Origin of the sequence: Corynebacterium sp. HMSC062E11 (genome assembly GCF_001811845.1) — a bacterium.
GTDB classification, from domain to species: domain Bacteria; phylum Actinomycetota; class Actinomycetes; order Mycobacteriales; family Mycobacteriaceae; genus Corynebacterium; species Corynebacterium hesseae.
The window spans coordinates 1-53,733 of sequence record NZ_KV806789.1; the positions used below are offsets into that span (position 1 = coordinate 1).

Genomic DNA, 53,733 nt, shown 5'->3' on the forward strand with positions numbered 1-53,733 from the left:
CTCCGTGTCCAAAAAGTCGCTAGACATCACAGCGTAGAACTAGACTGCAGCAACAACCGCAGCGAGCTTGCCCGCCACCTTGCGCGCCTGCTCCTCTTCAGCAGCCTCCACCATGACGCGGAAGAGCTCCTCCGTGCCGGACGGGCGCAACAGAACGCGGCCTGTGTTTCCAAGCTCCGACTCGGCGGCAGCGATAGCTTCCTTGACCTCAGGAGCCTTAAGAATGACGGCTTTATCGGACACCGGAACGTTAATAAGCACCTGCGGCAATACCGTCATCACGGAAGCCAGCTCCTTGATGGACTTCCCGGACTTCGCCATGCGCGCCATAATGGACAGGCCGGTCAGCGTGCCATCACCAGTGGTGCAGTCATCCGGCAACACCACGTGGCCGGACTGCTCGCCGCCCAGGGAGTAATCGCCACGGTTGAGCTCCTCCAGCACGTAGCGGTCACCCACGGCGGTTTCCTTGACCTCGATGCCCTGTTCCTGCATGGCCAGCTTCAGGCCCAGGTTCGACATGACGGTAGCCACCAAGGTGTTGAAGCGGAGATCGTTGTCTTCCTTCATGCCCACGGCGAGGATCGCCATGATCTGGTCGCCGTCAACAACATTGCCCTCGGCATCCACGGCCAAACAGCGGTCAGCGTCGCCGTCGTGAGCCAAGCCCAGATCGGCGCCGTGCTCGACGACGGCCTCCTGGGTCTTCTCAATATGCGTCGAACCGCAGTCCTCGTTGATGTTAAAAGCATTGGGCTTGTTGTGAATGGCAATGACCTCAGCACCCGCAGCCTCGTAGGCCTGCGGTGCCACCTTGGAGGCAGCACCATTAGCGGCATCGACGACAACCTTGATGCCGCTCAGATCCGTGGTCACGACCTCGGCCAAGTGCTTGAGGTAGCGCTCGCGGCCATCGGGGGCCTCCGAAATGATGCGACCAATCTTGGTCGCAGTAGGTCCGTCTTCGGTGAGGCTTCCCATGGCAGCCTGAATACGATCCTCCACCTCATCAGGCAGCTTCTTACCGCCCGCGGAGAAGAACTTGATGCCATTGTCCGGCATCGGGTTATGGGAGGCGGAGATCATCACGCCGAGATCTGCCCCAAAGTCATCGGTGAGGAACGCGATAGCCGGGGTAGGCAACACGCCGACGCGTACGACGTCGACGCCACGCGATGCTAAGCCCGATGCAATCGCCGCATCCAGCATCTCACCCGACACGCGCGGATCGCGCCCGATAATCGCGAGCGGTCGACGCTCATAGGACTCGCGGTCCGAGGTCAATACCTCCGCCGCTGCCTGTCCCAAGCGCAAGGCCAGGATCGGAGTGAGCTTCTTGTTCGCTAGGCCGCGAACTCCATCGGTTCCAAAAAGTCGAGTCATAGTTGTTCATTATGCCTGCTACCCCATAGCTTCCGCAGATCGGGCCACCAACGATGTCTGTCTATGACTCGCGGCTTCACGTTGTGCAGGCCCTACACATAGCGAAAGCCGCCGCCTCCGTACTAGGGAAGCAGCGGCTTTCGAAAAATGCAGTGCGCGAAGACTAACGCTTGGAGTACTGCGGGGCACGACGTGCCTTGTGCAGACCAGCCTTCTTGCGCTCCACGGCACGAGCGTCACGGGTGAGCAGGCCGGCCTTCTTGAGGGCCGGGCGGTCAGCCGGGTTGTAGACGTTCAGTGCGCGGGCGATAGCCAGACGCAGAGCGCCGGCCTGGCCGGTCGGGCCACCACCGTTGACGGTGACCTTAATGTCGAACTGGCCATCGCGCTCAAGGATGGTCAGCGGCTGCAGGATGTCCTGCTGGTGCAGCTTGTTCGGGAAGTACTCGTCAAAGGCACGGCCGTTGACGGAGATGTTTCCGGAACCAGCAACGAGGCGAACACGAGCGATGGCGCGCTTACGGCGACCAACGGTCTGGATCGGGCCCTCGTGGATAGCCGGGGCAGCGGTCTCAACCTCAGCCTCGGTATCGGTTGCCAGGGAATCACCGATGGTGTTGGTGAACTCCTCGGTAGCGGCGGTTGCTGCAGCGATGTCGGCAGCGTCGGCTACATTGTTGTCGATGTTCTGCTCGGTCATTACTGTGCCACCTGCTTAAACTCAAAGGTTTCCGGCTTCTGGCCGGCGTACGGGTGCTCCTCGCCCACGAAAACGTGCAGCTTCTTGATGGAGGCGTTGGAAAGCTTGTTGTGCGGCATCATGCCCTTCACAGCTTCCTCAATAACGCGGACCGGGTTGGCGTCCAGGGACTGACCAAGGGTCATGGACTTCAGGCCGCCCGGGTAACCGGAGTGGCGGTAGCGCATCTCGCGCTCGCGCTTGTTGGAAGAAATGTGGATCTTGTCCGCATTCAGGATGATGATGTGGTCGCCGCAATCAACGTTCGGTGCGTACTGGGGCTTGTGCTTGCCGCGCAGCATGTCAGCCACGGTGGAAGCGAGCTTGCCCAGAACCACGTCGGTAGCGTCGATGACGTACCACTTGCGGGTGATGTCACCGCTCTTCGGGTGGAAAGTAGACAAAATGACTCCTTGAAAGTCTGTCTCGGAACTGCCGGCCATCGCTATGTAAGCCTTGACGCGGTACATACAGCGGCCGGTGGAGACCTGCAGCCCGCGCGCACCCACTAACGACGGGGTGCGGACACATAGGTGTTTCACTTTAGTACGCAGCAGTTTGAAAACCCAAAACGCCGATATCGCCCCTCACCAACGCCTCCACCTCAATTCATTCGGGGTGGGGGTAGAGACAGAAACGTTGATGAGAAGCGATACCGGCGCCTTCACTGGGCGGGCGGTGGAAGCTGAGTCAAGGCGGCGCGTCCAGCCCTTCCATTCCCTGCGCCTTCCTTTCCTAGCCTCCGCGCCTTCCTACCTACCGCTCATCACTCATGGTGGTGAATGGTGTTAAAGAAAAAGCTCACCCACCCAGTTCAAGACTCACAGCCGGGTCGGTTTATCCCCAGCTTGCGGCAGCGCGACGGTTGACGTCACTCATGTTGTCGTTGCCCTGGGAGACCGTGGTGGAGATGGTCGCCAGCACCGTGTTGAGCTCGGCGGCCGCCTTATCCCACTTAGCTTGCGCCGCGTTATATGCCGCAGCGGAATCTCCCTCCCAGGTCGATACCATCGGCTGCAGGGTGGCCTTCAGGTCACCGAGGAGTCCATTGATGCGACCGGAGGTGGAGTTGATGTCGGCTGCGGCGCCGGCGATGGCACCGAACTGATACTTGATTCCAGACATTGCGTGTTCCTTATCTTCTGTGTGCTCGTGTGTAATTCAACGTGTGCTGTAGTCAGTGAACGCAGCTAGCGCTACAAGGCCAGTCCCGCGCCGCCGACGTTCTCGAAGGACTGGGCGTTATCCGCCTCAACCGTGTCGAAGTTGCGGGCATTATCCCTGATGTTTTCGCTGATGGCGGTCAGCGCTTCACGCAGCTGCTGCGCGGAGGAGTTGTAGCGCTGCATCAGGTTGTCAAAGGAAACCTGCGCGCGGCCTGCCCAGCTGCCGCGAACGGAATCCACAACACCCTGCAGACGGGTGAGCTCACCCTGTACCTCGTCATTGGTGGAGTCGACGCGGCCGGCGGTGGCCACCATTACGTCGGCTTCTGTGCGGAACGTTTGAGTCATGTTCTTCTCTTTCTGTCTTGTTCCCTACCTGGGGTATATCCCTTTTCCAAGGGCTTGGTGTGTGTTTCTTTCCCCCCGAGAAGCACCCTGTGTCCTTCTCACCTTTATTGGACTGAGCTAGTGGCTCATCGGTTCCCGCCGCGTTCAAAAATCTTTTAGCTTCGCAGCGTGCTCCCGCCTACTCCTTTTTGACCAGAGATTCCGCAGCCATCCGGCAGGCGGCCTTCTGAACCACGTTGGGCTCAAACTTGGTGTGGCACCCCACGGACATCTGATGGCCCTTGTCCTCCCACATCATCCACGTCACCTGCGAACCGTCTCCAGGGTCCTCGGTATACGTCAGCCGCCCAGATTCCTCGACCGGATCACGGAGGGCGGGATCGGAGTCGATCTGTCCTTTAATCTCGGCGAAGAGGACGTCGACGGGAACGTTGAAGAGCGGATCGGCTGCCAAAAGGATGCGCAAATTAGGGTCTTCACCGGCCGCAGTGACAAGCCCGTCCTCCACGCTGGTGCGGAATCCCTGCGGGAGTACCAGGGACATCCCTTCAACCTCGATGGCCTGCTGGCCAGGGCGCAGCTGCGTGCTGCCGGATCCCCCGGACTCCGCCTCCGTTGCGGCACCCCCAGGGCGCTCATCCCCACCGGGTGCTGCAGCCGTACCCGGCGCGCCGGCAGCCACAGACGTATTCTCATCCACCTGTTCGGAAGTCGACGCCGCCACGGCCGCATCCTTGCGCCCCACCGCCCACCAGGACACCCCGGCGACGACAACCACCATGACCGCTATCGCGATGTAGAAGGGATCGATGCCTCCCAAAAGCGCCGTCCAACGGGATTGCGCTGCGCGATGGGAGCGCAAACGGCGAGTTGCCCGAGGCCGCTCAGCAGTTATCTCCTTCGCACCGTCATAGTCGTACTGTTGCTCCCCCACCGCCGAGTGGGAAGCAGCCTGTGATGCGCTGGCCGCAACCGGTGCCGGCGGCGGCGATGGTTCTGGCTCTAGGACCGTCGCACCGGCACCAGCGAGTTGCCGGCGCAGGATACTCACAGCTTCGACACTGACATCCGTTCCGGAAGGATCCGCCACCACCTCAACGGTGGCGTCCGGCCATTCCGCCCCGCAGACTTTTTCTGCTTGGTCAAGGACGGCCTCCAGCGCCCACCCCTCGGCGATTCCCGTGCCGGGCAGGTCATAGCGATAGATCGTTTCCGGGCCTTCATAAATCGTGGCGGCATCGAGCACCGTGACGATCAGCGTGGTCTCTGGCGCGGTTGTCGGGGTTCGCAGTGCGTGCGTCGCGGTCATTGGTTGTCTCCTTTGTTGCCTGTGGTCTGTGGTGGGTTGTGTGAACTATCGGCGCTGGGCACGTACACCTGCGCCAAGCCCTGAGATATGCCGCGCAGGACCCATTGGCCGCGGCCTGGCGGCAGCGCTGTTGGCTTGATGCCGAAGATGGTGCCTTCGTCGCGGTCGGCGTCGAGAAGCAGCAGCGCTGGCTGCAGGTCCCGCACCGCAGAGAGGAACTGTCCAAACATCGCGCGCCCGATGCCGCCGGCTTTGCGCGCGAGCACCAGGTGCAGCCCCACATCGCGGGCGTGTGGGAGGAGCTCGAGCAGGGGCGCCAGGGCAATGTCGCTGACCAGGTCGAGGTCGTCGATAACGAGGTAGATGTCCGGCCCCTCCCACCAGCTGCGCGCTGCGAGCTGGGCGGGAGTGACCTCGGGGCCGGGAAGGCGCTGTTCCAAGGTGCGCACGGTATCGAGAATGGCTTGGGTGGCCGCGCTTGCCGACGCCCCATACGCCGCCACCATCTCCTCATCCAACGTCCCCAAATGTGCACGGCGCTCATCGATGACCACCAAGCGGGCGGCTTCCCTGCCCAGGTGGCTAATTCCGGCCAGGATTACGCTGAGGAAGTTCGATTTGCCGGAGCCTTGGGAGCCAATGCACACCAGGTGCGGCTGTGTGACTGGATCCCAACTAAGGACTTCGAGGTCCGGCCCGCCGATTCCCCAGGCCACCCCGTCCGGTGGCGAGCCGTCTTCTGGCTCGGGCAACTCGGTGAGAAGGGCGGGCAGCATCTTCAGCGGTGGAACCGGCTCGGCACCAGCATGCACACCGCAGATGTGGGCGATGTCTTGCGGGGACGTTGCGGCAAAAAGCAGGTTTTCCCCTGCCAGTGTGATTCCCCGTCCGGGCGTTGCCGGGAGCTTCTGCTGCGCCTTGCGGTCGATGAGTGAGTCCATTGCTTCGCCCAGCCGCAGCTCGATACGGGCCGCGATGAGATCCCGAATAGACGGCCGCAGGCTCGTCCACCGCGCTGCAGCGATCACGACGTGGACGCGGGCGGAGGCGCCGTCGGCCACCAGCTGGGTGATCGGCTCAGCAAGGTCCTCAAAATCCGCGCCGGAGGTGCCGATGTGGTGCCAGCCGTCCACGATGAGGAAGGTGTGGCGGGGCTCCGGGCGGCGCACGAGACCGGCGACTTCATCAACGATGCGACGGATTTTCTCCGGCTCCTCACGGCCGGCCACCCCGGCCACGTGGGGCAGCCGGTCCAGCACCCGCAGCTGCCCGCCGCCCAGGTCAATGACATAGAAACGCACCTGGTCCGGCGAATGCCGCAGTGCCAGACCGGAGGCGATACTGCGCAGCGCCATCGACTTACCCGACTGCGGTCCACCGCACAGCGCCAAGTGCCCGCCTCCCGCTTTAAAATCCACGGTGAGCGGGTCTTGGCGCTGGTGGTAGGGGCGGTCAATAAGCCCCACCTCGGCGCGCAACTCTCCGCCCGCGCCGGGAGAATCTTCCCGCAAGGAGGCAACGCTGGACAGCTCCACCACGGGCGGCAGGGGAGGCAGCCAGATTCTTCGCGCCGACTGGCCACGCCGAGCAGCCTCATCCCGGGCGGCGGCCACCACGGTGTCCAGGAGCGTGCTCGAGGAATCTACGAGCTCTGCAAAGCCGAGCTCTTCTTCCACCGCGCGCTGCCCTGTGAAAAGCTCCACGCGCGCGGCGTGCCGCGCATTCATTTCAGAATCATCAGGCGCTACCCGGCGCGTGACCGGGCCAGACACATAGGAGGCGTGGAAACGAGTAGGGGCATCGGCATCCGTCTTGAGGTAGCCGGCTCCCGGCTGGGCGGGGAGGTGATAGGCATCGACCACGCCGAGAACTTGGCGGGACTCCCCCGCGGAGAAGGTCTTCAACCCGATGCGGTAGGACAGGTGCGAATCCAATCCCCGCAAGCGCCCTTCCTCCAAGCGCTGGGAGGCCAGCAGCAGGTGCACATGGAGCGAGCGGCCAAGCCTTCCCACCGCGACGAAGAGCTCGGCGAAGTCCGGGTGCTGGCCTAAAAGCTCCGAGAACTCATCCACCACGATGACCAACGCCGGCAGCGGTCCGTGCTGGGCCACCGCAGCAGCCGAGGCGTTGAATTCGCCCACGTTCGCAAAATTGCCCGCCTTACGCAGCAGCTCCTGGCGGCGGTTCATCTCGCCGGAGATGGCATCATACATGCGCTCCACCAGGGTCGATTCTTCCTCCAGGTTGGTAATCACGGCGGAGGTATGCGGCAGCTCCTCACACCCTAGGAAGGTTGCGCCACCCTTGAAATCAACGAGCACGAGGTTGAGCTCCTCCGGGCTATGGGTGGCGGCCAGCGCTACGACAAGCGTTCGAAGTAATTCCGACTTTCCGCTGCCAGTAGCACCAATGCACAAACCATGCGGCCCCATCCCGCCCTGCGCGGACTCCTTCACATCAAGCATCAGCGCGTGCCCGGACTCGTCCACGCCGATGGGCACGCGCAGCCGCTCAGCTGGGCTGCGCCCTGTCCACATGCCGGAGGCCTCGAGCGCATCCACGTCCCGGAAGCCCAACAAAGTCGGCAGGTCTGCATCGCGACCGTGCCGGGGCGCTGCCGCAGCATCACTGCCAAAGGGGCGGTGATAGGGCGCAAGCGTACGGGCGCGCAGGAGGGCCGTGGAATCGTCGACAAGCGCACAGCGTCCCAGCTCCTCCTCCCCCGCGGCAGTAACCACGGAGAGCGCGCCCTCCGCCCGCAGGTAGATGCCTTCTTCCTCAGCGCGGCGCCCGAGCGGCGAATGGGGTGTAACGCCCACGGCGATGGTGGTTGTGGGGGTATCCTCCAGCTCGTCACCGCGCGGCATGGCAACGCCGCTTGCCTGGTCCTCCTCAACTACGCGGATGCGGAACTGGGCTTGGGCCGGATCCTTGACGTGTGGCAGCCACTTCAGCCACTCCCACTCCTCACCGTGGTACTCAATGCCCACGGTTTCCGGACCGTGCAGCACGGCCAGGTGTAGCAGCAGCGCGCGGGCAACCCCGGCCGCATCCTCGCCGGCCAGGCCAACGATGGGAAAGGCTTGCAGTTGGATGACCACCGGCATGTCCGCCAGCGTTCCCACCGCGCGCACGGTCTGGCGCAAGCTCACCGCGCACACCGGATCGAGGTCCTCCGCCGCGCCCGAATCCGGCACGTTAATGGGCGTGCACAGGGCCATCGGCCCCGTCCCCACCCGCACCTCCAAGGCGTCCGGGGCATCCGCGTCCCGTTCCCACAGGCGCGTTGTCGGAATCAATGCACCAAGCTGCTCAGGGTCAGGGTTGCGGTGTTCTTCATGCGCGCGTTGCGCCGCCCCGCGCTCCAGCGCTTCCTCCCGCAGCGCCTTGAGGTGGCGCAGGTAAGTCCGGCGGGTCTCATCCGGATCCTGCCCGCCTCCCTGCGGGTTAAACATCATGGCCATACTGGCCAGCATCATGAGCGGAAACATGAGGCTCATGGGGCTCATCCGGCGGGCGTCCCCCGCCCCGATGACCATGAGCGCCACCATGCCCAGCATGGCCGCGATCATGACCAGCGGCATAAGCAGGCGAACCAGTGGCATGGGTTGAGCGCGAGCCGCCTCCGGCACGGCCTCGGCGTTAATGCTGCCCTGCGGCAACGGTGGTGCCGGCTCCCGATAGGCCGGCTGCCCAGTGTCCACGACGCGTGTGGGTACGCGCATGTCAAAGTCCTTCCCCCCGAAGTACTCCACCGCCTCCTGAAGCGGTGGACAGCGTGCCACCAGTAAGCCACAATGTGAGGCAATGGGCAAGGGGTTGCCCAGAAATTTTTCTCGGGGGAGGTACATTCCATGACTCGCGCACTCGCGCATTCTGTCCACGTCACCGTCCGTATCCACGCAGGTCATACCCGCAAAGAGGCGGACATATCCTTGCCGCTTTCTTCCAGCCTCGGGGAGGTGCTGGGGGAACTGCTCGTGCTTGTCGACGTCCCACCGGCCCCCATCCTGTGGCGCGCTACTACCGCGGCGGGCAAGACCATATCGATGACCACGCCGCTGGATCGCACCAGCGTGGAAGACGGTTCCGTCCTCGTGCTCAGCCCCGATGAGCCATCGCCGGCGCCGATTGTGCGCGATGCCGCGGAGGCGCTCGCTGCCGACGTCTCTGCAGCGCAGTTTTCCGGCCTGGCCGGGTTCTGGGGCGCAGCGGGGCTCATCGCCGTCGGCGCGTTGCTCGCCGCCGCGCTGTCTCCCGCGGTTGGCTGCACCGCCGCTGCGATAATCGGCCTCGTGCTCGCGGCGTGGACCCGGCGCGGCTCCCTGCTCGCGGCCTCCCACGTGGCTGCCGGGCTGGCGGGGGCGCTGGCCACTGGGGTGCCCTTCTTTGCTGGCCCATCCGGAACCGCGATTCCGGCCGCGCCACTCGTGGCTGCGGCGGCGGCCGTGGGTACCGTGGCGGTGCTCTCCCATCTGGTGCGCATCGGCGGAATACGTGCTCGGGCAAGTGCCGCGACGTGGTGCCTGCTCGTGCTCATCGGCCTGCTTGGCCCCGCCCCGCTGCTTGCCGCCACCGTGGCCCTACTCGCAGGCGCTCCCCTGTTCACCACGCGGCTCGCTGGCCTCCGGGTGCCACAACTTCCCACCGCCGGACAAGACCTGAGCATCTCCGATGAGGACCCTACGGATAACTCGCTCAAAGCCCGGCGCGCCGGGCAGGCCTACGAGGGAATCGCAGTGGGCTGCGCGCTGGCGGGCGTTCCTTCCCTTCTCCTCGTCGCGCTCAACGCTCACGAGGGCGCAACCGTCATTGTTTCCCAAGCCCTGTGCCTGAGTGTCGCGGGCGGTGTCATCGTGCATGCGGCACGCCACGCCCGGCCCGTCGCTGCGTGGGCGCTGGGAATCTATGGCCTTGCTGCTGCGTGTGCCGCGGTGGCCGTACCTCTACGCGAGTGGCAGCTGCTTTCCGCCCCAACGACGGGAACGTGGGTTCTTAGCATCGTTGCGGGTCTGGTCATCGCGGCCATGCTGTCCGTGCCGGTGTGGGCAGGCAAGCTACGGCAGATTGAGCCGACCACTATCGTGTGGTTCGAGCGCGCCGAGGCTCTCGCCCTGGCCGCGTGCCTGCCGCTGGCCGCGCACGTGGCGGGGCTCTTCGAGCTCATTCGGGGGTTGGGATCATGAATACGCTGACCCAAATAGGCGCTGTCGGCGCTGCGCTTGGTGTTTGCCTGGCTTGGGGTACCAGTGCTCTGTGTGCGCCCGTAGCCGTCGCCCGCGAACCGGATACCGCCTGCGCGAAGGCCACGCTCGCCACGGCAGGGCCACAGCCTTCCGCGCAGTACTCGGAGTACCGGGCACGGCTGCATTCTTTTGCCACGGGTGCTGGGGTGAAGGTCGCGGTCATCGATACCGGGGTGGCCGCCCACCCACAACTACGGGTGACGCCAGGAGCAGACTTCGTGACCCCGGAGGAGCCTGACCCGCTGCGGGACTGCGACCTGCACGGGACGGTGGTGGCCGGCGTCATCGCAGGCAAGGACCTCGGCGTGGCCCCGGATGCGGAAATCTACTCCATCCGGCAGACCAGCTCGCACTACCGGACCCCAGCGCCGGACAATGGTGAGGCGGACCGCGCCGGGGCCGGCACGCTGGCCAGCCTGGCTGCCGCCATCGAAGACGCCGTCAGCGCGGGTGCTCAGGTCATCAACGTCTCCGTGGTGTCGTGCGTTCCACCGGAGGCCGCCACGCGGGTCGATCGTTCCGCCTTGGACGCGGCGCTGCAGCGCGCGGAAGGGGCTGGGGTGGTGGTTGTGGCGGCGTCGGGAAACGCGACGGCCGGCGGCTGTGAAAAGGATGACGTGGTCTTTCCCGCGGAAGCCGAAACCGTCCTCGCGGTTGGTGCTCTGGCCACGCCGCACGACCTCGCGGAGTATTCCATCACGGCACCGCTCAGCGCGGAAGGCAGCGTTCCCCTCGCGCTGGAGCCCGGCGGCGGATGGGCCACGGGAAAGGAGGACACCGTCTTTCAGGGAACGTCCTTTGCAGCTCCCCTGGTCAGTGGCACGATCGCATTGTTGGCGCAGCGCTACCCTGGGGACTCCCCAGCACAGCTGCGCCAGCGCATCATTGACTCAGCAGAGCCCGGGCATGGGGTGGTTGATCCTCTCACAGCAGTGACCTATCGGCCCGCGAGCGAATCCCGTGAGGAGCGTGCCGTCGCGGTGAGGCCGCAGGCGGCGCCACCAGCCAAGGGCTGGCCGATTGTTCGCCTTCTCCTCGGCGCCGTGGCCTTCCTCGCCCTCGTAGCCACCCTCAGTGCTCAGACTCTAAGGCCTCCGCGCGGCTCAAAGCAGAGCCTTCCGGCAGCAGCCGCAGGATCTCCCACGGCACCCGCTCCGGTTCCCCCACACCCAGTGCTTTAAGCTCTACCGCGCTAGCCAGCTCGTGGCGCCTGCCGGTGGCGGAAACCACGTGGTAGCCGTGCCCGCTGTCCACGCCCACGCCGGCCTGGAGGCCGGCGAAACGCTGCGCGGCCGAGTCCCCCGGCAAGTCCACCGTGGCCGCCACCGGCCGCATGGTTCCGGCGCCTTGCTCGTGAGTTGCGCACAACCAGCCTTGCTCAGGGGACAGGAAGTCCACACGGGTGGTGGGGAGGTTGAAGGACGGTGGGACGTCCCCCAGCGCGGCCACCTCCTGCGCCTGCGCAGGCAAACGCTGTGCGCCCAGGCCGACCAGCATTTCCGCCTGTGTGGGGGTGATGGAGAAAACACCCTGCTCCGTGCGCGCCCAGAGCTGCTCACCAGTATCCAGAATCTCCGGCGGGGCGGCCGGAAAGCTCAGCGGCTCCAGTTCGGCAAATGTGTTGAGCAGCTCCGCGGGCATGGCCCACACGGCGGTCTCCGCGGTCATCCCCAGCGCGCGCCGCAGAACCCGGCCTTGTGTGCTCGTAGCCTCGGGCAGCACGACGCGCCCCTGGCCGGTGAGCAGCCACTGCGTGCCCTCGGTTTCCACTACGGCGGCGTGCTCTTCATCGAATCCGGGAACAGCGCGGTGCGCCACCACGGTCACGGTGCCAACGCGGCTGCTGGATTGCCAGTTCGCGCCCTGTGTTGATTCTTCCAAGCAGGCCGACCAACCAGGTTCCTGCCCAGTTACGTCTGCAAGAAGGTTGGGGGCGTCTGCAATCCCCAGCGGGGTGCCCAGGCTCATCTCTTCTAAGAAGCTATCCCCTGCCACATGCGGTTCGACCGGCTCGTTGGCAATGAGTCTGGCCGAAGCCAAGTTAGCCACTGGATGATACGTGCCGTTGACCAGCGCTAAGAGCTGCCCTTCGGAGGAACGCACGACGGGCGCATCGCCGGGTTGCGGGTCCGGCTGCATCCAGGCGATGAGCCCCGAGCCAAGACTCAAGAAGGCTACTGCGGCTACCCCGCCCAGCAGGGCGCGTTGGCGCCTTTTCAATGGATCATGAATCATACGGATATCCCCGAACACGAGTCCGTGCTCGAGGCGGCGCAATAGAAACTTGTGGCCCGATACCTGGGCCTTGGTAGTTGGCAACGCGCGTGCCATGAGAATCCTCCCCCGAATCGCAGCGCCACCCTCCCACGGCGCAGTGGGTTCTAGATTAACCCAACTCGGTGTCCTCCGCAGCGCGACGACCACGGGTCATCTCCGCGCGCGCGGCTAACTGGTCCGCATCGGGATAGTCCACGCCCACCAGGCTCAAACCTTGAGCATCAGCAAGCGGGATCTCTGAGGACCGGCTTTCTTCCCGCAGCATATGGGCGGCGAAGTCAACTCCGCGCGAGCCCTCCCCCACCCGCAAACAGCAGCCCACCAACGAGCGCACCATGGACCAGCAAAAGGCATCCGCGGTTACGTGCGCCTCGTAGAGCTGCGGCTCCGCGGGCGTCGACACGTCCTTCCACTCAAAGGCAAGGAGCTCGCGAATGGTCGTGGCGTGCGGCTTCGCCTTGCAGAAAGCCACGAAGTCATTGAGCCCCACCAGCTGATCGGCCGCGGCCTGCATTAGCTCCAGGTCCACTGGCTTGAACCACGTCGCGGTATCGCGTGCGCGAGTCGGAAGTGCACCGCGCGGATGGGTGGTGATGCGGTAGACGTAGCGGCGGCGTAAGGCAGAAAAGCGCGCGTCGAAATCTGCGGGAACTTCGGTGCAGGCGTGGACGCGGACGTCGGCAGGCAGCAACTTGGCCAAGCGCTTCACCAGCTTGGTGGGATCGCCGTCAATGCTGCGCTGTCCCAGCGCCGCCCGTGTGGTATCTAAGTGCGCCACCTGACCGCTGGCATGCACTCCGGCATCGGTGCGCCCAGCCACGGTGAGCTCCACTGGGTGGCGCAGCACCATGCTCAGCTTCTCCTCAACGGTCTGCTGAACAGTGCGCAGGCCGCCCTTCTGCTTGGCCCACCCGTGGAAGTCGGTGCCGTCGTAGGCCAAGTCTAGGCGAAGGCGAACGTTAGTCATGGATGCTGATTCTACCTAGTCGTTGGCATTCCACTCGCGATTGAGTTCCCAATCCTGGGCCGCGTGCTGGCGCTTCGCGCTCTTGCTCACGCCCAGCTTGCTCAAAGCGGCATAGCCAGCCCGCTTGGGGTGCTTTAGATTCTTCTTGGCCTGGCCGGCTTTGCGCTTGGCCTTGCGGGCGCCATCCCGAACAATGCGGGCAGACAAGCGCAGGCGCGGGTCCATGGGTTGTTCGGCTCCCCGGTATTCAAACACCGGCAGCGACCATCCAAAGTAGATCGCAGCCACGCGCAGCGCCAGCGCTAGGCATACCGTCACGACGCCAGCGACCTCATCGCTGAGCCCCAGCTCCATCAATCCCGCATAAGAAAAGGCTGCAAGAACAGAAATGGAGGCGTACAGCTCGGCGGACAAGACCAGCGGGATACGGTCGGACAACAAGTCACGCAAAATACCGCCAAAGACACCGGTCAGCACCGCAGCCACGGCAGCGATAACCAACCCATGGCCATGTTCCAAGGCCTTCTGAGCACCAAGGACACTGAATACCGCAAGGCCCAGGGCGTCGAGAAGCAAGAATACATGCCGGAAATAGTGCATTAGGAAGGACATATAAACCGTGGCGACGGCGGCGGCCACCACGGCCAAGAGGAAGCGCGGTTCCGCCACCCACGTCAACGGGTAGGCGCCCAGCACCATGTCGCGGATCGTGCCGCCGCCCAATGCGGTGACTGCGCCCAACATGATGACGCCAAACAGATCCATCTTTTGCCGGCCAGCGGACAGCGCAGCGGTCATCGCCTCGGAGACGATGCCGATTACGTACAGCACAGTAAACAGCGGGGTCATAGAGTATACGTTCTGGTCGGGGTTATATAGCCCAGAAAGCATAACAAAAGGCCGCAGCCCCACCTAAGGTGGTACTGCGGCCTAGTTAAGGCGAGAGAAGTTTACTTCTCCTCGGACTCCTCAGCAGCGGTCTCCTCGACCTCTGCCTCGGTTGCCTCTGCCTTTGCTTCCTCAGCGGATTCAGCCTCAGCCTCTTCGGCCTTAGCTTCCTCGGCCTGCTTGGAAGCAGCAGCGCGGGTAGCGCGGTTAGCCTCGGAGGTCACGGTCTCCTCGAGAACGAGGGAGATCTGGGACATCGGGGCGTTGTCGCCGGAGCGGTTGTCCAGCTTGATGATGCGGGTGTAGCCACCCTCACGGTTCTCGAACTTCGGTGCCAGCTCGTCGAAGAGGTAGGCAACGACATCCTTGTGCGGGATGAGCTTGAGAACAGCGCGACGGTCAGCAACGGTGCCGGCCTTCGCCTTGGTGATGATCTTCTCGGCGTAAGGACGAAGCAGCTTCGCCTTAGCGTCGGTGGTCTTGATTGCGCCGTGCTCGAACAGGCTCGCTGCCAGGTTGCTCAGCAGGTGCTTCTGCTGGCTGGCGGAGCCGCCGAGACGCGGACCCTTCTTGGGGGTAGGCATTGTGTACTCCTCGTGTGCGGATTAAGTGAGCGCGCGACGGGGCGCACAAGTCGCGCCGTCACGATTCAGTGAAATTCTTTACTCGGAATCGTCGGAAGCCGGGTCCTTGAAGTCGCCGGTTTCAGCGTCGTAGCCTTCGAGCTGGGTCGGGTCGAAGTCCTCAGGGGTGTCCTTGAGAGCCAGGCCCAGGTTAGCCAGCTTGATCTTTACCTCATTGATCGACTTTTGACCGAAGTTGCGGATATCCAGCAGGTCCGATTCGGTGCACTCTGCGAGCTCACCAACGGTGTGGATTTCCTGACGCTTCAGGCAGTTGTAGGAACGGACGGAGAAGTTCAGATCCTCGATCGGCATGCTGTAGGCGGCGATGTACTCCGTCTCCTGCGGGGACGGGCCAATCTCAATGCCCTCAGCAGCGGTGTTCAGCTCGCGGGCCAGGCCGAAGAGCTCGACCAGGGTGCCACCGGCGGAAGCCAGGGCGTCGCGTGCGGAAATCGAGTTCTTGGTCTCGACGTCGATGATCAGCTTGTCAAAGTCGGTGCGCTGCTCAACACGAGTAGCTTCGACCTTGTAGGAGACCTTCAGCACCGGGGAGTAGATCTGGTCGACCGGAATGCGGCCGATTTCCCCGGAGGTGGAGGCAGCCGGGACGTAGCCACGGCCGCGCTCGACGACGAGTTCCATCTCCAGCTTGGCGGAATCATTCAGCGATGCGATGTGCAGATCCGAGTTGTGGATCTCCACGCCAGCCGGCGGCTGGATATCGCCTGCAGTTACCTCACCCGGGCCTTCCTTGCTCAGGTACATAACCACCGGCTCGTCAGAGTCGGAGGACAGAACCAGACCCTTGATGTTCAGGATGATTTCGGAAACGTCTTCCTTCACGCCATTGATGGTGGTGAACTCGTGGAGCACACCATCAATCTTGATGGAGGTTACTGCCGCGCCCGGGATGGACGAGAGCAGCGTGCGACGAAGCGAGTTACCGAGGGTGTAACCAAAGCCCGGCTCGAGCGGTTCGATGACGAACTTGGAGCGAGACGAGTCAATGAATTCCTCGGTGAGCTGAGGACGCTGGGAAATAAGCATGGAGTTTCTCCTTGTCGGCGCCCGCTATATGACGCCGGTAGAAGGGGTAAAGATGAAAATGTCGAAGGATTACTTCGAGTAAAGCTCGACGATGAGCTGCTCCTGCAGCGGAACGTCGATCTGAGCGCGCTCGGGCAGCTGGTGCACGAGGATGCGCAGGGTGTCCGGAACGACCTGCAGCCACGCCGGAACGTTGGCGTCTACCAGGCGGTCCTGAGCCTCTTCGAACCATTCCATCTTCTGGGAACGCTCACGAACATCGATGATGTCATACTGCGTAACGCGGAAGGACGGAACGTTGATCTTCTTGCCGTTCACGGTGAAGTGACCGTGGGAGACAAGCTGGCGAGCCTGGCGGCGGGTGTTGGCCAGACCAGCGCGGTAGATCACGTTGTCGAGACGGGACTCGAGCAGAACGACGAGGTTGTCACCGGTCTTGCCCGGGAGACGGTTAGCCTCGGCGTAGTAGCGGCGGAACTGACGCTCCAGCACACCGTAGGTGTACTTTGCCTTCTGCTTCTCCTGGAGCTGCAGCAGGTACTCAGATTCCTTGATGCGGTTGCGGCCAGCCTGTCCCGGTGGGTACGGGCGGCGCTCAAATGCCATGTCGCCGCCGACCAGGTCGACGCGCAGACGGCGGGATACGCGGGTAGCGGGGCCAGTATAACGAGCCATTTTCTTACCTCTTCCTTTCCCTTAAACCTTGCGGCGCTTGGTCGGACGGCAGCCGTTGTGCGGCTGTGGGGTGGCATCCGTGATCGAGGAAACCTCGAGGCCTGCAGCCTGCAGGGAACGGATGGCGGTCTCGCGGCCGGAGCCCGGACCCTTGACGAAAACGTCAACCTTCTTCATACCGTGGTCCATGGCCTTGCGGGCCGCGTTCTCAGCAGCCATCTGCGCTGCGAACGGGGTGGACTTACGGGAACCCTTGAAGCCAACGTGGCCGGAGGATGCCCAGGAGATGACAGCACCGTGCGGGTCCGTGATGGACACGATGGTGTTGTTGAAGGTGGACTTGATGTATGCGTGGCCAGCGGCCACGTTCTTCTTTACGACGCGACGACCACCACGGCGCGCGCCGGAACGAGTCTTAGGTGGCATGTGTTACTTCTTCTTTCCTGCGATCGTCTTCTTCGGACCCTTGCGCGTACGAGCGTTGGTCTTGGTGCGCTGACCACGAACAGGCAGTCCACGACGGTGGCGGATGCCCTGGTAGCAACCGATTTCAATCTTGCGACGGATGTCAGCCTGAACCTGGCGGCGGAGGTCACCCTCGACCTTCCAGGTAGCTTCGATGACGTCACGCAGCGCCGACAGCTGATCGTCGTCGAGGTTGTCGGTGCGCAGGTCAGGAGAAATGCCGGTCTTTTCCAGCAGCTCCTTGGCACGGGCAGGCCCGATGCCGTAGATGTAGGTGAGAGCAACCTCCATGCGCTTGTTGCGCGGGAGGTCAACACCAGCTAGACGTGCCATATGGCTAGTCCTTTCGGGTTGTTACGATGGTTTTCTCCTCATCCGTCCCCCGCCACGCATACGCTTCGCCCCGGGCCGTGCCGGGGAACTGTGGGCATGCTTAGCAGCGTGGGCTCAGGCCATCGCAGCCTGAGGTAGAAAGGGACGCACCAAGTGCGTCCCGTGGGTGAGGAGGCTTACTGTCTTTACTTGTAGCGGTAGACGATGCGTCCGCGGGTTAGGTCATAAGGAGACAGCTCCACGACAACGCGATCCTCCGGGAGGATGCGGATGTAGTGCTGACGCATCTTGCCCGAAATGTGGGCAAGTACCTTATGCCCGTTGTCGAGCTCGACGCGGAACATTGCGTTGGGCAGGGGTTCGACGATGCGACCCTCAACCTCGATTGCGCCTTCCTTAGCCATAACCTCTACTTTTCTGGTGGGGTTCTTCGCGCCGCGCTTGACGACGCCCCCACCTGCATGTTTGGTGTCTACTGCCTGGTGTCCTCCACAACCACTTTGGCTGCGTACAGACACCAGCTCTAAAGCATACGCTGCGGATACGCGTTTTCCAAATATAAAACCTCCCATCGCCCAAAGGCGCGGGAGGTATGCGAGAGAGTCGGCTACTAGCCGCTGCGGTTCTAGTAGATGAAGACCTTGGAACCCATCGGCACATCATTCCAGTAGCGCACAGCATCCTGGTGGGTCAGGCGTACGCAGCCATTGGACTGGTATGCCGGGGAACCCTCATGGAAAGCATGGCCGTTGTTGGTGAAGTACATGGCGTAAGGCATCGGAGCGTTGCCGAACTCCCACGAAATTTCATCTTTGATCTTGCGGTTGATGTAGAACGTACCGGCCGGTGTCTCCTGCCCCGGCATGCCGGTGGACATCCCCTGCGCAACATAGGTGACGTTGCCGTTGCCGTCCTGCAGCCACGAGCGGCGGCCATCACGATCCACGCAGATACGGGCATCCGCGGGGCACGGGCCAACATCGAAGCGCTGAGCCTGGCGCTCAGCCTCGGCCTTGCGGGCAGCCTCCTCAGCGGCAGCCTTCTCGCGTGCAACCTGCTCAGCATGGGCGCGCTCTGCAGCTTCGCGAGCCGCACGAATCTCAGCGTTCTTCTGGTCAATCAGGCCTGGGAAGACCAGTTCAATAGCACCGTCGATGACGGGGCGCAGGGCATCAGCGGCCTGCGGGTTAACGTTTTGCAGCGTCTCCAGCATCTGGTTGCGGCTGTTCCACGCGTTCTCACGGGTCTGGCCGGCGAACTCATCAATCTGAGATTGGACGTCGGAGGACAGGGAATCAATCGAAGGGACCGTCTGTGCGTTTGCGGCGGGGGCAACCGAGAGAGTGGCGGCTACCAGGCCGATTGCGGTGGCACGGCGTAGGGAACGAGCGCCAACAAAGGAGCGAATCTTAGACATGTGGAGAAGTATAAACCTTCCTCCACGGTTTTCCTACCTGAATGTTGCGTTTTAGTAACGCTGCGTCAGAATTCGAGGACCATTCTCCGTTGCCGCCACGGTGTGCTCCCAGTGGGCAGCCAGCGATCCGTCGAGGGTGACAACGGTCCAGTCGTCGTCAAGCACGGCGTTGTCCTCAGTGCCCAGCGCCAGCATAGGTTCAATGGCCAGGACGGAGCCCTCCTGGATGATAGGGCCGCGCCCTGCCTTGCCTTCATTGGCCAGGTAGGGGTCTTCGTGCATTTCGTGGCCGATACCGTGGCCGCCGTAGCCGTCAACAATAAACAGGTCAACGCCAAACTTATCCTCGGCGCGGTAGGTGGCCTGCTCGAGGGCGGCGGAGACGTCGGTAAGCCGGTTGCCGGGGACCATGGCCTTAAGCCCTTCGTGGAGGACCCATTCGGTGGCGTTGCTCAGCGCCTGCGCCTCAGAGCTGAGCTTGCCGACGCCAAACGTCCACGCGCTATCCCCCACCCAGCCGTCGAGCGTGGCGCCACAGTCGATGGAGACAAGGTCCCCTTCAGCGAGGACAATCTCCTTGCTGGGTATGCCATGGACAATGACGTCGTTGACTGACGCACAGATGGACCCCGGAAAACCGCCGTAGCCCTTGAAGGTGGGCACGGCACCGGCATCCCGAATGGTCTGCTCGGCTACGTGGTCGAGCTCGAGCGTGCTCACGCCAACTGCAGAGGCGGCACGCACCGCCTGCAGGGCGCGGCCGACGATTTCGCCAGCCGCCTGCATGGCATCAAGCTCGCCCGGAGTGCGGGCCGGGATGGTTTTAGTGCGTCGACGAAAAGCCATGACAAAAAGACGGGCTACTTGCCCATCGCCTTCAGAGTGCGCTCGTTGATCTCCTCAACGGAGCCCTCGGCCTTGATGGAGATGATGGCATCGCCATAGTGCTCGATGAGCGGGAAGGTCTCTTCGCGGTAGACGCCCAGGCGGGTGCGGATGGTCTCCTCGGTGTCGTCCGCGCGGCCGCGGGCGAGCATGCGCTCGACCACGACGTCCTCGGATACCTCAAAGTTCAGCACGCCGTCGAGCTTCAGGCCCTTGTCGGAGAGGAGCTTCTCAAGAATATCGGCCTGCTCCACGGTGCGGGGGAAGCCGTCGAGAAGGAAGCCATCCTTGGCGTCATCCTGGTTGAGGCGGTCCTCCACCATGCGGGCGGTGACATCGGTCGGCACCAGCTTGCCGGCATCGATGTAGGACTTAGCCTCGACGCCGAGCGGGGTGCCCTCACCAATGTTGGCGCGGAAGAGGTCACCGGTGGAGATGTGCGGAACGCCGAGCTTTTCGCTGAGGAGGGCGGCTTGGGTGCCCTTGCCGGCACCGGGAGGGCCAAGGAGTACGTAACGCATTACTTAAGCAGTCCTTCGTAGTTGGATTGTAGGAGCTGGGACTCGATTTGCTTGACCGTGGTCAGGGCCACCGAGACCATAATGAGGATGGCAGTACCGCCGAAGGCGGAAGTGCCGCTGGCACCTGCGCGGCCCACGCCGAGGTCCAGAAGGATATTCGGCAGAACAGCGATGAGCGCCAGGTAGATCGAACCGACGAACAGAAGGCGGTTCATGACGAATCCCAGGTATTCGGCGGTCGGCCGACCCGGGCGGATACCCGGGATAAATCCACCATACTTCTTCATGTTCTCCGCCTGTTCAGCAGGGTCATACTGAACCGAGACATAGAAGTAGGAGAAGAAGATGGTGAGGACGAAGTAGAGGACGATGTACTGCCAGGAGCTCGGAGCCTGCAGGTGCGCAATCACGTTGCGCTGCCACCAGTTATCGGACACGCCCGGGGAGCCGGAGTTGACGATCTGGGTGATAAGCACCGGCATGTAAATCAGCGAGGAAGCGAAGATAACCGGGATAACGCCGGCCTGGTTGACCTTGAGCGGCAGGTAGGTCGACGAACCACCGTACTGGCGACGGCCAACCATACGCTTTGCGTACTGCACCGGAATGCGGCGCTGCCCCTGCTCGATGAAGGTGATGCCCACGACGAGGACGATGAGGCCGGCGACCACCATGGCGAAGACGAGGCCACCGTTGTTCTGCATGATGCTGACACCATCGGTGGGAAGGCGGGTAGCAATACCGGCGAAAATCATCAGCGACATACCGTTACCAATGCCCTTCTCCGTAATCAGCTCACCCATCCACATCACGAGGATGGCGCCGGAGGTCATGGTGATAACGAGCACGACGAGGGTAAAGAAGTTACGGTCCTCCGCCAGGACGCGTACGCCTTGCCCCAAGAGTTGCTCGCGGTCCGCCAGGGCCACAATGCCCGAAGACTGCAGAAGCGCCAGCGCCAGGGTGAGGTAGCGCGTGTACTGCGTCATCTTGGCCTGACCGGACTGCCCCTCCTTCTTCAACTGCTCGAAGTGAGGAATCACCACGGTGAGCAGCTGCACGATAATCGACGCCGTAATGTACGGCATGATGCCGATGGCGAAGATCGACAGCTGCAGCAGCGCGCCACCGGAGAACAGGTTGATCACCGAGTAGAGGTTGCCGGATTCCTCCGTGAGGTCACGAAGGCGGCCGGCGATGGTGGCGTAATCAACGCCCGGCGACGGGATCTGCGCGCCAACGCGGTAGAGGATAATCAACACGAGCGTGAAGATGATCTTCTTACGCAGGTCGGCATCTTTAAAAGCCTGCAAAATGGCGGACACTACTTAATCCTCCTGGCCTACCGCGCTTGTTGTGCGGTTCGAATTCGCCGCGCACGGGGGTGGATCTCATCTGTTCCCAAAAGCTAAGAGCCCTCTTAAGGCATCTCATAGGAACGGTTGAACACTTTTGACCCCATTACCCTACCAGCCTTGGCCACTTTCGCCACATTAACCCCGCACATGGCCGCCCGGAGGTCCCCTTTTTAGTTTCTCCCTTAGCGCTATCCCCGGATTGGGCCTACCATTGCCTGTGTTGTCTGAAGGCAATGTCCTTACAAGATTTCTACGTCTTTTCGACCTCCCCCGAGACGCCCGGGGCGTCTCGGAGTATGGCCGTTCTTTTTCTGCCAGCCAATGAACCGAAAGAAGTATGTAGTTTTATGAGTAAGCGATTCTCTCCAATGACCGTGGCCGAGATTATCGATACCTTCGTCCCCAGCCCCAACCCCTTCCGCTGGGAGGCTTTCGATGGTTCCGCCACCGGCCCAGCCGATGCGCAGTTTACCGTCAAGATCAACAACCTCCAGGGCTTGGCCTATATCGCGACTCACCCAGGGGATGTAGGATTTGCCCGCGCTTATGTCACCGACGGCATCACTGTCGAGGGCGAACACCCGGCGCACCCCTACGGCATCTTCGATGCGCTGCACGCCATGTATGACAAGTTCACCCGCCCGGACGCGAAGACCTTGGCCAGGGTGGCACGCTCCCTGGCCTCGATGGGAGCTTTCCAGATCCAGCCGGTCCCGGAAGTCGAGCGAGCCTCGTGGCTGCGCCGCAAGCTGCACGAAGGATTGTCCAAGCACTCCAAGGAACGCGACGCGGACGTCATCTCCGATCACTACGACGTGGGTAATGACTTCTACGAGCTTTTCCTCGGTGACTCGATGACGTATACCTGCGCCTACTACCCCTCCCCCGACGCCACGCTGGATGAGGCCCAGGAAAACAAGTATCGCCTCATCTTCGACAAGTTGCGGCTCAAGGAGGGTGACCGCCACCTGGACGTCGGCTGCGGCTGGGGCGGCATGGTGCGCTACGCCGCCAAGCGCGGTGTGAAGTCCCTCGGCGTAACCCTCTCCAAGGAGCAGGCTGAGTGGGGCCAGGCCAAGATCAAGGAGGAGGGTCTCGAGGACCTCGCGGAAATCCGCTTCATGGACTATCGCGATGTCACCGAGGAAGGCTTCGACGCTATCTCCGCCATCGGGCTACTCGAGCACATTGGCGTCAAGAACTACCCGGACTTCTTTAGCTTCCTCAACGGCAAGCTCAAGCCGGGTGGATTGATGCTCAACCACTGCATTACCTACCCGGATAATCACAAGACTCCGAAGGGCGGCTTCATTGACCGCTATATCTTCCCCGACGGTGAGCTCTCCGGCTCCGGCACCATCACGAAGTGCATGCAGGATGCCGGCTTCGAGGTTGTCCACACGGAATCCCTGCGCTTCGACTACATGCGCACTCTGCACGATTGGTGCGAGAACCTCAAGGAGACGTGGGAGGAGGCCTGCTCTCTGGTGGGCCTTCCCACCGCGCGCCTGTGGGCCATCTATATGGCCGGCTCCGAGTGGGGCTTCGAGCACAACATCATCAACTTGTACCACTTCTTGGGCGTCAAGCTGGGTGAGGCCGGTTCTCGTTCCGGCGTGCCCGAGCGCCGCTGGTGGGAAGATTCGCGCTTCTAAAGACTTAAAGGAATTCTATGTTGACTGATCTCATTCGCAATCACCGCAGCGTCGATGCCGTGGAGATCCCGCCGGTGGGCTGGCGGGCGCACGAGGAGGGCGTCGATAAGCTCCTGCGTAGCTTCCGCGCGGTGCCGAAGGAGAAGCGCGTACGTCTGGCAAAGAAAACCTCGAATCTTTTCCGCGGGCGCAGCGGCGAGCAGGTGGGGCTCGACGTGTCCGGTCTGGGTGGTGTTATTGAGGTCGATCCGATTGCGCAGACCGCCGAGGTTCAGGGCATGTGCACCTACGAGAACCTCGTCGACGCCACCTTGCCGCACGGTCTTATGCCCTTCGTGGTGCCGCAGCTCAAGACCATTACGCTGGGTGGCGCGGTAACGGGCATGGGCGTGGAGTCCACGAGCTTCCGCGATGGATTGCCGCACGAATCCGTGTTGGAGATGGACATCCTCACCGGTACTGGCGAGATTCTCACGTGCTCGCGCGAGGAGAATGTCGATCTCTTCCGTCTCTTCCCCAACTCCTATGGCTCCTTGGGCTATGCGGTGCGCCTCAAGATTGAGCTGCGCGCAGTGAAGCCTTACGTGGAGCTGAGGGAGGTGCGCTTCCACGACTTTGAGTCCTTGGCACGCACGCTTGACGACGTCTCCCGCACCCACTCCTATGACGGCCTCGATGTCCACGGCCTAGATGGCGTGGTCTTCTCTCCGGAGGAATCCTACCTGGTCATGGCCCGTTTCACGGAGGAGGAGGGCCCAACCTCCGACTACACGAGGGAGGAGATTTTCTACCGCAGCCTCCAGCACGCCCGCGGTATCCGCCGCGACCGCCTCACGGTGCGCGATTACATCTGGCGCTGGGATACTGACTGGTTCTGGTGCTCGCGAGCCTTCGGCGCGCAGAATCCGCGGGTGCGCAAGGTGTGGCCGCGGCAGCTGCGGCGCAGTTCCTTCTACTGGAAGCTCGTGCGCCTGGACCGGAAATACGAGCTGGAGTACAACTTCATCAAGAAGCCGAAGGGCCTGCCGCGGGGTGAACGCGTGGTGCAGGACATCGAGGTCACCCCGGAGAACTTGCCGGAGTTCTTGGACTGGTTCTTTGCGGCCTCCGATATTCAACCGGTGTGGCTGTGCCCGATTCGACTTCGCGAGGGCGTCGAAGACCTCGTCGGCACCGGCTCTCTCGCGGCTGATTCCCCCGCCCCGTGGCCGCTGTATCCTCTGCGCCCAGGCCAGACCTGGGTCAACGTGGGGTTCTGGTCGGGCGTGGAGGGCAATCACGTCGACCCCTCCGCCCCGGGAAACGGCGCCTTCAACCGCGTCATCGAGGCTAAAGTCAGCGAGCTCGGCGGGCATAAGTCGCTGTATTCAGAAGCCTTCTACTCCCCCGAAGAATTTGCCGAGCTCTACGGCGGTGACCTGCCGGAGCGCATTAAAACGCTCACTGACCCGGACAGCCGCTTCCCCGGCCTCTATGAAAAGACGGTCAACGACGCGTAGCGCGCTGCCTTCCTAGGCAACTGCATCGACGCGATCATAACCGTTGGTGGCCAGGGCCTTCATCACGCGGTCCACGGCGGCTTGGTCGGTGTCGGGGTTGTAGGTTTCCAGGAAGACGATGTGTGCGGTGTCGTTGCCTTCGAAGCGAATGGTCATGAAATCGTGGCCCAGCTCCTGGGTGGCAAGGGCCAGCTCGCGCTGCACCGCCAGCTCGCCGCTGGGCAGGTTCTCCGTGCTGGTGGCGGACTCTGGCTGGGAGAGCATCTCCTGTGCATCGACGGGACCAGTAACGCCAGCCAAGGGCAGAAGTGCGGCGATGGCGGTTGCCACGATGGAAGATACGGACGACATAACAATCTCCTTAACGCTTACTAAGATTTAACCAAGAGCCATACTACTCTTCTTAGCTCCGCGCGCACAATAGGCATGAAAAATCCCCCTGCGCCGCACGAATGCGGTGGACAGGGGGAAGAAATCTACTGAGTAGAGATTTACTTGGTGGTGGCGGTGCCGCCAGCAGCCTCGATCTTCTCAACAGCAGACTTGGAGAACTTGTCAGCGGTGACGTTCAACTTAACGTTGATGTCGCCGTTGCCCAGAACCTTGACCGGCTGGTTCTTGCGAACCAGGCCAGCAGCGACAATGTCCGCTACGGTGACGTCGCCACCCTGAGCGAAAGCCTCTGCGAGGTCAGCAACGTTGACTACCTGGTACTCAACGTGGTTCGGGTTCTTGAAGCCCTTGAGCTTCGGCAGACGCATGTGAATCGGCATCTGGCCACCCTCGAAAGCAGCGGAAACCTGCTTGCGAGCACCGGTGCCCTTGGTACCGCGACCAGCGGTCTTACCCTTGGATGCCTCACCGCGGCCGACGCGGGTTTTGGGCTTATTGGAGCCTGCGGACGGGCGCAGGTCGTGGAGCTTGATGATATCAGCCATGGTTTACTCCCCTGCCACTTCTTCGACGGTGACCAGGTGACGCACCTTGTGAACCATGCCGCGAATAATCGGGGTGTCCTGCTTTACAACAGAGTGTCCGATGCGCTTGAGACCAAGAGCCTCAATGTTGGCGCGGTGGTTCGGCTTGGTGCCCACAAGGCCCTTTACCTGAGTAATCTTCAGAGCCATTGCTTATGCCTCCTGACCTGCGCGCTTGCGCAGCATCTGGGCCGGTGCGACCTCCTCGAGGGACTTGCCGCGGCGTGCAGCAACTTCCTCTGGGCGAACCAGCTGCTTGAGGCCGTCCACGGTAGCGCGGACGACGTTGAGAGCGTTGTCGGAGCCCAGGGACTTCGACAAAATGTCCTGCACACCGGCGCACTCAAGCACCGGACGAGCAGCACCACCGGCGATGACACCGGTACCCGGAGCGGCCGGCTTCATCATGACGATGCCAGCTGCGTCGCGACCCTCAACCGGGTGGGTAATGGTGCCGGCAATCATCGGGACGCGGAAGAAGTTCTTGCGAGCCTCTTCTGCACCCTTCTGGATTGCGGCCGGGACTTCCTTGGCCTTGCCGTAGCCGACGCCAACCATGCCCTGGCCGTCGCCTACGACGACGAGAGCGGTGAAGGACATGTTGCGGCCACCCTTAACGGTCTTGGAGACGCGATTGATGGTCACAACGCGCTCGATGTACTTATCGCGCTCGTTGTCCTGGTGGTTGCGGCGGTCGTTACGACGGCCGTTGTTGCGACCCTTGCGGTCGTTGTTGTTCTCGGCGGAGCGTCCGCCGTCACGCTGTTCACGGTCCGACATTAGGCGTTCCTTCCGTTGATGTTTCCGTATGCCTTAATCATTAGAACTGCAGACCACCTTCACGAGCAGCTTCGGCCAGCGCAGCAACGCGGCCGTGGTACTTGTAGCCTGCACGGTCGAAGACGACCTTCTCGATGCCAGCGGCCTTGGCGCGCTCAGCGATGAGCTGGCCTACCTTGGCAGCCTTGGCCTTCTTATCGCCCTCGAGTGCACGCACGTCGGCTTCCATGGAGGAAGCAGCGGCCAGGGTGTGGCCGGCCAGGTCGTCGATGACCTGAACGTGCATGTGGCGGGAGGAGCGGTGAACGACCAGACGCGGTGCCTCAGGGGTGCCGCGGAGGGTCTTACGGATGCGGAAGTGGCGGCGCGCGCGTGCTTCACGACGACGCGAGGAAATGTCCTTGCCAACCGGGGTGCGCTTTGCGTTTTCAGTGTTAGCCATTGCTTACTTACCCGTCTTTCCGACCTTGCGGCGGATCTGCTCGCCGTCGTAGCGAATACCCTTGCCCTTGTAAGGATCGTCCTTACGCAGGCGGCGGATGTACGCGGCGACCTGTCCAACCAGTTGCTTGTCAATACCAGATACGGAGAGCTTGGTTGCGCCATCCACAGCGAAGGTGATGCCCTCCGGAGCCTTGATGAGGATCGGGTGGGAGTAGCCCAGAGAGAACTCCAGGTCCTTACCCTTCTGCTGGACGCGGTAACCAACACCGAAGATTTCCATCTTCTTGGTGTAGCCCTCGGTCACGCCAACGACGGCGTTGTTGACCAGGGAGCGGGCCAGACCGTGCAGTGCGCGGTTCTTGCGGTCGTCGTCCGGACGGGAGACCTTGATCTCATCGTCCTCGACGGCTGCGGTGATCGGCTCCGGCAGCTCAACCTCGAGGGAGCCCTTGGACCCCTTCACGTTGACAACCTGGCCATTGATGGTGATGTCGACGCCCTTCGGGACGGCGATAGGTGCTAGACCGATACGAGACATGTGTCAATCCTCCCTTACCAGACGTAGGCGAGAACTTCTCCGCCTACACCCTTCTCCTGAGCCTGACGGTCGGTAAGCAGACCCTGAGACGTGGAAATGATGGCCACGCCCAGGCCGCCCAGAACCTGCGGCAGTTCGGTGGACTTTGCGTACACACGCAGACCCGGCTTAGACACGCGACGCAGACCCGAGAGGGAACGCTCACGATTGTTGTACTTAAGCTCGAGGGACAGCTCACGGCCCTCGACGGAGTAGTCAGCGATGTAGCCTTCCTGCTTCAAGATCTCGGCGATGTTCGCCTTGAGCTTGGAGGTCGGCATCGACACGGAATCGTGGTGCGCATTGGATGCATTGCGCACGCGCGACAACATGTCGGCAATAGGATCAGTCATAGTCATATGAGTGACCTGTAACCTTTCTCGTTGCGGTTCCCTTAAAGCTCACCAAAGCGTTTTCCGTGTGATTTCGGGCTACTCACGCTCCCCGCGGTCAATACCGCGAGGCGCTCGCCACCCTTTGATACAGACAACGGTCCGCTGTCTACGGCGAGGGGCCTACAACAAAGTAGATGTGTTCAATTCTTCCGGCTTGGCACATTTGCGCACCTCCAGCGCCATTTTTGCGGCGCGGAGGAGGAAAAATGCAAGTCCGTCGGCTTACTTTACCCGCTGACATGCTGTTTTCCAAAACGCGTTAGCATGGGAAGTCATGAGTGAAGAACAAGACCCCATCCGCACGGCACACCAGTGGCTTGAGGAGGCTGCCGAGCTTGTCGGCGTCTCCCCGGCCGACGCCACCGCCTTGGTTAGAGAACTCCTCGATCTGACTAAGGACGTCGCGCATACCCAATCGCGCCCCGCTGCCCCACTGACGGCGTACCTGGTCGGTTTGGCCTCGAAGGACGTCGACGAGGCCCGCGCCCACATCGCCACACTCAAGGAGGCCCTCAACCGATGAGCGGGCGCGTCAACGCCACCTTCGCCGTGGCCAAGGTCCGCCTCGATGAGCACGGAGAGGTCATCCAAGTCGATACCCGCGGCGATACCGTCGCCGGCGAGGAGCCTTTGGAGATCCGCGTGGGCGGACAAACGCTGACCACCACGATGCGCACGCCTGGCCACGATGTCGAGCTGGCCCACGGTTTTCTTCATTCCGAGGGCCACATCGAGAAGGCCAGCGATGTCGCCGAGGCGCGCTACTGCGCCGGTGCCTCAGTGGACGGGCGCAACCCCTATAACCTGCTCGACGTTGAGCTAGCCAATCCCCACGCGATCAGCCTCGCCGATCTCCGCCTGACGACAACCACGTCTGCGTGCGGAGTATGCGGCACCTCCTCTATCGAGGCGCTAATGAAGCAGTCGCGATACCCAATCCCACAGGTGCCGGTGGATCCGGGGGTCGTCGCCAAGCTGCCCGGCGCCTTGAAAGCGGAGCAGAAGCAGTTCCGCAAAACCGGCGGCATCCACGCCGCGGGCGCCTTCACGCTCGAGGGAGAACCCGTCGTTGTACGCGAGGACGTCGGCAGGCACAACGCCGCCGACAAGGTTATCGGGCACCTACTGATGGAAGGAAGGCTCCCCGCCAGCAACCTCATCCTGGTGATGAGCTCGCGCGCCAGCTTCGAGCTGGTCAACAAGGCTGCTATGGCCGGCTTCGGCATGCTCGTTGCGGTCTCCGCTGCCTCCTCGCTGGCGGTTGAGACCGCCCGCGAAACCGGCATGGCGCTCGTGGGCTTTGCCCGCGGCGACCGCTTCAACCTTTATTCCGGAAGCTTGGTCACACGATAGCTTCGCGTACTGCGCGGATCGTAGCGACGCTGGATATGGGATTCGTAGTACTAGCGATCGATTACCGCGATGAATAGCGCTACGAAACCGTCGGATCCATCGCTACAATTGCGCCTTTCCAAACCTCAAGCACTTCAACTGGCTCCGCGTTCTCAGTTTCCCTAACTACGGGAAACATCATACTCACAGCTCTACCGCGCAATCCTTCAGGAGATACTTCGCTTACAACACGACCTCGACTGCGTGAATCCCAGACCTAACTTTCGTTAGGTGGCGAAAGAGTACGACCGGGGACTAACTGTCCTTGATACTTTCTCTGGACCCAAGGGGTCGGCTTCTCGACCTCCCCATAAGCATCGATTAGCTCAAGAATGGACGCTACCGCTCCTGTCGCTAGCTTTCGCACAGGCCAAGAATAGGTCGTCAAACCCATAATATCGAAGCCTGGCAACGCCCCATCACAGCCAGTGACGCTCACATGACTGGGAACAGATATTCCTTCATCCTGGCAAACACGCAAGTAATGTAGCTGGCGCAAATCTGTCGGACACATGACAGCCGTGATGGCTCCACTCTTAATGAGAGGTACCACATACGCTTCCCCGCTATCGAACTTCACGTCAACAATAAAGGGCTCCAATCCTTGCTTACGAATTTCCGCGATTGTTGCCTGAGCTCGGGTGTACTCAGGAAACGAAACTTCAGGACACGTGCGCACAACCGCAATCTTCGTGTGGCCAGCTTTAACAACAGCTTCTGCTAAAGCCTTGCCTGCGTGTTCTGCATCGAAAGACACAGCGGGAATTAGCGCATCGGGTTCCGGTCGCCCTGCTCGGATGATTGGTACGCGTTCTGAGAACGGCAGCAAGAGCTCACTCGCTAAATCTCCGGTTGAGACAATTAGTCCCGCTACCCCCAAGCCAAGGAGATGAGACAAGCTGTCTAGCTGACGGTCATCACACTTGCCTGGCGCTACCGACATAGTAACTAAATCATATCCTTGACGATGAGCCGCAACCTGCAGCTCCTGAAGAAGTAAACCGTATGCAGGATTAGCAGGGTCCCGGACCAATGCACCAAGTGTTCGCCCGCTAAGAGCCGATAGTTTTCGAGCTATTACATTCGGAACGTAGCCAAGTTCATGCGCAGCTTCGAGGATCCTCCGTCTGTTTTCATCAGACACTTTCTTCTGTCCCCGAAAAACTCGTGAGACTGAGCTGCGAGAGACGCCTGCTCGCGCAGCGATGTCACCCAGCGTCGGCTGTCGACCCTCTGCTCCATTAGAAATACAGTCACCCATGGAGAGCCCTTCCTTCGCAGCATAAGACAGAACTAGAAGAGTGCTGCGTTATGTCGCCCTTCTTGAACGGTACCCACCGTTGCCCTTTACCGCTCTACTTTCACCATTTGCGCAGCCATTCATCGAAACTGGTTATTTGCCACGTCAACTAAGTATATCTCGATCAGACACCCCCGCTTGAGGGGAATTTGGAGATACTCCGACGCTACTGACCCAAAAGTGAGAAAAGCCATTTTACCCAAGTGGGGAAACTTCCCCCCTCCGCCAAGGGAAACTTAGCCTCATTACAGAGCATTGGGTAAACAAAATCCTGCCAGTTAACCACCATGCAATCTTGTTCACCTAACCCTCAATCACCAAAAGAGGTAAACGCCCAGTTCAGGAGGCTGCACAGATTTGAAATAGCGAAGCAAAGTGCTCCCACCTGCAAAAATGTCGCCCCAAACAAGACGTGAGGCGCTTCGTTTATTGTTTACGCACCCGAGTAATCCCGTTTACTTGTAGCTGGGACAGTGTTTTCGCTTCCAGAGGGCGGCGACCTACGACCTTTCGCCATGTCGCCGCATTCGGCAGATCAAAGCAATAACGCTCGTTCACTTTTAGTTCAGAAAGCTATCTCAATGTCCGACATAGTTTTTGACGCAGCTACGCTGCTCTACCCCGGCAATGAAACGCCCACCATCAATAACCTCGACCTCACAGTCCATGACGGTGAGTTTCTAGCGGTCGTCGGACCATCCGGCTCCGGCAAGTCCACGACGCTTCGAATGGTTGCAGGTCTCGAAGCTGTCACAGGTGGGGAAATCTTCATTGGCAATCAGCGTGCCTCACAGCTCCCGCCTTCTAAGCGCGATGTCGCTATGGTCTTCCAGTCTTACGCCCTTTATCCGCATATGACGGTCGGTGAGAATATGGAGTTTGCACTTAAGATGCAGAAGGTTGACAAAGCGAGCCGTGCTGAACGCGTCTCTGAAGCAGCAAAGCTACTTGAACTCGAGCCTTACCTCGACCGCCTACCGAAAGCATTGTCTGGTGGCCAACGCCAACGCGTTGCCATGGGGCGTGCCATTGTCCGTAATCCGCAGGTGTTCCTGATGGACGAGCCGCTGTCCAACCTCGATGCCAAATTGCGAGTAAGTACTCGATCGCAAATTAGCCGTCTGCAGCGAAAGCTCGAGACGACGATGCTCTACGTCACCCACGACCAGACTGAAGCCATGACCATGGCTGATCGAATCGCGGTTCTGGAGGGAGGAAACATGCAGCAAGTCGGAACTCCAGAGGATTTATACTTACGCCCCGCAAACGTTTTTGTGGCTACATTCATCGGGTCACCATCGATGAACCTCGTTTCTGCAGTCAAAGACGGTTCAGAGCTGAAAGCCAATGGGTTCAATCTTCCTGTACCCGAACTTCAAGATCAACCAAACAGCCGAGACGTCATCATTGGTATTCGCCCTGAGGACTTCGAGTTATGTGGATCAACAGAGGCCGATATTTTGGGCACTGTTGAGTATGTCGAGAACTTTGGTTCCGACAAATATGTCCATATCGTTCCGCAAAGTTCACCAGTCGCTGCTCCCCCGAAAGCCTCTGACACCAGCGATGAGGAAACCACAGCAACTCTTCTCGTTCGCGTTGCAAACACCGAGGTGCTGGACGAAGGCGCACCCATTTCGGTACGCATCAAGCGCGACAAGCTCCATCTTTTTTGCAGCCATACAAAGGAGCGGATCAACTAATGAGCATCACCGCAAACTCTGCTACCTCAGCTCGCCGTACGGCAGAAACCGTCAAAGAGGACACACAGCAGCGCCGCGGGGCAGGGATCGACTGGCTTTCCTGGGCAATGTTGTTTCCAACCCTTGTCCTTTTTCTAATCTTTGAGTTTTATCCATTCTTCCGCGCCCTGTATTTGTCTTTCGCTTCAACCGACCTTTTTGGACGACCTAAAGGGTTCGCGGGTTTCGAGAATTACGTCGCCATGTTCACAGATCCAGCCTTCGGTGCCACTTTGGTGCGAACTCTGGTGTTTACGGTAACCACCGTAGTTCTCAAGCTCGCTATCGGTTTGGCCATCGCGCTTCCCTTGAGCTACCGACTAAAGGGCACTTTTTGGATGCGTTCTTTAGTGCTAGTGCCTATGGCTGTATCCACGGCGATCGGCACTCTCGTTTTCCGAAATATGTTTGCCCCCGTCATCGGATTCTTTGATCAATTAGCGACGATGCTCGGGTTTGGGACCGTAGGGTGGCTAACCAGTCCTCGAGTCGCACTACTTTCCACAATCACAGTAGACCTGTGGATCGGTATTTCTTTTGTCATTTTGCTGCTGATGGTCGCTATCGACGGGATCTCGGATGACGTCGTAGAAGCTGCGAATCTCGACGGCGCCACCGGCATCAGGTACGTGCGCTACATCATCATTCCAGGAATTGCTCCAATGCTCCTATTCCTGGCTGTGACTCAGTCCATGGCTGCAATGAAGGAATTCACAATCTTCAACGTTCTTACTGACGGCGGCCCAGCATCATCCACTAGGACCCTCGTACTTGACATCTATGACTTGGCGTTTGGTGGCGGTACAGCAGACTTTGCTGCAGCTTCAGCCCGCGGCATGGTGCTTTTCGCCATCATCCTCGTTCTCACGCTCATCCAATTTCGTCTAAGCCGGAAACAGTCTTAAGAATTATCTGAAAGGAGGAGCATGATGTCTCGCACCTCAGACACCCCGAACAAAAGAGTGAATCGGGTCCGCCGACAAAAGCGCTCCCAAACTACCCAAACGACTCCTAATCCCAGTTCTCAGCTGCGCTCACCGTTGATGACGGCACTCATATGGGTCTGGCTACTTATTGCATGCATCTTTATCATATTTCCTGTCGTCTACGCGTTCGTCGGGTCTGTACGTTCCACAGCAGATATTCAAGCCGGCATCCAAACGCTGTTCTTCGGTGATTTCGTCGGTTCAAACTATCCACGAGCATGGGAGCAGTCCCAAGTTGGTCAACAGCTTGTGAACTCACTGATTGTCACGGTTTGCCAAACCGGAGGCCAATTTATTACATCGGTTCTTGCGGCCTTCGCCTTGGCTTTCGGCCGTATTCCCATGCCTGGAAAGATCCTCGGTTTCTTTCTCATCCCAATGATGATTCCTTCCGAGGTCTCGGTGATTGGTAACTATCTCACTGTGAGTGAGATGGGCCTTTACGACACAGTCATCGCAATCTTCCTTCCCTATGTCGCATCATCCTTCACAATCTTCTTGTTCTATCAAGCTTTCAAGCAGTTTCCCAAGGAGATCTATGAAGCAACGAAACTCGAAGGCGTCAGCAGGATTCGGTTCCTCTTTACTTTCCTTCTTCCTTTGAATCGTTCGGTATGCATGACTGCACTAGTCACCGGTGCAATTGCCGCTTGGAATGGCTACATGTGGCCACTGCTAATTACCCAATCTCCCTCTGTACGCACCATTCAGCCGGGTATCAAAGCCTTGGCGGATGAAACTGCCGTCGACACTGGCCTTGTGCTCGCTGGCCTTCTAATTGCCGCTCTGCCCACAATAATCCTCGTGATATTCGGCCAAAAATACCTGAGCCGCGGCCTCACCGAAGGAGCTGTCAAGTAATGCCTTTTTCTTCCCGCGCGAAGCTCTTGTCTGTAGTCACTGCCGTGGCTATCCCTGCTTTTGGAGTTACCGCCTGCGGCTCATCCTCTGACTCGGTGCCAAGAAATGAAGCCGGTGAAATTGTGGTGGACTTCTGGCATTCCTCTTCAGGTGCCTCTGGCGACACGCTCCAAGCTATTGTTGACCAATTCAATTCGGAGCATGAAGGCGAGTACGAAATTCATGCTTCTTATCAGGGAGCATATGAAGACTCAATTTCCAAGTTCATCGCCTCGGTCCAAACTGGCCATTTACCAGCACTCATGCAAGCTAGCGACATTCAAAGTCGCTTCATGATGGACTCAGGGCTCGCTATCCCGGCTGAAGACTTGGCAAAGGAAAATGGCGACTATGACTTCAACGATCTTGTTCCCATCGTCGCCAACTACTACACGATGGGAGACAAGATTTACTCGATGCCAGCGATGGTGTCGCAACCGGTCTTGTATGTCAATGACGAAGCCTTCGCAGACGCTGGTATCAATCCATCGTCATTGAGCACCACCGAGGGGCTCATGGAAGCTGTAGAAAAGCTGCACGGCAAGACTGGCAAGGCTGGATTAACTTTCCACCACTCAGGCTGGTATGTCGAAGAGATGGCAGCCATGTTGGGCAACGAGTTTTGTACACCAGAGAATGGCACTACGTCTGAAAAGGCTTCAACGTTCAGAATTGACGACCCTCAGCTTGTCGATATGTGGACGACCATCAGTGAGCTCTACAAGGAGGGTGCAATCCATGATGCGGGCAGTGATGGGTCTGCAGCCACGGGCGCATTTCTTAGCCAAAATGCTGCTATCCAGATGAACTCCTCTGGCGGTTACGGAAACGTCGCTGAGGCAAACCTCGATTGGGACTGGTCCATTCACGCCTTACCACGAGATACTGACGCCGCTGGCGCAGCTCCTGGAGGAAACTCTCTGTGGGTAATCGAAGAAGGTACTTCAAAAGAGGAACAAACCGCTGCTTGGGAATTTATGAAGTTTGTCGGTTCGGATGAAATTCAAAAGAAAATTTTTGACGAAACCGGTTACCTACCGACTACAACTGCAGCCATGGATTCTCTGACAGATCTAAGCCCCCAGCAAAAGTCGCTGTTAGAGCAGTATGCTTCTACGCCAGTCAACACTGTTACCGCTGGATGCCATACCGGCGCCTTGAATGACGCTCGTAAGTCCTATAGCCAAGCCATGTCAGCCATCGCCAATGGCAAAGACCCAAGGGCAGAATTCGAAACTGCTCAAGAAACGGCGGACTCTGCCATTGCCTCCTATAACAAACGAGCAAGTAAGTAGGTACTAGTTCAATGACCAAGATTGCCAATCCCCATACTTGGGAAAAGTTCACCGAGCGCGGCGATGTTCGTCGCCATCCAGGCTCTACTTTTGTTGCACATGTTCCTGAAGGCTCTGAGTTCCAACAAGTTGAAATTAGAATTCAAGACGACATTAAGTCTAGAGGTTGGGAAACCGATTACGGCTTCACCGTTCCTTCCAGCTTCCACATGACCCTCCTCAATGGCCTCAAGCATCGATCTCTACTCGGTCAGAAAGAAGCTTGGCCAGCTTGGCTCAACGAAACCGATGATTTTCCTGATTCGGTTGTCCGGATGCGTCAACGCCTCGTTGAAGCCAACATTGAAGGGCCCAAGGCACTTGCGGTGCGCGCTGTAGAGATGTACCCACTCGACGAACACCTGACCGTCAAATTGAAGCCGGCCGATGAGTCAGTTCGTCAGGAGATCGAACGGTTTCGTTGTGATATTGGAGAGGCGCTCGAGATTCCCGTGACAAGCCTTGAGCACTACCAGCTACACTCCACATTGGGTTACCGCCTTACCCAGGCAGAAGGAAACCTGGAGGAACTCTCCGAGGCCGAGGAGCTTTATAATTCCTGGTTACAGGAGATGGGCGTTATCAACCTCGAACCTGCTTTTTTCTCCTTGTTTAACGACATGCAGAGCTTCCCGCCTTTGCTCTACTTCGATCCGAGAGAGCGATAGACAATAGAGAATGCCCTGGCCTCACATTCTGGTGTGGCCAGGGCAATCTTTTTCAGCTGGGTCACGCTAGGTCAATACGTCAGCTAGAACAGTACGCGCGGGCCCCACTCCCTCCCAGAGCTGTCCTTGCCAGCCAAACGCTTGGGCGCCTTCGATGTTTACTGGGCGATCGTCAAAGAACACAACGTCTTCACGCTTGTGAGGGCCAAAGGATGTCTCAATTTCCCTTTCGGCTATACGAAAAATCTCTTGGCTCGGTTTAGCAACCCCCACCTCAGAAGAAAACACTTGTACTGCAATCTCTTGCGCCCACGGAGAAGTTTTTACCGCCCGCGCCATCGAATGCGGTGCATTGCTCAAGAGTGCAACGGGCACCTCAGCGGCATGAAGCTCCGCAAGGAAGTCCGCAGTCTCGGAGGTAGTTGCAGAGTTCCGCTCACCGTCGAGGGCACCCAATGCTGCGGAATCAACATGCTCGATTTCAGTAGGTGCAAGTCCCGCATCGAGAAGAACCTTCGGCCAATACTCCTCGTCTGACATCCCCAAGTCGTAAGCATCGCGATGGGCCCAATACGCGTTCATCAACGCCTCTGTATCCACTGGCAATCCGCACTCGGTAATGAAGTTAACCAGGCGCGGAACCCTATCTCCCTCCGGCACCAACACCTTGCCAATATCAAACACAACGATTGTCATAGCCTCTCCTCATACCAAAAGAAATCTCTAACTCTCTTCGCACAATTCAGTACGTACGAATCACAGTGTAGCGCCCGAATTTTCTGGCTGACCTGGCGTAATGGATATTTTGGGCGCAACAGAAAAGATTCATCTTTAGGCCATCTTGGCTGTTTACTTGTCGTTAATCTGCGCTAGATGGACTCAGCGTTGCTCTTAAGAAGGGAGAGATCTTGCCCGCTTTTCCACACCACGAATAGCGGCACTGTCAGTCTTCGTAGCCACGAGACTCGGCGCCTTAACCGATGTCTTTGTCCGCGGAGGGATTCTTGAAGAAGTACGGAAGAATGACTGGACGAACCATCGGCCAACCGGACCATTGCACGGACCACGAACTGCGTGGTTCTTAGAGCCCCAACAGTTCCGAAAGCTACTCCACGGCCGATTCGCCCGAGGCGGTGAGAAGACTAGTCGCGGTACGCCTCCGGGCCAGAGTTAAGCCAGGCGTACACGCCGCCAATAAGGAAGCCGCCGCCGATGAGGTTTCCCACCCACACGATGGACCAGTTGGCCAACACCGCGCCGAGGGTAAAGCCTTCCGGCAGCGGGCTGGCGCAGAAGAAGGTCAGGGTCATCAGGCAGAAGTTGGCAATAACGTGCTCCAGGCCTAGGCCCACGAAGCAGGTGATGATCGGCACGATGACGAAGAACTTGGACACCACGTCCTTAGCAAAGACCGCGCCGACGATAGCCATGTTGACCACGAAGTTGGCCAGCATGGCCTCCACCAGCAGTCCGCCTGGGCCCTTGGTCAGCTTGCCCATCGAGAGGTTGGCAATGAGATGGTTGGGGTCGATTCCGCCCAGCTTGGCCGACATTCCCATGGCTGCGGCAAAGAGGGCGGCACCGACTAGGTTAAACAGCGTCGTGACCACCAGCAGCCACAGGCCCTTGCCCCAGCCCACCTGTTTAGTTACGGCGCCATAGACCATGTACATCATGTTGCCGGTGGCCAGCTCCGCGCCGAGAAGGACGATGGCAAACAGGCCCAAGCCGAACAGGCAGGCAAACACCAGCGAGCCCATGCCTTCCACATGCTTCTCGACGCCCATCCCCATCACCGCAGCAAACGCCGTACCGATGGCGAGGTACACACCCGCCAGGGTGGAGCGCACGGCAAACCGGCCAAAGGACTCGTCGAGCAACGCAACCTTTTTCTTTACCGCGGCTGCCGAAGCATCATTCAGGGACATTTCTTACCTCACTGGGGGACGCAGACTTCTCAGACGCTCGTAGTGTACTCCCCCGCGCTCAGGGTGACGAAACTCACCAGTGGCGCAGACACAAAAATTCCCCCGGAGCTCCTTCACGGAGTGCCGGGGGAATGATTCAAGCGCTACTTTACTTGAACGGGAAGCCGAGCTCGCGCAGGAGCTTGCGGCCCTCCTCGTCGTTGGTAGCGGTGGTCACGACGGTGATGTCCATACCGCGCGGGCGGTCCACCTTGTCGATGTCGATCTCGTAGAACATGGTCTGCTCGGTGAGACCGAAGGTGTAGTTGCCGTGGCCGTCGAACTGCTGGTCGGAGAGACCGCGGAAGTCACGAATACGCGGCAGCGCGATGGTCAGCAGGCGGTCCAGGAACTCCCACATGCGGTCGCCGCGCAGGGTAACGCGTGCGCCGATGGGCATGCCCTCACGGAGCTTGAAGTTAGCGATGGACTTCTTAGCGCGACGCACCTGCGGCTTCTGGCCGGTGATAGCGGTAAGGTCCTCGAGAGCGCCGTTGATCATCTTGGAGTCGCGGGCAGCGTCGCCCACGCCCATGTTGACAACGACCTTGGTGACGCCCGGAATCTGCATCACGTTGTCGTACTTGAACTCGTCGTTCAGAGTCTTCTTGATTTCCTCGCGGTAGCGGGTCTTCAGACGCGGAGTGTAGTTCTCGCTCATGTTAGATGTCCTTCCCGTTGCTACGTGCGATGCGGACCTTCTTGCCGTTTTCGTCGAAACGGTAGCCCACGCGGGTCGGGTTGCCCTCGGAGTCAACGATCGCAACGTTGGACACGTGGATCGGAGCTTCCTGGGTAACGATTCCGCCGGACTCGGCGCCACGCTCGGTAGCGGAGTTAGCAACGTGCTTCTTGACGCGGTTGACGCCCTCAACGAGGACCTTGTCGCGCTTCGGGTATGCCTCGATGACCTTGCCCTTCGCGCCCTTGTCCGGGCCCGAAATGACGATCACCATATCGCCCTTATGAATCTTCATAAGATTAGATCACCTCCGGTGCGAGAGAAACGATCTTCATGAAGCGCTTATCACGAAGTTCGCGAGCAACCGGGCCGAAGATGCGGGTACCGCGCGGCTCATTGTCGCCCTTGAGAATAACTGCGGCGTTTTCATCGAATGCGATGTAGGAGCCGTCCGGGCGACGGGTCTCCTTCTTGGCACGGACGATGACGGCCTTGACGACATCGCCTTCCTTCACGTTGCCACCCGGGGTGGCTTCCTTGACAGTGGCAACGACAACGTCACCAATGCCAGCGAAACGTCGAACGGAGCCGCCGAGAACGCGGATGACGAGGAGCTCTCGTGCACCGGAGTTGTCGGCGACGCGCAGACGCGATTCTTGCTGAATCACTATGGGTCTCCTGACCTGGATTAACGTGCGTCAAGATTTCCGTCCTTGACACACCTGGTCTACTTGCTTGCGTGGCATAGGCTGTGCGACGAACTCGCTGTTCACAGCGGTCGAAGGGTCTCGGTGTGGCGATTCGGAAACGCATCGCGCTGCACCGACCGACCATATGCAACCCATACATTCAAGCATGTCCCCCACTGTTTCCCCAAATCGCGCACCCCACTGTTTCCCCGCCCCCACAGAACTTCCCATCCTCCCAAACCCAAATGTGCAGACCCGGAAGTGCAGAGGCGCTGGTGGACGTCGTCAAGCGCACGCGCAGTGCTTGGCGACGACCGTGCTGTACTTCCAGGTCTGCACTTATGGAATCGGCGGACGGAGGCTCTAGGCCTTCTCCGCCGAAGCGGCGGTGGTGGTAGCCGCAGGTTTCGGCTTCGGGTCCACGGTGAGTAATGCATCCCCGAAGGTGATTTCCGCACCGGTGGCATAGGCCGGGAGGACTGGGCCCGTCTTCTTCGAGTTGGATACCACCACAGGTGTTGTCACCGGGTAGTCCGCCGCCTTGATGGCGGCGATATCGAACTCGCAGAGGAGGTCACCGGCCTTGACCTCATCGCCCTTGGAGACGTGCGAGGTAAAGTGCTCGCCCTTCAGGTTCACGGTGTCGAAACCGATGTGCATGAGGATGTCAACGTTGTTGCCGTCGGCATCCTTTCCGCGCACGGCATAGGCGTGCTTGGAGGGGAAGGTGACGGTGACCTTGCCAGCAATCGGGGAGACGAGGCGCCCCTCGCTCGGCTCGATGGCCGCGCCCGCGCCCAGCTTGCCGGCGGCAAACATCGGGTCGGAGACCGATTCCAACGCGATGGCCTTTCCGGCCAGCGGGGAGGCCACGCGGTAGGCATTCGGATCAGCGGTGGCGGCAGGAACCGCCCCTCCTACGTTGGCGTTGGCGGTACCGACCTCATCGGGATCGATGGAGCCGTTCTTGGAGATGAGGTAGCGGCCATATACAAAGGCCACGCCGAAGGAGAGGATGAGGGAGACGAAGGCGCAGATGAAGAACTGCGTGTAATCCTCCGGGCGCATTGAGACGAAGCCGATGAAGCCGGCGGCGCCGAGGGCGGTAGCTTTGACGTCGAGAAGCGCGATGAGCGTCGAGGCCACTGCGGACGCGCCCATGCCGATGTAGAACGGCCAGCGCAGGCGAAGGTTCACACCGAAGATGGCGGGCTCGGTAATGCCGAAGAGCGCGGAAACACCCGAGGCGCCCGACAAGCCCTTGAGCTTCTCCGACTTGGCCAGGAAGTAGACCGCCAAGGCCACGCCACCCTGAGCAATGTTGGCCATGGAGGCCACCGCGAAGATGAAGGAACCGCCCTCGTTCCACAGCATCGTCTCAATCGGCGGGAAGGACTGGTGGAGGCCGGTGATAACGATCGGCGAGTAGAACAAACCGAAGATGAAGCCGCCCACCGGGCCGGCAAAGGTATAAAGATCGTTGAGACCAGCGCCAAGCATGTCGCCCGCCGTGCGCAGAATAGGACCAACCGCGATGAAGGTGATAAAACCCGTCACCAGCAACGTGAGCAGCGGGGTGAGCATGAAGTCCACGGTGCCCTTGAGGTGCTTGTGCAGGAATCTCTCAATCGTGGCCAGAATCCACGCGATGACCAGGATCGGCAGGATGGAACCCTGGTACCCTGCCTGGGCAACATCGAGGCCGAAGATGTTCCAGTAGGACATCTCCCCCGCCTCGATGGTCGCGGCCACCTGATAGCCGTTCACCAGGTCCGGCATCACCATGGCCATGGCCATGCCCGCACCGAGGAACTCGTTGCCGCCGAAGCGCTTGGTGGCGGTGAAGCCCACCAGGATGGGCAGGAAAGCAAACGGCGCGGAGGCCAGGAGGTTGATGAGCCCGGCGACATCCGCCATGGCCGGGAACATCTCGATGACGGATTGCTCGCCGAACAGCCCGTTGGCGGTCAGCACATTGTTGAGCGCCATGAGCAGACCGCCGCCGACCAGAATCGGGATGAGCGGCACGAAGATATCCGCGAGGACCTTCACCGCCCGGGAGAACCAATTGCCGGAGTCGGCGGCGATGTCCTTGAGCTTGTCAGTAGAAACTGCGATATCCTTCGAGGTCATCGCGTTGATCTGGTCGAATACGATGTTGACATCGCCCGGACCGACGATGACCTGGAACATGCCCCCGGCCTCAAAGATGCCCTTGAGGTCCGGATCGTTTTCTAGTGCGGCCGTATCGACTTTTTTACTGTCTTTCAGCACCATGCGCAGGCGGGTGGCGCAGTGCGCGAGCGCCACAATGTTGTCTTCGCCGCCGATTGCTTTGAGTGTTCGCGCCGCGACCTGTTTGTGATCCATACCGGCGTGCCTCCTCGGAGAGTGAGATGAATTAAATAGCGTCACCTCCCATTAGACACGTTACCCAACATAAAGCCAACCATTCGGGCGCAAATATAGGAAAATTCACACCCTACCGGGCTTCCCAGCCGCGCCAGCGAGCGTCACCGGCACCAAAGACTGCCGACGCCCCCGCAATCCGCCCATCGCCCGCAAAGACCTCCACCGCGCAGCCATCAGCGATGAGCTCCAGTGTTCCTGCCGGACACGGCACGACGCGTTCATCTTCGCCAGACGTGAGCCGCAGCTCTCCCCCGCCGTAAGCTACGAGGAAGGCGGTGGCATCGGAGGCGTCGACAAGCGCATAAGTGCCCTCCCCAGCCTGCAGCGTGGCCACCGAACCGAACCCCTCTCGCGCCGGCCCCGTCGGCGCAGACCCTAGCGACCACAGCGGTGCCTGGCGCAACCAGCCATCCTCCAGCCAGACGCGCCGCGGAAGCGTCAGCGTATGCACCCAGCCCTGGGCGACAGTCGGGGTGTCATCCTGCGCGGGCAGCCCCATCCACCCCAGCATGATGGCCTCGCCATCCTTCTCCACCAGCTGCGGCGCATAGAACTGGTGGCCATAGTCCACCTCGCTGAAACCGCGCTCCACGTGGAAAACCGTGCTCTCAAGCCGGCCCACGAGGTAGCCGCACTGGTCGGAGGAGGCGTAGTGCGTGGCGTTACCGCGCACGGGATCTAAACCTTGTGGGCAGATGACCAGGACGTCCTTGTCCTCCCCCGTGGCGCGGTCCCGCAGCGTGAGCAAATTCGGGCATTCCCACATGTAGCCGCCCGGCACCAGGTCGGGGCTCAGGCCCGGCTCAGCGCCTGAGGTGTCAAAGGTGAGCGCACCCTTAAAAGACCACTGCGCCAAGTCCGTGGAGCGATAGAGCACCACGTGCCCGGTTTCATCCTCCGCCTGGGCGCCGAGCACCATACGCCAGCCGTCCTTGTCGCGGGTGATCTGGGGATCGCGGTAATGCCCGGTGAAACCTGCGGCGGGCCCGTCGATGAGCGGGTTCGCGGCGTCGTGCTCATAGAAGCCGCCTTCCGGACCGCCGGCATCAACCGCGCGGACACGGTTCTGCGAGGGAATCCGCACGCCATCGCGCTTGAGGTTGCCGGTATAAAACAGCCAGACATCCTCGCCGTCGACCACCGCGCCACCGGAATAACAGCCGTGGGCGTCGTGCTCACGGATGGGATAGAGCGCGTCCGGGAAGTGCCGCCAGGGCTGCGGCTCGCTCAGGGAAGTCACGGCGTGCCCCCAGCCCGTCTGCTTCGGCGCGTGTGGGAAGCAGGGGTCGTGCTGATAGTAAACGTGCAGGTTATCGCCGTCGAAGAAGACCCCGTTTGGATCGTTAAGGCGACCAGACGGCGGGGAGAGATGGAAGTGCGGACGGTAGTTCATGCTCCCGATAGTATGGGCTCTATGGACATTATGGTGTGTGGCGAAGGCCTCGTTGACCTCGTTCCGCGCGGACGCGGGGGGCTGGCGGATCTCACCCCAGCGTTGGGCGGCGGCCCCTTCAACGTGGCGGTCGCGGCGGGTCGTTTGGGCGCAAGCGTGGGTTTTCAATCGCGGCTTTCGCGGGATGCATTCGGGCAGGCGCTCGTGGAGCGCCTACATAAAGAAGGAGTGGATACCTCGCTCGTGCAGCGCGGTGACGAGCCCACAACGCTGGCGGTCTGCAACATCGGGGAGGACGGCTCGGCCACCTACTCCTTCTATACGGAGGGCACGGCGGACCGGCTGGTGGAGCCTGTGCTTGCTGACGTCCCCTGGGCCTGCTTCGGCACCGTCTCCCTCGCCCTGGAGCCGGGCGCATCCCGCTATGCCGAGCTGCTCCAGGAGCTTGCGGCGCAGGGCACGAAGGTGGCGCTGGATCCGAACATCCGCCCCTTCTTCGCCACCCCGGCGCACCGCGAGTTTTTGTTGTCCTTGCTGCCACACGTCACGCTGTTGAAGCTGAGCGAGGAGGAGGTTGAATTCCTCGGTGAGGACGCACTTTCGCAGGTGCCCGTGGTCGTGACCACGCGTGGCGCCGAAGGTCTGAGCGTGCGCACGGACTCGGTGTCGCTGCAGGTCCCGCCGGTTACGGTGGAGGTGGCGGACACCATCGGCGCGGGCGACACGGTGATGGCCGCGCTCTTAAGACAGTTGGTGGAGCGGGACATTAGCGCTTTGAGCGTCGAGGAGTGGCAGGAGATCCTGCACTTTGCGGCGACGGCCGCAGCCATTACTGTTTCCCGCACGGGCGCGCAGCCGCCCACGCTTTCTGAGGTGGAGGAACTACTATGAGCTATCCCCTGCGCACGACCGGGCTCCACGGCCTGCTCTTCCTCGTGGTGACGGTGTCCTTCATTTTGCCCGTCGTCTTCGGCACGGGCGCGCTTCTGCCGGTGCCAGCTGCGGTGGTGCTGTCGGTGCTGTTGGGAGGCGCCGCGCTTGTCGACGCCTCCTACCACGCCTTCTCCCCCGCCCAGCGCCCCACCCGGGGGCTGCGCGCTATCTCCGCGCTGGGCGCGGTTGCGCTCATCGCGGGCTGGCTGGTGTGGCTCAAGGTCTTTCGCACCGTCGACCTGGCCAGCGCCGCGCCCTACCGTATCGGCACGTTTCTTCTCGCGGTGGGCGCGGTGCTCAGCGTCTTTAGCATCGCTATCGCGCTCACACACCGGCGGGTGCGCTAAAGAATATCTGCCGGTATGTAGGGCATGCGCAGCGTGCCCATCGGGACACTCACATCGCTTTGCCAGAATCCGCTCGTGGCATCGATCGGCAAGGTGGCCTTCATTCCTTCGTAGCCGTCCCACAAATCCCCATTGCCGACTATTCCGATGCATTCCTGGTTTGCACGAACCTCCACCTCACCCGGCCTGCCGCTCTTGGTACCGCTCAACGTGGTGGGCGCGTCCAAGGCCAGGACCCACACCTCTTCCGAGGCATATTCGGGCAAGACGATGCCGGGCTCTCCACCGTCGAGGTCGCCTGCTTTTGCCCTGTGTACGGTACCCGAAACAGTGGAGGGAACATCGGCAGGATTGCCCTCGCTGCGGACGCGATCCTTCCGGTACACGCACTTGTCAATGCCGCTGGCGGCGGAGGTGCCCGCGCCGTCTTTAGCTACATCTTGTGCGTTGGGCGTCTTCGCGCCGTCAGCCGAGCCAAAATCAGCGGAGCCAGGTGTATAGCCGGCTGGTAGCGTCGGGTTGGGTCCGGCCGCTTCGATGCTCGGTTGTGGGTGCGCGTCCTCTTCCTGGGCCTCCTCCGTGGCTGAATCAGCGACGTCGACAGCATCTACGGTGGAGGCGTCGGAAGCGACAGGTGCAGGCTCCTCCGCGGTGCAACCGACTAGGGCTGCAACAGAGGAAGCGCAGACAAGGGTAAACAGAGAGCGAGAGAACGCGGACATAGAGAGTTTGGCCTTTCAGGAGATGAACGGCCTTACCCTAACACGTTTTCGCAGCTTAATCCCCATAACTGGAGACCGCTCCCCTGACAGGCTGGTGTCTCTGGCGTGCTGGATGCGGAAGTGAAGAGCGCATAAAAATGGCCCCCACGTAAACCGTGGGGGCCATTGATTGATATCGAGGAGGGCTAGATTTTACTTAGCCTTCTCCACGATCTCAACGAGACGGAAGTGCTTGTCCTTGGACAGCGGGCGAGTCTCGGCGATGAGAACGCGGTCGCCGATGCCGGCGGTCTCGTTCTCGTCGTGCGCCTTAACCTTCTTGTTAGTGCGCATAATCTTGCCGTAGAGGGCGTGCTGCTTGCGGTCCTCGAGCTCGACAACGATGGTCTTGTCCATCTTGTCGGAGACAACGATGCCGGTGCGGGTCTTGCGAGCGCCCTTTTCCTTCTTAGTGTTCACGTTTGCCTCACTCATGATTAAGCCTCAGCTCCCGGAGCAACGGACAGGCCCAGCTCGCGCTCGCGCAGAACGGTGTAGATGCGGGCGATGTCGCGCTTAACCGTGCCGATGCGGCGGTTGTTGGTCAGCTGGCCAGTGGCCTTCTGGAAACGAAGGTTGAAGAGCTCTTCCTTCGCATCCTTCAGGCGGGTTTCCAGCTCAGCGTTGTCGAGCTCACGGAACTCGTGGGCGGGGGTACCGGTAGCCATTAGAACTGGTCCTCCTTCTTGATGATGCGGACCTTGCACGGAAGCTTCTGGCCAGCGCGGCGCAGGGCCTCGATGGCAACTTCGTCGTTCGGGTAGGTCATCTCGAAGAGGATGCGGCCCGGCTTAACGTTGGCAACCCACTTCTCGACGGGACCCTTACCGGAACCCATACGCACGCCGAGCGGCTTCTGGGTCAAGGGGCGGTCCGGGAAGATGTTGATCCACACCTTGCCACCGCGCTTAACGTGGCGGTTGATGGCAATACGTGCGGCCTCAATCTGGCGGTTGGTGATGTACGCCGGCTCGAGAGCCTGGATGGCGTAGTCACCGAAGTTGATGCGGTTACCGCCCTTGGACACACCCGAGCGGGTCGGGCGGTGCTGGCGACGGTACTTGACGCGCTTAGGAATCAGCATGGATTAGCCCTCCTGCTTCTGCTGTGCGCGCTGACGACGCTGGCCACCACGGCGCGAGCGACCGTTACGGTCACCGCGGCCACGGCCCTGCGCCGGAGCGTTCAGTTCGGACTCGCGCACGCCACCGACAACGTCACCCTTGTAGATCCACACCTTGATGCCGATGCGGCCGAAGGTGGTGTGGGCCTCTGCGGTGCCGTAGTCGATTTCGGCGCGAAGAGTGTGCAGCGGAACGCGACCCTCGTGGTAGCGCTCAACGCGAGACATTTCTGCACCGCCCAGGCGGCCGGACAGCAGAATCTTGATGCCCTTGACCTGCGGCTGGCGCATAGCGGACTGGATAGCCTTACGCATTGCACGACGGAATGCGACACGGTTAACCAGCTGCTCCGCGATGGACTGTGCAACCAGGGTTGCGTTGGCGTCAACCTGCTTGACCTCGAGAATGTTGAGGGCAACCATCTTGCCGGTGAGCTTCTCCAGCTCGCGGCGGATGCGGTCAGCCTCAGCGCCGCGGCGGCCAATCACGATGCCCGGGCGGGCGGTGTGAATGTCCACGCGGACGCGGTCGCGGGTGCGCTCGATGACGACGTCGGCAATGCCGGCGCGGTCGAGGCCCTTCTCCAGGTACTCGCGGATCTTGATGTCTTCGGCTACGTAGTTTGCGTAGTCCTTATCGGCGTACCAGTGGGTCTTCCAGTCGGAAGTGATGCCCAAACGTAGGCCGTGAGGATGGATCTTCTGGCCCATTACTTGGCCCCTTCCTTCTGGCTCTCGACAACCACGGTGATGTGGCTGGTGCGCTTACGAATCATGAATGCGCGGCCCTGTGCGCGCGGCTGGAAACGACGCATGGTCGGACCCTCGTTAGCGTATGCCTCGGAGATGACCAGGGTGCGCGGATCCAGGCCGAAGTTATTCTCAGCGTTGGCAGCTGCGGATGCAACGACCTTGGCAACCGGCTCAGCGGCGCCCTGCGGAGCGTACTTCAGGATTGCAAGTGCCTCGGCTACGGACTTACCGCGGACCAAGTCGATGACGCGGCGTGCCTTCATCGGGGTAACGCGGACGTAGCGAGCCGTTGCGGATGCGGAGGTGATGGTGTCACTCATCGCTTATCGACGTCCCTTCTTGTCGTCCTTGACGTGACCCTTAAAGGTCTTGGTGGGTGCGAACTCACCGAGCTTGTGACCAACCATGGAGTCCTCAACGAACACCGGCACATGCTTGCGGCCGTCGTGGACGGCGAAGGTGTGACCGATGAAATCGGGCAGGATGGTGGAGCGGCGAGACCAGGTCTTGATGACCTGCTTGGTGCCGGCCTCGTTCTGAGCATCAACCTTGTTGAGGAGGTGCTCATCGACGAACGGGCCCTTCTTAAGGCTGCGTGGCATTGTTTACCTCCTCTTAGCGCTTCTTGTTCGGGCGACGACGGCGCACGATCATATTGTTCGAGTAACGGTTCGGGTTGCGGGTGCGGCCTTCCTTGTGGCCCCACGGCGACACCGGGTGGCGACCACCCGAGGTCTTACCCTCACCACCACCGTGCGGGTGGTCGACCGGGTTCATAACGACACCGCGGACGGTCGGGCGGACGCCCTTCCAGCGCATACGGCCGGCCTTGCCCCAGCGGATGTTCATCTGGTCAGCGTTGCCAACCTCACCGACGGTGGCGCGGCAACGGATGTCGACGCGACGGATCTCAGAGGACGGCATACGCAGGATGGCGTACTTGCCCTCCTTACCCAGCAGCTGGATGGAGGCACCAGCGGAGCGAGCCAGCTTAGCGCCAGCGCCCGGCTTGAGCTCCACAGCGTGGATGGTGGTACCGGTCGGGATGTTGCGCAGCGGCAGGTTGTTGCCAACCTTGATATCTGCGTTCGCACCAGCCTCAACGATGGCGCCCTGCTTCAGGCCCTTCGGGGCGATGATGTAGCGCTTCTCGCCGTCTGCGTAGTGCAGGAGGGCGATGTTAGCGGTACGGTTCGGGTCGTACTCGATGTGAGCGACCTTTGCGGGGATGCCGTCCTTGTCGGTACGACGGAAGTCGATGAGACGGTAACGGCGCTTGTGGCCACCGCCGATGTGGCGGGGGGTGATGCGGCCGTAGTTGTTACGACCACCAGTCTTGCTCAGCGGGCGCAGCAGGGACTTCTCCGGGGTCGAGCGAGTGATTTCCTCGAACTCGGACACGGAGGATGCGCGGCGACCCGGAGTTGTCGGCTTGTACTTACGAATAGCCATAATTCTTCCTTTTCCTTTCGGCTCTTCGGTGGGGCTTAAGCGCCTGCGCCGAAGACGTCGATGGAGTCGCTGCCTTCACGGAGCGTCACGTAGGCGCGCTTGGTGGACTTACGCTGACCGAAACCGGTGCGGGTGCGCTTGCGCTTGCCTGCACGGTTCACGGTGTTCACGGAAGCAACCTGCACGCCGAAGATCTGCTCGACGGCATCTTTAATCTGGGTCTTGTTGGAGTCCGTGGAGACGTAGAACGTGTACACGTTCTGCTCCATGAGGCCGTACGACTTCTCGGACACAACCGGTGCGATGATGACGTCGCGCGGGTTAGCGAGCTTAGCCATTACTTCTCCTCCTTAGCTTCCTCGGCAGCGCCGGTAGCGCGCTCGACGAAGGTGTGCAGAGCCTCAACGGAGAACACAACGTCGTCCGAGTAGAGGACGTCGTAGGTGTTCAGCTGACCGGCGTCCAGGATCTGGACGTTCGGCAGGTTGTTGGCGCTGCGGCGAGCATTGATGTCCTCGCGGCCGATGACCAGAAGAACGTTCTTGCGGTCGGTGAGGCGCTCGATGAAGGCCTTGGCCTGCTTGGTGGACGGGGTCTGGCCCGGGACGAGCTCCTCGATGACGTGGATGCGCTCGTTACGTGCACGGTCAGACAGTGCGCCGTAGAGAGCAGCCTTGATCATGCGCTTCGGGGTGCGCTGGGAGTAGTCACGCGGGACCGGGCCATGCACGGTGCCGCCGCCGGTGTAGTGCGGAGCACGGATGGAACCCTGGCGGGCGCGGCCGGTGCCCTTCTGGCGGAACGGCTTGCGACCACCACCGCGGACCTCGCCGCGGGTCTTGGTCTTGTGGGTACCCTGACGAGCGGCGGCGAGCTGTGCGTTGACAACCTGGTGCATCAGAGCAATGGATGCCTCGGTGTCAAAGAGCTCGGCCGGCAACTCAACGGTGCCGTTGGTCTTACCGTCAGCGGTCTGGACGTCTAGCTTGAGGTTGCTCATGCGTGTGCACCGCCCTTCACTGCGGTCTTAACGGTGACGAGGCCACCGCGCGCACCCGGGATAGCACCCTTGATGAGCAGCAGGTTGGACTCGGCATCAATCTTCTGAATCTTCAGGTTCTGGGTGGTCACGCGGTCCTGGCCCATGCGGCCAGCCATGCGCTTACCCTTGAAGACGCGGCCCGGGAACGAAGCGCCACCGATGCCACCAACGCGGCGGTGAGCAGCCTGGTTACCGTGGGCAGCGCCCTGGCCTGCGAAGCCGTGGCGCTTCATGGCGCCGGCGTAGCCGTGACCCTTGGTGGTGCCGGTGACGTCAACGAAGGTCACGCCCTCGAAGATGTCCACCTTGACCTCCTGACCGACCTCGTATGCGGAGGTATCGTCCATGCGGATCTCAGCGACGTAGCGGCGCGGGGTCACGCCAGCCTTCTTGAAGTGACCAGCGGCCGGCTTGTTGGCCTTGCGCGGGTCCTTCTCGCCGAAGGCAATCTGGATGGCGTTGTAGCCATCGGTTTCCTTGGTACGGATCTGGGTAACCACGCACGGGCCAGCCTCGACGACGGTCACCGGCACAACGCGGTTCTCCTCGTCGAAGACCTGGGTCATGCCGAGCTTGGTGCCCAGAATTCCCTTGATCTCGTTTTCACTCATTGTTTGTTCTCCACCAAATACGTTGTGTCGATCGCTTACTGAATATTCACGTCGACGCTTGCCGGAAGGTCGATGCGCATCAGGGCGTCAACGGTCTTCGGGGTCGGGTCGAGAATGTCGATGAGGCGCTTGTGAGTGCGCATCTCGAAGTGCTCGCGAGAGTCCTTGTACTTGTGCGGAGAACGAATAACGGCGTATACGTTCTTCTCGGTTGGGAGCGGCACCGGGCCGACAACACGAGCACCCGTACGGGTAACGGTCTCGACGATCTTCTTAGCAGAAGCGTCGATGGCCTCGTGGTCGTAGGCCTTCAGCCGAATGCGGATTTTTTGTCCCGCCACGCTTATCCTCTTCCTCGCTTCCCCACTTTCACATACCCGGCCTATCCGGGGCGTGAAGCGGTGGGAAATTGCTTCTCGATTTCTCTATAACGTTGTCCGGGCTGGAAGCCATGGCTCAACGCCAGTTGTCTGACTGTCATGACGACCACGAGAGTGACTTAAGGCAAAGCCCAGAGTGCAGTGCTCGTGACGGGGTACAAGACCCGTAGTCAAAGTAAATAGGAAGAAGACTGGGGCGTTAGATCTCAACGATCCGCAACCAAAGTCTTATTCATATACTGCCGCTGTTTATTTGCCATGCCCCTTCTCCGGTCCATCTTCTCGGGGTGCCTCTGCTCAAGCGCGGACCTAGCCCGATCGGATGACCTTCGCGTGCAGCTCTGGAATGAACTCCACAACAAAGGTGTCATGTTCGCCTTACCAGCAACAACGCCCTACAAGCTTGCGCCTGCGGCTACGTTGCTGTGTTAAAGCAACCCCTGTATTTAAGCACGTAACCTCGCGTTTTCCAAACTCCTGCCGAAACAGTGGGTAACATCACGTTTTGGGCAAGGATTGCCTCCCCGCCGCCCCACGTTATGCGTTCGGCGATAAGCTCGTGACGTAGGTACCAACTACACAATGAAAAGGATTGAGCATGGCTGAGAACACCACCCCCAAGGACGTTGCCGAGCAGAACACTCAGGCTGGCGACGCCACCCCGGCACCCGCACCGGAGCGCAACAAGAACCTGGAGACCGACTTCGGCACCACCCGCATCGATGACGTCGTCGTGTCCAAGATCGCCGGAATCGCCGCCCGCGAGGTTTCCGGTGTCGCGGCCCTCGGTGGCGGCGGCGCCCGCATGATGGGTTCCATCCGTGAATCCTTCGGCGCTTCCGAGGACGTGCGCCAGGGCGTCACCGTCGAGGTGAACAACGGCACCGCTTCCATTGATATCGCCATCATCGCCGAGTACGGCGTGGCCATCCACGAGCTCGCCGAGGCCATCCGCCGCAACATCATGAACGCGGTCGAGCGCATGACCGGCCTGAGCGTGGACCGCGTTGACGTCGTCGTCCACGACGTCAAGCTGCCGAAGGAAGAGCAGGATTCCACCGAGTCAGCCCCGGCGGTTACCCAGGGCCAGGCATAACGTGGCCCCTGCCGAGCTGACCCCCTCCATCGCGCAGTCCATAGTGGCGGCGGTGACGGATCTGAGGGGCGTCGCCAAGCTCTCGCCCGGCCGGTTCGGGGAGGTCGCGCTCCTGTTTCCCGGTGAGCGCATACACGGCATCCGCCGCCCCACCCCGCAGGATGACACGCACCTGGAGCTGCACGTCGTCGTTGATGTCAGCGCCGGCGTTCCGCTCGCCGAGCTTGGCGCCGTCATCCGCACCACCGTCCGCAACACCTGGCCCGCGGCGCGCCGCGTGGACGTTGTCTTCGACGACGCGGTGTAGAGGAACCGACACACAGAACTAAAGGAAAACCATGAAGAACTACACCTCCCTCGGCGTGATTGCCGGCTTGGTTCTGGCCTTTTTCATCTACCTCGGCGTGTGGTACGTCGCGCTGGCGGTGCTGCTCGCCGCGGTCGGCGGCGTCATCGGCGCGCATTTCGACGGCCGCATTGACCTCACCGCGGTGTGGAAGGGCGTGGTCGGCCAGGATAGAGGCCGAGGCTAGTGCGCACCGATTCTACCGGGGTCGCCCTCGCCGGGCGGACCCGCTTTTCCCTGCGTGCGATGGAAAAGGTCATCAGCGCCGCCATTGCGAGCGTGCCGGGAACCGCGGCTGTCGACGCTAAGTTAGCCGGCCTCGCCGGCCGCGCCTTTCCGCGTGTGATGGCGCAGATGGACCCGGATACACAGATGGTGGCGGTCGACGTCGACATCGCTGTGTACTGGCCCTCCCCCGTCACCGCAGTGGCGAAGGCCGTCCGCACGACGATTCGGGAAGCCGTCCGCGATTTCACGGGCTTTCGTACCACCCGCGTCAACGTGACGGTCGCCGGCGCGGTCGCGGGCGAGCGCACGACCGCACTGGCGGTCGACACCCGCGCGCCGCTAACCCCGCAGATTCCAGCGATTGTTCCGGAACGTGCCCTGAAGCCGGTAGAGGTCTCACCGCACGCAAAGGTTCACCAGGTTGCGGTCCCCTCACCGGTGACGGTACGCGCGGTGGCGGTGCCGGAGGCGGTGAAGGTGAGGGGCGTCGGCAAGCAAGCGGACGTTGAGGTGCGCACGGAAGGTTTCGGCCCTGGCGAGCACCGCTACGACGAGCTGCGCCCTGTTCGCACAGCCCCGCCGCAGCCGCTGCGCGCTGTCGCCACCCCCGCGCCCGTGGCCGTCCGTTCCGTACCGGCTCCGCGGGAATTCGCGCTGCGCCGCGTTGAGGCTCCCCGCCCCGTCCAGCCGCGGCGGGTTCAGGTCCCGCAGGCTGCTCCCCTACGCACCCCGCACGCCGAGCCGCTCCAGCTACGCCCCATTGAGATTCGGCCTTCCGCCGAGTTCACACGCCGGGTCGACATTCCACGGCCGACGCCGCTGCGTGCCATCACTATCCGCGAAGGAGTCCATCATGAGTGAGAGCTCCCTTCCCGTTGGCTTTGGCCAGCGCCCAAAGGCATCCCCGCCGGCGCGCGGGTGGACCATCATCGTCGGCATTCTGCTGCTCGCCGCGGCCGTCGTCGCGGGGCGCGAAGCCTGGGTCGTGGGTGCCAAGGAGGGCGGTGTCTCGTGGCTACAGCCATTCATCGACGTGATGTCCACGCCGACTGTCGACACCTGGATGCTGATAGCCGGGGGCGTCGCCATCGTTGTCGGGTTGATTCTGCTGTGGGCGGCGTGCGCGCCGCGCAAGGCCCTGCACGTGCAGATCGGTTCCGACGAGGCGTCGATGTGGCTGCGCGCGGTGGACATTGCCCGCGTGGCGTCGGCAACGGCG

Annotated in this window: 65 protein-coding genes (1 of these 65 only partly in view); 18 read left to right on the forward strand and 47 right to left on the reverse strand. The window is 61.0% G+C overall.

The window, feature by feature from the left end; genetic code table 11:
- Positions 1-39 precede the first annotated feature (39 nt).
- From glmM to eccCa, 7 genes are all read right to left on the reverse strand, one after another.
- A complete protein-coding gene (glmM, locus tag HMPREF2822_RS04695) occupies positions 40-1,383 on the reverse strand; it encodes a phosphoglucosamine mutase (protein WP_070521635.1) in 1,344 nt (447 codons plus the stop codon).
- A 163-nt stretch (positions 1,384-1,546) separates the two neighbouring features.
- The gene (gene rpsI / locus HMPREF2822_RS04700) at positions 1,547-2,083 is read right to left on the reverse strand and encodes a 30S ribosomal protein S9 (protein WP_070521636.1); all 537 of its coding nucleotides are present in this window, start codon (positions 2,081-2,083) and stop codon (positions 1,547-1,549) included.
- Positions 2,083-2,526: a 50S ribosomal protein L13 gene (gene rplM, locus HMPREF2822_RS04705; protein WP_010189505.1), complete on the reverse strand. Its 444-nt coding sequence runs from the start codon at positions 2,524-2,526 to the stop codon at positions 2,083-2,085. Before rplM ends, rpsI begins: the two co-directional genes overlap by 1 nt.
- Before the next feature lie 433 nt (positions 2,527-2,959).
- Positions 2,960-3,247: a WXG100 family type VII secretion target gene (locus HMPREF2822_RS04710; RefSeq protein WP_070521638.1), complete on the reverse strand. Its 288-nt coding sequence runs from the start codon at positions 3,245-3,247 to the stop codon at positions 2,960-2,962.
- Between the two features lie 71 nt (positions 3,248-3,318).
- A complete protein-coding gene (locus tag HMPREF2822_RS04715) occupies positions 3,319-3,636 on the reverse strand; it encodes a WXG100 family type VII secretion target (protein ID WP_070521640.1) in 318 nt (105 codons plus the stop codon).
- Between the two features lie 178 nt (positions 3,637-3,814).
- Entirely contained in the window at positions 3,815-4,945 is a 1,131-nt protein-coding gene (locus HMPREF2822_RS04720) for a type VII secretion-associated protein (protein ID WP_070521642.1), read from the reverse strand.
- A complete protein-coding gene (gene eccCa / locus HMPREF2822_RS04725; protein WP_209167632.1) occupies positions 4,942-8,670 on the reverse strand; it encodes a type VII secretion protein EccCa in 3,729 nt (1,242 codons plus the stop codon). Before eccCa ends, HMPREF2822_RS04720 begins: the two co-directional genes overlap by 4 nt.
- A 129-nt stretch (positions 8,671-8,799) precedes the next feature.
- On the opposite strand from eccCa, the gene eccD reads away from it, so the two are divergent.
- Positions 8,800-10,131, forward strand: coding sequence for a type VII secretion integral membrane protein EccD (eccD, locus tag HMPREF2822_RS04730; protein ID WP_070521649.1), 1,332 nt, complete (start codon positions 8,800-8,802; stop codon positions 10,129-10,131).
- Entirely contained in the window at positions 10,128-11,372 is a 1,245-nt protein-coding gene (locus HMPREF2822_RS04735) for a S8 family serine peptidase (protein WP_083306813.1), read from the forward strand. Before eccD ends, HMPREF2822_RS04735 begins: the two co-directional genes overlap by 4 nt.
- Here the strand turns inward: HMPREF2822_RS04735 and eccB are convergent.
- From eccB to secY, 13 genes are all read right to left on the reverse strand, one after another.
- The gene (gene eccB, locus HMPREF2822_RS04740; protein ID WP_070521659.1) at positions 11,263-12,522 is read right to left on the reverse strand and encodes a type VII secretion protein EccB; all 1,260 of its coding nucleotides are present in this window, start codon (positions 12,520-12,522) and stop codon (positions 11,263-11,265) included. The genes HMPREF2822_RS04735 and eccB overlap by 110 nt on opposite strands.
- A 55-nt stretch (positions 12,523-12,577) precedes the next feature.
- On the reverse strand, positions 12,578-13,435 hold the full coding sequence (gene truA, locus HMPREF2822_RS04745; protein ID WP_070521662.1) for a tRNA pseudouridine(38-40) synthase TruA: 858 nt from the start codon (positions 13,433-13,435) through the stop codon (positions 12,578-12,580).
- Positions 13,436-13,450: 15 nt separating this feature from the next.
- Positions 13,451-14,284 carry a trimeric intracellular cation channel family protein gene (locus tag HMPREF2822_RS04750; protein ID WP_039674330.1) on the reverse strand — a complete coding sequence of 278 codons (834 nt, stop codon included), beginning with the start codon at positions 14,282-14,284 and terminating at the stop codon, positions 13,451-13,453.
- Positions 14,285-14,385: 101 nt separating this feature from the next.
- Positions 14,386-14,907 carry a 50S ribosomal protein L17 gene (rplQ, locus tag HMPREF2822_RS04755; RefSeq protein WP_070521664.1) on the reverse strand — a complete coding sequence of 174 codons (522 nt, stop codon included), beginning with the start codon at positions 14,905-14,907 and terminating at the stop codon, positions 14,386-14,388.
- A gap of 78 nt (positions 14,908-14,985) precedes the next feature.
- Positions 14,986-15,996 carry a DNA-directed RNA polymerase subunit alpha gene (locus HMPREF2822_RS04760; RefSeq protein ID WP_070521667.1) on the reverse strand — a complete coding sequence of 337 codons (1,011 nt, stop codon included), beginning with the start codon at positions 15,994-15,996 and terminating at the stop codon, positions 14,986-14,988.
- Positions 15,997-16,065: 69 nt separating this feature from the next.
- The gene (rpsD, locus tag HMPREF2822_RS04765) at positions 16,066-16,671 is read right to left on the reverse strand and encodes a 30S ribosomal protein S4 (RefSeq protein ID WP_010189536.1); all 606 of its coding nucleotides are present in this window, start codon (positions 16,669-16,671) and stop codon (positions 16,066-16,068) included.
- 21 nt (positions 16,672-16,692) lie between these two features.
- Positions 16,693-17,097, reverse strand: a complete 405-nt coding sequence (gene rpsK / locus HMPREF2822_RS04770) for a 30S ribosomal protein S11 (RefSeq protein ID WP_010189540.1) — start codon at positions 17,095-17,097, stop codon at positions 16,693-16,695.
- Between the two features lie 3 nt (positions 17,098-17,100).
- Entirely contained in the window at positions 17,101-17,469 is a 369-nt protein-coding gene (gene rpsM / locus HMPREF2822_RS04775; protein ID WP_010189542.1) for a 30S ribosomal protein S13, read from the reverse strand.
- Between the two features lie 185 nt (positions 17,470-17,654).
- Positions 17,655-17,873 (reverse strand): translation initiation factor IF-1, encoded by a 219-nt coding sequence (infA, locus tag HMPREF2822_RS04780; RefSeq protein ID WP_003854422.1) that lies wholly within the window; start codon positions 17,871-17,873, stop codon positions 17,655-17,657.
- A gap of 221 nt (positions 17,874-18,094) precedes the next feature.
- Positions 18,095-18,886, reverse strand: a complete 792-nt coding sequence (locus HMPREF2822_RS04785; RefSeq protein WP_070521670.1) for a L,D-transpeptidase — start codon at positions 18,884-18,886, stop codon at positions 18,095-18,097.
- A 51-nt stretch (positions 18,887-18,937) separates the two neighbouring features.
- The gene (gene map / locus HMPREF2822_RS04790; protein WP_070521673.1) at positions 18,938-19,732 is read right to left on the reverse strand and encodes a type I methionyl aminopeptidase; all 795 of its coding nucleotides are present in this window, start codon (positions 19,730-19,732) and stop codon (positions 18,938-18,940) included.
- Positions 19,733-19,746: 14 nt separating this feature from the next.
- The gene (locus tag HMPREF2822_RS04795; protein WP_070521676.1) at positions 19,747-20,292 is read right to left on the reverse strand and encodes an adenylate kinase; all 546 of its coding nucleotides are present in this window, start codon (positions 20,290-20,292) and stop codon (positions 19,747-19,749) included.
- Complete coding sequence (gene secY / locus HMPREF2822_RS04800; RefSeq protein WP_070521679.1) at positions 20,292-21,617, reverse strand: preprotein translocase subunit SecY; 1,326 nt, start codon at positions 21,615-21,617, stop codon at positions 20,292-20,294. Before secY ends, HMPREF2822_RS04795 begins: the two co-directional genes overlap by 1 nt.
- Before the next feature lie 380 nt (positions 21,618-21,997).
- Between secY and HMPREF2822_RS04805 the strand changes: the two genes are divergently transcribed.
- Both HMPREF2822_RS04805 and HMPREF2822_RS04810 read left to right on the forward strand, forming a co-directional pair.
- Entirely contained in the window at positions 21,998-23,305 is a 1,308-nt protein-coding gene (locus HMPREF2822_RS04805) for a class I SAM-dependent methyltransferase (protein ID WP_070521682.1), read from the forward strand.
- A gap of 20 nt (positions 23,306-23,325) precedes the next feature.
- Positions 23,326-24,804 (forward strand): FAD-binding oxidoreductase, encoded by a 1,479-nt coding sequence (locus HMPREF2822_RS04810; protein WP_369815745.1) that lies wholly within the window; start codon positions 23,326-23,328, stop codon positions 24,802-24,804.
- A gap of 12 nt (positions 24,805-24,816) precedes the next feature.
- Here the strand turns inward: HMPREF2822_RS04810 and HMPREF2822_RS04815 are convergent, their stop codons facing one another.
- The 7 genes from HMPREF2822_RS04815 to rpsH form a co-directional block, all read right to left on the reverse strand.
- Complete coding sequence (locus HMPREF2822_RS04815; protein WP_070521688.1) at positions 24,817-25,155, reverse strand: hypothetical protein; 339 nt, start codon at positions 25,153-25,155, stop codon at positions 24,817-24,819.
- A gap of 140 nt (positions 25,156-25,295) precedes the next feature.
- The gene (gene rplO / locus HMPREF2822_RS04820) at positions 25,296-25,742 is read right to left on the reverse strand and encodes a 50S ribosomal protein L15 (RefSeq protein ID WP_070521691.1); all 447 of its coding nucleotides are present in this window, start codon (positions 25,740-25,742) and stop codon (positions 25,296-25,298) included.
- A gap of 3 nt (positions 25,743-25,745) precedes the next feature.
- Positions 25,746-25,931 carry a 50S ribosomal protein L30 gene (gene rpmD / locus HMPREF2822_RS04825; protein WP_039673747.1) on the reverse strand — a complete coding sequence of 62 codons (186 nt, stop codon included), beginning with the start codon at positions 25,929-25,931 and terminating at the stop codon, positions 25,746-25,748.
- A 3-nt stretch (positions 25,932-25,934) separates the two neighbouring features.
- A complete protein-coding gene (rpsE, locus tag HMPREF2822_RS04830) occupies positions 25,935-26,561 on the reverse strand; it encodes a 30S ribosomal protein S5 (RefSeq protein WP_070521694.1) in 627 nt (208 codons plus the stop codon).
- Between the two features lie 40 nt (positions 26,562-26,601).
- Entirely contained in the window at positions 26,602-27,003 is a 402-nt protein-coding gene (gene rplR, locus HMPREF2822_RS04835; protein WP_070521697.1) for a 50S ribosomal protein L18, read from the reverse strand.
- Positions 27,004-27,006: 3 nt separating this feature from the next.
- A complete protein-coding gene (gene rplF, locus HMPREF2822_RS04840) occupies positions 27,007-27,543 on the reverse strand; it encodes a 50S ribosomal protein L6 (protein ID WP_070521700.1) in 537 nt (178 codons plus the stop codon).
- Positions 27,544-27,557: 14 nt separating this feature from the next.
- Entirely contained in the window at positions 27,558-27,941 is a 384-nt protein-coding gene (gene rpsH / locus HMPREF2822_RS04845; protein ID WP_070521703.1) for a 30S ribosomal protein S8, read from the reverse strand.
- 310 nt (positions 27,942-28,251) lie between these two features.
- On the opposite strand from rpsH, the gene HMPREF2822_RS04850 reads away from it, so the two are divergent.
- Complete coding sequence (locus HMPREF2822_RS04850) at positions 28,252-28,500, forward strand: DUF6457 domain-containing protein (RefSeq protein ID WP_070521706.1); 249 nt, start codon at positions 28,252-28,254, stop codon at positions 28,498-28,500.
- On the forward strand, positions 28,497-29,330 hold the full coding sequence (gene fdhD / locus HMPREF2822_RS04855; protein ID WP_070521709.1) for a formate dehydrogenase accessory sulfurtransferase FdhD: 834 nt from the start codon (positions 28,497-28,499) through the stop codon (positions 29,328-29,330). The genes HMPREF2822_RS04850 and fdhD overlap by 4 nt, the downstream gene beginning before the upstream one ends.
- Positions 29,331-29,586: 256 nt before the next feature.
- Here fdhD and HMPREF2822_RS04860 read toward each other — a convergent pair whose 3' ends face one another.
- Positions 29,587-30,630: a LacI family DNA-binding transcriptional regulator gene (locus tag HMPREF2822_RS04860; RefSeq protein ID WP_083304505.1), complete on the reverse strand. Its 1,044-nt coding sequence runs from the start codon at positions 30,628-30,630 to the stop codon at positions 29,587-29,589.
- A 620-nt stretch (positions 30,631-31,250) separates the two neighbouring features.
- On the opposite strand from HMPREF2822_RS04860, the gene HMPREF2822_RS04865 reads away from it, so the two are divergent.
- From HMPREF2822_RS04865 to HMPREF2822_RS04885, 5 genes are read left to right on the forward strand one after another with little or no spacing between them, the layout of a single operon-like run.
- On the forward strand, positions 31,251-32,372 hold the full coding sequence (locus tag HMPREF2822_RS04865; protein WP_070521715.1) for an ABC transporter ATP-binding protein: 1,122 nt from the start codon (positions 31,251-31,253) through the stop codon (positions 32,370-32,372).
- Complete coding sequence (locus tag HMPREF2822_RS04870) at positions 32,372-33,316, forward strand: carbohydrate ABC transporter permease (RefSeq protein WP_070521717.1); 945 nt, start codon at positions 32,372-32,374, stop codon at positions 33,314-33,316. The genes HMPREF2822_RS04865 and HMPREF2822_RS04870 overlap by 1 nt, the downstream gene beginning before the upstream one ends.
- 21 nt (positions 33,317-33,337) lie before the next feature.
- Positions 33,338-34,258 (forward strand): carbohydrate ABC transporter permease, encoded by a 921-nt coding sequence (locus HMPREF2822_RS04875; protein ID WP_083304504.1) that lies wholly within the window; start codon positions 33,338-33,340, stop codon positions 34,256-34,258.
- The gene (locus HMPREF2822_RS04880) at positions 34,258-35,592 is read left to right on the forward strand and encodes an ABC transporter substrate-binding protein (RefSeq protein WP_083303817.1); all 1,335 of its coding nucleotides are present in this window, start codon (positions 34,258-34,260) and stop codon (positions 35,590-35,592) included. Before HMPREF2822_RS04875 ends, HMPREF2822_RS04880 begins: the two co-directional genes overlap by 1 nt.
- Before the next feature lie 11 nt (positions 35,593-35,603).
- Complete coding sequence (locus HMPREF2822_RS04885; protein ID WP_070521719.1) at positions 35,604-36,299, forward strand: DUF1868 domain-containing protein; 696 nt, start codon at positions 35,604-35,606, stop codon at positions 36,297-36,299.
- A gap of 66 nt (positions 36,300-36,365) precedes the next feature.
- Here the strand turns inward: HMPREF2822_RS04885 and HMPREF2822_RS04890 are convergent, their stop codons facing one another.
- From HMPREF2822_RS04890 to HMPREF2822_RS04920, 7 genes are all read right to left on the reverse strand, one after another.
- The gene (locus HMPREF2822_RS04890; protein ID WP_070521722.1) at positions 36,366-36,995 is read right to left on the reverse strand and encodes an HAD family hydrolase; all 630 of its coding nucleotides are present in this window, start codon (positions 36,993-36,995) and stop codon (positions 36,366-36,368) included.
- Positions 36,996-37,441: 446 nt separating this feature from the next.
- Positions 37,442-38,227, reverse strand: coding sequence for a formate/nitrite transporter family protein (locus tag HMPREF2822_RS04895; RefSeq protein WP_070521725.1), 786 nt, complete (start codon positions 38,225-38,227; stop codon positions 37,442-37,444).
- Positions 38,228-38,375: 148 nt separating this feature from the next.
- Entirely contained in the window at positions 38,376-38,927 is a 552-nt protein-coding gene (gene rplE, locus HMPREF2822_RS04900) for a 50S ribosomal protein L5 (RefSeq protein ID WP_070521728.1), read from the reverse strand.
- A gap of 1 nt (position 38,928) precedes the next feature.
- The gene (rplX, locus tag HMPREF2822_RS04905) at positions 38,929-39,243 is read right to left on the reverse strand and encodes a 50S ribosomal protein L24 (protein ID WP_005527724.1); all 315 of its coding nucleotides are present in this window, start codon (positions 39,241-39,243) and stop codon (positions 38,929-38,931) included.
- Between the two features lie 4 nt (positions 39,244-39,247).
- Positions 39,248-39,616: a 50S ribosomal protein L14 gene (rplN, locus tag HMPREF2822_RS04910; protein ID WP_070521731.1), complete on the reverse strand. Its 369-nt coding sequence runs from the start codon at positions 39,614-39,616 to the stop codon at positions 39,248-39,250.
- 384 nt (positions 39,617-40,000) lie between these two features.
- The gene (locus HMPREF2822_RS04915; protein WP_070521734.1) at positions 40,001-42,007 is read right to left on the reverse strand and encodes a sucrose-specific PTS transporter subunit IIBC; all 2,007 of its coding nucleotides are present in this window, start codon (positions 42,005-42,007) and stop codon (positions 40,001-40,003) included.
- Positions 42,008-42,119: 112 nt separating this feature from the next.
- A complete protein-coding gene (locus HMPREF2822_RS04920) occupies positions 42,120-43,442 on the reverse strand; it encodes a glycoside hydrolase family 32 protein (protein ID WP_070521737.1) in 1,323 nt (440 codons plus the stop codon).
- 21 nt (positions 43,443-43,463) lie between these two features.
- Between HMPREF2822_RS04920 and HMPREF2822_RS04925 the strand changes: the two genes are divergently transcribed.
- Both HMPREF2822_RS04925 and HMPREF2822_RS04930 read left to right on the forward strand, forming a co-directional pair.
- Complete coding sequence (locus HMPREF2822_RS04925; protein WP_070521802.1) at positions 43,464-44,333, forward strand: carbohydrate kinase family protein; 870 nt, start codon at positions 43,464-43,466, stop codon at positions 44,331-44,333.
- Positions 44,330-44,722: a hypothetical protein gene (locus HMPREF2822_RS04930; protein ID WP_070521740.1), complete on the forward strand. Its 393-nt coding sequence runs from the start codon at positions 44,330-44,332 to the stop codon at positions 44,720-44,722. The genes HMPREF2822_RS04925 and HMPREF2822_RS04930 overlap by 4 nt, the downstream gene beginning before the upstream one ends.
- On the opposite strand, the gene HMPREF2822_RS04935 is transcribed toward HMPREF2822_RS04930, so the two are convergent.
- The 12 genes from HMPREF2822_RS04935 to rpsJ form a co-directional block, all read right to left on the reverse strand.
- Positions 44,719-45,444 (reverse strand): hypothetical protein, encoded by a 726-nt coding sequence (locus HMPREF2822_RS04935; protein WP_070521743.1) that lies wholly within the window; start codon positions 45,442-45,444, stop codon positions 44,719-44,721. The genes HMPREF2822_RS04930 and HMPREF2822_RS04935 overlap by 4 nt on opposite strands.
- Before the next feature lie 192 nt (positions 45,445-45,636).
- Complete coding sequence (gene rpsQ, locus HMPREF2822_RS04940) at positions 45,637-45,918, reverse strand: 30S ribosomal protein S17 (protein WP_070521746.1); 282 nt, start codon at positions 45,916-45,918, stop codon at positions 45,637-45,639.
- 2 nt (positions 45,919-45,920) lie between these two features.
- Positions 45,921-46,151 (reverse strand): 50S ribosomal protein L29, encoded by a 231-nt coding sequence (gene rpmC / locus HMPREF2822_RS04945; protein WP_005276944.1) that lies wholly within the window; start codon positions 46,149-46,151, stop codon positions 45,921-45,923.
- Positions 46,151-46,567 carry a 50S ribosomal protein L16 gene (gene rplP, locus HMPREF2822_RS04950; RefSeq protein WP_070521748.1) on the reverse strand — a complete coding sequence of 139 codons (417 nt, stop codon included), beginning with the start codon at positions 46,565-46,567 and terminating at the stop codon, positions 46,151-46,153. The genes rpmC and rplP overlap by 1 nt, the downstream gene beginning before the upstream one ends.
- A 3-nt stretch (positions 46,568-46,570) precedes the next feature.
- Entirely contained in the window at positions 46,571-47,317 is a 747-nt protein-coding gene (rpsC, locus tag HMPREF2822_RS04955; protein WP_070446580.1) for a 30S ribosomal protein S3, read from the reverse strand.
- Positions 47,317-47,679 (reverse strand): 50S ribosomal protein L22, encoded by a 363-nt coding sequence (rplV, locus tag HMPREF2822_RS04960; protein ID WP_010189645.1) that lies wholly within the window; start codon positions 47,677-47,679, stop codon positions 47,317-47,319. The genes rpsC and rplV overlap by 1 nt, the downstream gene beginning before the upstream one ends.
- Positions 47,680-47,682: 3 nt before the next feature.
- Positions 47,683-47,961: a 30S ribosomal protein S19 gene (rpsS, locus tag HMPREF2822_RS04965; RefSeq protein ID WP_010189646.1), complete on the reverse strand. Its 279-nt coding sequence runs from the start codon at positions 47,959-47,961 to the stop codon at positions 47,683-47,685.
- A 13-nt stretch (positions 47,962-47,974) separates the two neighbouring features.
- On the reverse strand, positions 47,975-48,811 hold the full coding sequence (rplB, locus tag HMPREF2822_RS04970; RefSeq protein WP_070521750.1) for a 50S ribosomal protein L2: 837 nt from the start codon (positions 48,809-48,811) through the stop codon (positions 47,975-47,977).
- A 35-nt stretch (positions 48,812-48,846) separates the two neighbouring features.
- On the reverse strand, positions 48,847-49,149 hold the full coding sequence (gene rplW / locus HMPREF2822_RS04975; protein WP_070521753.1) for a 50S ribosomal protein L23: 303 nt from the start codon (positions 49,147-49,149) through the stop codon (positions 48,847-48,849).
- Positions 49,149-49,811, reverse strand: coding sequence for a 50S ribosomal protein L4 (rplD, locus tag HMPREF2822_RS04980; protein WP_010189650.1), 663 nt, complete (start codon positions 49,809-49,811; stop codon positions 49,149-49,151). The genes rplW and rplD overlap by 1 nt, the downstream gene beginning before the upstream one ends.
- Positions 49,808-50,464: a 50S ribosomal protein L3 gene (gene rplC / locus HMPREF2822_RS04985; protein ID WP_070521756.1), complete on the reverse strand. Its 657-nt coding sequence runs from the start codon at positions 50,462-50,464 to the stop codon at positions 49,808-49,810. Before rplC ends, rplD begins: the two co-directional genes overlap by 4 nt.
- Before the next feature lie 35 nt (positions 50,465-50,499).
- Positions 50,500-50,805: a 30S ribosomal protein S10 gene (rpsJ, locus tag HMPREF2822_RS04990; protein ID WP_003848085.1), complete on the reverse strand. Its 306-nt coding sequence runs from the start codon at positions 50,803-50,805 to the stop codon at positions 50,500-50,502.
- Positions 50,806-51,442: 637 nt separating this feature from the next.
- Between rpsJ and HMPREF2822_RS04995 the strand changes: the two genes are divergently transcribed.
- The 5 genes in view from HMPREF2822_RS04995 to HMPREF2822_RS05015 are tightly spaced (at most 52 nt apart) and all read left to right on the forward strand, a layout consistent with a single transcriptional unit that may run on beyond the window.
- Complete coding sequence (locus tag HMPREF2822_RS04995) at positions 51,443-51,940, forward strand: Asp23/Gls24 family envelope stress response protein (RefSeq protein WP_070521759.1); 498 nt, start codon at positions 51,443-51,445, stop codon at positions 51,938-51,940.
- Positions 51,941-51,992: 52 nt separating this feature from the next.
- Positions 51,993-52,247, forward strand: coding sequence for a hypothetical protein (locus HMPREF2822_RS05000; RefSeq protein WP_232755593.1), 255 nt, complete (start codon positions 51,993-51,995; stop codon positions 52,245-52,247).
- A 31-nt stretch (positions 52,248-52,278) separates the two neighbouring features.
- Positions 52,279-52,473, forward strand: coding sequence for a hypothetical protein (locus HMPREF2822_RS05005; RefSeq protein ID WP_010189668.1), 195 nt, complete (start codon positions 52,279-52,281; stop codon positions 52,471-52,473).
- Positions 52,473-53,375, forward strand: coding sequence for an Asp23/Gls24 family envelope stress response protein (locus tag HMPREF2822_RS05010; protein WP_070521765.1), 903 nt, complete (start codon positions 52,473-52,475; stop codon positions 53,373-53,375). Before HMPREF2822_RS05005 ends, HMPREF2822_RS05010 begins: the two co-directional genes overlap by 1 nt.
- A protein-coding gene (locus HMPREF2822_RS05015; RefSeq protein WP_070521769.1) for a DUF6286 domain-containing protein crosses the window boundary here: on the forward strand, positions 53,368-53,733 show its 5' portion. The gene runs 210 nt beyond the window's last position; 366 of the gene's 576 nt are visible here — the first part of the coding sequence; its start codon is at positions 53,368-53,370; its stop codon lies beyond the right edge, outside the window. Before HMPREF2822_RS05010 ends, HMPREF2822_RS05015 begins: the two co-directional genes overlap by 8 nt.

Coding starts and splice junctions, on each gene's coding strand:
- HMPREF2822_RS04760 (WP_070521667.1), bottom strand. CDS start 15,996: ATGCTTATTTCCCAGCGTCCTCAGCTCACCGAGGAATTCATTGACTCG.
- rplP (WP_070521748.1), bottom strand. CDS start 46,567: ATGCTGATTCCTAAGCGCGTCAAGTACCGTCGCCAGCACCGCCCGACC.
- eccD (WP_070521649.1), top strand. CDS start 8,800: ATGACTCGCGCACTCGCGCATTCTGTCCACGTCACCGTCCGTATCCAC.
- rpsI (WP_070521636.1), bottom strand. CDS start 2,083: ATGACCGAGCAGAACATCGACAACAATGTAGCCGACGCTGCCGACATC.
- HMPREF2822_RS04815 (WP_070521688.1), bottom strand. CDS start 25,155: ATGTCGTCCGTATCTTCCATCGTGGCAACCGCCATCGCCGCACTTCTG.
- HMPREF2822_RS04785 (WP_070521670.1), bottom strand. CDS start 18,886: ATGTCTAAGATTCGCTCCTTTGTTGGCGCTCGTTCCCTACGCCGTGCC.
- HMPREF2822_RS04865 (WP_070521715.1), top strand. CDS start 31,251: ATGTCCGACATAGTTTTTGACGCAGCTACGCTGCTCTACCCCGGCAAT.
- rpsH (WP_070521703.1), bottom strand. CDS start 27,941: ATGACTATGACTGATCCTATTGCCGACATGTTGTCGCGCGTGCGCAAT.
- HMPREF2822_RS04805 (WP_070521682.1), top strand. CDS start 21,998: ATGAGTAAGCGATTCTCTCCAATGACCGTGGCCGAGATTATCGATACC.
- rplC (WP_070521756.1), bottom strand. CDS start 50,464: ATGAGTGAAAACGAGATCAAGGGAATTCTGGGCACCAAGCTCGGCATG.
- rplB (WP_070521750.1), bottom strand. CDS start 48,811: ATGGCTATTCGTAAGTACAAGCCGACAACTCCGGGTCGCCGCGCATCC.
- rplE (WP_070521728.1), bottom strand. CDS start 38,927: ATGAGCGAGAACTACACTCCGCGTCTGAAGACCCGCTACCGCGAGGAA.
- rpsD (WP_010189536.1), bottom strand. CDS start 16,671: ATGGCTCGTTATACTGGCCCCGCTACCCGCGTATCCCGCCGTCTGCGC.
- rplD (WP_010189650.1), bottom strand. CDS start 49,811: ATGAGCAACCTCAAGCTAGACGTCCAGACCGCTGACGGTAAGACCAAC.
- rplR (WP_070521697.1), bottom strand. CDS start 27,003: ATGGCTAACACTGAAAACGCAAAGCGCACCCCGGTTGGCAAGGACATT.
- HMPREF2822_RS04925 (WP_070521802.1), top strand. CDS start 43,464: ATGGACATTATGGTGTGTGGCGAAGGCCTCGTTGACCTCGTTCCGCGC.
- truA (WP_070521662.1), bottom strand. CDS start 13,435: ATGACTAACGTTCGCCTTCGCCTAGACTTGGCCTACGACGGCACCGAC.
- rplX (WP_005527724.1), bottom strand. CDS start 39,243: ATGAAGATTCATAAGGGCGATATGGTGATCGTCATTTCGGGCCCGGAC.
- rpsE (WP_070521694.1), bottom strand. CDS start 26,561: ATGTCGGACCGTGAACAGCGTGACGGCGGACGCTCCGCCGAGAACAAC.
- HMPREF2822_RS04870 (WP_070521717.1), top strand. CDS start 32,372: ATGAGCATCACCGCAAACTCTGCTACCTCAGCTCGCCGTACGGCAGAA.
- rpsK (WP_010189540.1), bottom strand. CDS start 17,097: ATGCCACCTAAGACTCGTTCCGGCGCGCGCCGTGGTGGTCGTCGCGTC.
- HMPREF2822_RS04935 (WP_070521743.1), bottom strand. CDS start 45,444: ATGTCCGCGTTCTCTCGCTCTCTGTTTACCCTTGTCTGCGCTTCCTCT.
- glmM (WP_070521635.1), bottom strand. CDS start 1,383: ATGACTCGACTTTTTGGAACCGATGGAGTTCGCGGCCTAGCGAACAAG.
- HMPREF2822_RS04930 (WP_070521740.1), top strand. CDS start 44,330: ATGAGCTATCCCCTGCGCACGACCGGGCTCCACGGCCTGCTCTTCCTC.
- rplV (WP_010189645.1), bottom strand. CDS start 47,679: ATGAGTGACACCATCACCTCCGCATCCGCAACGGCTCGCTACGTCCGC.
- rplQ (WP_070521664.1), bottom strand. CDS start 14,907: ATGCCTACCCCCAAGAAGGGTCCGCGTCTCGGCGGCTCCGCCAGCCAG.
- HMPREF2822_RS05005 (WP_010189668.1), top strand. CDS start 52,279: ATGAAGAACTACACCTCCCTCGGCGTGATTGCCGGCTTGGTTCTGGCC.
- HMPREF2822_RS04720 (WP_070521642.1), bottom strand. CDS start 4,945: ATGACCGCGACGCACGCACTGCGAACCCCGACAACCGCGCCAGAGACC.
- rpsM (WP_010189542.1), bottom strand. CDS start 17,469: ATGGCACGTCTAGCTGGTGTTGACCTCCCGCGCAACAAGCGCATGGAG.
- rpsQ (WP_070521746.1), bottom strand. CDS start 45,918: ATGAGTGAGGCAAACGTGAACACTAAGAAGGAAAAGGGCGCTCGCAAG.
- HMPREF2822_RS04885 (WP_070521719.1), top strand. CDS start 35,604: ATGACCAAGATTGCCAATCCCCATACTTGGGAAAAGTTCACCGAGCGC.
- HMPREF2822_RS04860 (WP_083304505.1), bottom strand. CDS start 30,630: ATGGGTGACTGTATTTCTAATGGAGCAGAGGGTCGACAGCCGACGCTG.
- map (WP_070521673.1), bottom strand. CDS start 19,732: ATGGCTTTTCGTCGACGCACTAAAACCATCCCGGCCCGCACTCCGGGC.
- rplF (WP_070521700.1), bottom strand. CDS start 27,543: ATGTCTCGTATCGGTCTAGCACCTATCGCCGTCCCGAAGGGCGTCGAC.
- HMPREF2822_RS04890 (WP_070521722.1), bottom strand. CDS start 36,995: ATGACAATCGTTGTGTTTGATATTGGCAAGGTGTTGGTGCCGGAGGGA.
- fdhD (WP_070521709.1), top strand. CDS start 28,497: ATGAGCGGGCGCGTCAACGCCACCTTCGCCGTGGCCAAGGTCCGCCTC.
- rpmD (WP_039673747.1), bottom strand. CDS start 25,931: ATGGCTCTGAAGATTACTCAGGTAAAGGGCCTTGTGGGCACCAAGCCG.
- HMPREF2822_RS04875 (WP_083304504.1), top strand. CDS start 33,338: ATGATGTCTCGCACCTCAGACACCCCGAACAAAAGAGTGAATCGGGTC.
- HMPREF2822_RS04735 (WP_083306813.1), top strand. CDS start 10,128: ATGAATACGCTGACCCAAATAGGCGCTGTCGGCGCTGCGCTTGGTGTT.
- HMPREF2822_RS04795 (WP_070521676.1), bottom strand. CDS start 20,292: ATGCGTTACGTACTCCTTGGCCCTCCCGGTGCCGGCAAGGGCACCCAA.
- HMPREF2822_RS04880 (WP_083303817.1), top strand. CDS start 34,258: ATGCCTTTTTCTTCCCGCGCGAAGCTCTTGTCTGTAGTCACTGCCGTG.
- rplW (WP_070521753.1), bottom strand. CDS start 49,149: ATGGCTAAGCTCGCTAACCCGCGCGACGTCATCATCGCACCGGTTGTG.
- eccB (WP_070521659.1), bottom strand. CDS start 12,522: ATGGCACGCGCGTTGCCAACTACCAAGGCCCAGGTATCGGGCCACAAG.
- HMPREF2822_RS04715 (WP_070521640.1), bottom strand. CDS start 3,636: ATGACTCAAACGTTCCGCACAGAAGCCGACGTAATGGTGGCCACCGCC.
- HMPREF2822_RS04995 (WP_070521759.1), top strand. CDS start 51,443: ATGGCTGAGAACACCACCCCCAAGGACGTTGCCGAGCAGAACACTCAG.
- HMPREF2822_RS04895 (WP_070521725.1), bottom strand. CDS start 38,227: ATGTCCCTGAATGATGCTTCGGCAGCCGCGGTAAAGAAAAAGGTTGCG.
- rplO (WP_070521691.1), bottom strand. CDS start 25,742: ATGGCTGATATCATCAAGCTCCACGACCTGCGCCCGTCCGCAGGCTCC.
- HMPREF2822_RS04750 (WP_039674330.1), bottom strand. CDS start 14,284: ATGACCCCGCTGTTTACTGTGCTGTACGTAATCGGCATCGTCTCCGAG.
- infA (WP_003854422.1), bottom strand. CDS start 17,873: ATGGCTAAGGAAGGCGCAATCGAGGTTGAGGGTCGCATCGTCGAACCC.
- rpsS (WP_010189646.1), bottom strand. CDS start 47,961: ATGCCACGCAGCCTTAAGAAGGGCCCGTTCGTCGATGAGCACCTCCTC.
- HMPREF2822_RS04915 (WP_070521734.1), bottom strand. CDS start 42,007: ATGGATCACAAACAGGTCGCGGCGCGAACACTCAAAGCAATCGGCGGC.
- HMPREF2822_RS04920 (WP_070521737.1), bottom strand. CDS start 43,442: ATGAACTACCGTCCGCACTTCCATCTCTCCCCGCCGTCTGGTCGCCTT.
- rpsC (WP_070446580.1), bottom strand. CDS start 47,317: ATGGGCCAGAAGATCCATCCTCACGGCCTACGTTTGGGCATCACTTCC.
- eccCa (WP_209167632.1), bottom strand. CDS start 8,670: ATGCGCGTACCCACACGCGTCGTGGACACTGGGCAGCCGGCCTATCGG.
- rpmC (WP_005276944.1), bottom strand. CDS start 46,151: ATGGCTACCGGTACCCCCGCCCACGAGTTCCGTGAGCTCGACAACGCT.
- HMPREF2822_RS04850 (WP_070521706.1), top strand. CDS start 28,252: ATGAGTGAAGAACAAGACCCCATCCGCACGGCACACCAGTGGCTTGAG.
- HMPREF2822_RS04710 (WP_070521638.1), bottom strand. CDS start 3,247: ATGTCTGGAATCAAGTATCAGTTCGGTGCCATCGCCGGCGCCGCAGCC.